Here is a 57,671-nt window from a genome sequence, read left to right as displayed (position 1 = left end):
CCAACAGCAGCAGCTGATCAAAAAAGAGAATCGTATCGCTCTGTTTCGCATAGGTGTTGCGGGTTTTGGCACCATGCAGGCGATGATGGTGGCGGTGGGGATGTATACCGGCGCGACTGATTTCTGGCTGGATTTTCTACGCTGGTTGTCGATGCTGGTGGCAACGCCAGTGGTGTTTTTCTCTGCCTGGCCGTTTTTTCAGGCCGCGTGGCGCAGTATTCAAATGCGCCATTTGGTGATGGATGTGCCGGTCGCGTTAGCGATTGGTTTGGCCTATCTCGCCAGCGTTTGGGCGACAGTATCGGGGACGGGCGAGGTCTACTTTGAATCCGTCTCTATGTTTACCCTGTTTTTGCTGGTGGGGCGTTATGTGGAGCTGCGCGCGCGTCATCGCAACCGTTTGGCATTTGGTAATCTCGCGCAGCTCATGCCGCTCACTGCCTGTTGTCTACGAGAGGAAAATGGCTGCGAAGTTGAACGCTCCATCCCGATAAAAACCCTGCAGCTGGGCGACCTGATTCTGGTGAAAGCAGGCGAAACCTTTCCTTGCGATGGTCGAGTAGTGGCGGGGGAGAGTGAGGTGGTAGAAGCGCTGCTGACTGGTGAGTCCCGTCCGGTGCCCAAGCAGCTGGGCGATATGGTCATCGCTGGCACCTTGAACAATCACAGCCCGCTTAAGGTTGAGGTGACGGCTTTGGGGGCTGCAACTCAACTCTCGGCCATTGAGCGCTTGGCGACTCAGGCGGCAGATGAAAAGCCGCAACAGGTGCTGGCAGCAGATCGCATTGCCCGCTTTTTTATCGCCCGCTTACTAATTGTATGTACGGCAGTTTTTGCATTCTGGCTTTGGTATCGCCCTGATCATGCGCTCTGGGTAACGCTTTCAGTGTTGGTGGTCACTTGCCCTTGCGCTCTCGCACTTGCGATGCCAGCTGCCTTGTCGGCTGCGACTGCCAATCTGCGCAAACAGGGTTTTTTAGTTGCGCGTGGGCATGTGGTCGAAACCTTGCACTCTGTCACAAGGGTGATTTTTGATAAAACCGGCACCCTCACCAAAGGTAAGTTCGTAGTTGACCAAGTGCAGCCATTCGCCGGGGTTGATGTCAGTAGCGATCAGTTGCTCGGTTGGGCAGCGGCCTTGGAGTCTGGCTCCAATCACCCTTTGGCGGCGGCATTTCATCATTGGCAAGGCCGTGAGACAGCAACCAACATCAAACAAATTACCGCAGCGGGTGTCGAGGGCAACATTCAAGAATTGACTTATCGTTTGGGCACAGTTGAGTTTGTACTCGAATTATTGGGCGATCGGGCAAATGTGCCGGAGTTGCCAGATGCTCTACATACTTGGTTGTTATTGGCAAATGAGCAGCAGCCATTGGCGTGGATTGCGCTGGTTGATGAAGTTCGCCCCGATGCCGCCAGCCTGATCGAAAAGTTAAAGGCACGTGGTATCGCAGTTGAGCTACTCAGTGGTGATCAATCGGGCAGCGTTGCGCAGTTAGCGCAGCAGCTCGGCATAGATGATTATGTAGCCGGTGCGAAACCAAGCGACAAATTGTCGCATCTGAGCGAGCGCCAAGCCGCAGGTGATAAGGTGCTGATGATCGGTGACGGCATTAATGATGTGCCGGTATTGGCCGGTGCGGATGTGTCTGTCGCTATGGCATCGGCATCGGACTTGGCGCAAACCCGCGCCGACTCGGTACTGCTCAATGATCGCCTTGAGGTGATTGCTGAAGCTTTGGATATCGCCCAGCGCACCAAAGCGGTTATCGCTCAAAACCTGCGCTTTTCATTGATTTACAATCTTCTCGCCTTGCCTTTAGCAGCGGCTGGTATGATTCCACCTTGGCTGGCGGCGATTGGTATGACTGCCAGCTCGCTGATCGTTATTTTCAATGCGCTGCGTTTAACCAAGTGACCTAACGCCAGTAATTTAACCTGTGAGCTGTTCATGGAAAGCCTGTATTTTCTCGTTCCTTGCGCTCTAATCTTTATCGGTTTGGCGATCAAGGTGATGTTCTGGGCCATCAATAATGGCCAATACGACAACCTCGATACCGAGGCCCATCGCATTTTGTTTGATGCCGACAAAAAGCCGAGCAATCAAACTGCGCCAGAAGCATCTTCTACTCCAAACTCTGCATCAAACAACACTCCAGACGATAAGACTCCCTCAGTATGACAATCGATTGGCCAGCCCTTGCCGCGGCTTTTTTGCTCGGTATGTTTAGTAGCGCCCATTGCGTGGGTATGTGTGGCGGTATTATGGGGGCGCTTAGTATGGCGGTTCCGACCAATGCCAAAGCACGGCGCTGGTTAATTTTGCTGGGTTATAACCTCGGGCGAATTTTCAGTTATGCGGTGATGGGGGTTTTGGTTGGGCTATTTGCACACCAGATTACCGAATCGGGCGGTGCACAATGGCTGCGCTGGCTGGCGGGAGTACTACTGATTGCAATGGGTTTGTATCTGGCCAATTGGTGGCGCGGGTTGACCTATTTGGAAACTGCTGGTCGTTATCTTTGGGTGTATATACAACCTATAGGTAAGGCGCTCATGCCGGTAGATAACCTACCTAAGGCTATTGCGCTAGGGGGTATTTGGGGTTGGTTGCCGTGCGGGCTCGTGTATTCAGCTTTGGCTTATGCAATGGCACAAGGGCAAGCGCTCGGCGGAGGATTGATTATGCTCGCCTTTGGCTTGGGTACTTTACCTACGGTATTGGCGACCGGTTTTGCTGCCCAGCAACTTGCGCGCTTATTGCAACGTCGCCATATCCGCCGGAGCGTTGCGATGGTTGTGATTTTATTTGGTGTCTGGACCATTTGGGGCGGTGGACATGGCAGCCATCAGCATAATCATCACTCGATGGATCATTTAGAAATCGACCATTCGCAAATGAATCATTCAGAAATGGATCACTCGCACATAAATCATTCTGATATGAACCATTCAACTACAAACCATGCAGAAATGGATCACACCCAAATGCATAATCACAACTTGGATTCATCATCGAACGCGTCCGAATAAAAACTCTTAACAGTGTCGTGCTAGGCTAGCGAAATGCACCATGCTAAGGTGCACTGCTATTGGACTTGAAACTGATGGCATATTTTTGGGTCGAAATACATACAAAGCCTTATTTTGTTGTCAGTGGTGATTGAGATATCTCTATGATCAAAAACCAGCGGATTGGATTTTTTGGTGTCACGCATGTGTTATGGATTGCTGTTGCGGGATTTTTATCCTGTGCTGCCTATGGTGAAACGGTTGCTGAAACTACCGAAATAGATGCAAGCTGTGAAAGCTTTTCCGGCAAACGCATTAAAGTGGCTGACGCTAAAGAAACGCGCGTTGATTCCCATGCGTTTGATGATTTGCAAGGAAAACGTATTCGCAAAATTGAATTCACCAGCATGTCGGTGTTTGATAAAGACGACCCCGATGAAAATAACAGCCTCTATTTATTTCTAAATAAACTTCATATTAATACTCGCCCCGGCGTTGTACGTGCCCAATTATTATTTGAAGAAGGTGAGCAGCTGGAAGTCAAAAAAATTCAGGAGAGTGAGCGTATTTTGCGCGCGCGCCCTTATTTGACTAACGCCTATATAGTGCCGCTTACTGTGTGTGCCGAGCAGTTGGATATTATGGTGGTAACTCAGGATGCCTGGGCATTAGAGCCACAGTTTTCGGTAAGCAAAGAATCTGAGGGAACTAAATCCGGTTTTGCGATTGCCGATGGCAATATCTTGGGCTCGGGCAACAGTTTAACTATTGGTTACGAAGAAAATACTGAACGGAATATGATTCTTTACGAGTTCAGTAATCCGCATATTTTTAACTCGCAAATCGCAACCAAACTCTATTACGCCGATACCAGTGATGGCCGCGATACCTTGGTGGATATCTCCCATCCATTTTATTCGTTGGAGACGCCTTGGGCTGCCGGCTTCTATACGAAAGATGAAAGTTTGGAAGCTCCCATTCGCCACATGGATGAAGAAATTAATTCCTTCCGACATCAGACGATGTATAACGAAGTTTATTTCGGCGTAGCGACCGATATTCAATCGACGCATACCCAGCGTTGGTTGGCAGGTATTACCAACGAAGAAGATAACTTTTTTGCAACCGATGATACCTTGCAGTCGATTCCAACAGATCGCAAGGCTGTCTACCCCTGGATTGAATATCAATTTTTGGAAAATAGTTACGGTGTATTTAAAAACGTCAATCAAATTCAGCGCCCGGAAGATATAGCACTGGGGCGAAATATTCGCTTCCGAGTGGGTTTTGCTGGTACTCATTTTGATAATCCAGATGATGTGATTCGCTATATAGGCACTTACAGTCACGTAATTGACTTTGATCGTCAGCATATTTTTGAATCAACATTCCAAATAGATGGCCGTTATCATTCGGATGTTGAAGGTATCGACAGTAGCGTTGCTGGCATCAACCTTTCTTACAATTATTTTCAAGATGAAAAACGCCGCTGGTATATGGGGTTCCTTTATGAAGCTGGACAAGACCTTGCACAGTATGAAGAGTTGACTGTTGGCGATGTTACTGGCCTGCGTGGTTACCCTAGTGATTATCAGCGTGGTAATGAACGCTATGTGCTTACAATTGAACGCCGTTATTTTACCGATATACATATCTTCAATATTTTACGTGTTGGTGCCGTTATGTTTTTGGATGTCGGCAAAGCTTGGGGTATAGACCAGTATGGCGATAGCCCTTTGCTGAGTGACGTTGGATTTGGTTTGCGTTTTAGTTCCAGCAAAGTGCGCATCGGCAATGTGGTGCATGTCGATATTGCTGTGCCAACGTCCGAGCGCGATGCGCAGGGTGTTAGCGAATATCAGCTAACGGTCGGCGCAGCAAAGAAGTTTTAATCACTCTGTTTTATTTTTTACGTTATTGGTAGTACATCATTATGCGAATGCTTCACACCATGTTGCGGGTTGGTAACCTGCAAAAATCTCTCGACTTTTATACTCAAGTTTTGGGGATGACTTTATTGCGCCAACATGATTACCCCGAAGGAAAATTCACTCTGGCGTTTGTCGGTTATGGCGATGAAGAAAACAATACGGTGATTGAACTCACTTACAACTACGGTGTGGAGTCTTACGATCTTGGTAAAGGCTATGGTCACATCGCATTAGGTTGTGATGATGTTTATGCAACCTGCGAAAAAATTCGCGCGGCGGGTGGAAAAATTGTGCGTGAGCCTGGGCCTATGCTGCACGGCACAACTATTCTTGCCTTCGTGGAAGATCCAGATGGTTATAGAATCGAATTGCTTGGTGTTAAATAGCAATTAATGTTGAATTGCCACTTGGACTTGCTTCAAGTGGTGTGTTTTAAGAAATACTTAAGTTCTCCGCGTTTTAATTATCTCTTCATTACTGACCAAGCAGCTACTTATTGGCTAAGTAATTTATTATTGACTAAGCAACTGGTCGCGCTTTCATCATGATCACACGTCTTGAGCAACTTCAATTTGATAATCGCCTTGTGCGTGAATTGCCTTCCGATCCTGAACTGGAAAATTATCGCCGTCAGGTTGCGGGTGCAGTTTATTCGCGCGTGAATCCTACGCCGGTTAAAAATCCCCAGTTGGTCGCTGGTGCAGCAGAAGTTGCCGCGTTAATAGATTTGCCTGAATCCATTTTCACCCAAACTGAATTTGCGCAAGTATTTGCCGGTAATCAACTGCTGGAGGGAATGGAGCCGCACGCTTGTTGTTATGGTGGCCATCAATTTGGCAATTGGGCTGGGCAATTGGGTGATGGCCGCGCGATCAATCTTGGTGAAGTGCGCAATCACTATGGTCAGCATTGGACTTTACAGTTAAAAGGCGCTGGCCCAACTCCTTATTCGCGCACAGCGGATGGGCTTGCGGTGTTGCGCTCCTCTGTGCGCGAATTTTTATGCAGTGAAGCCATGTTTCATTTGCGCGTCCCTACAACACGCGCATTGAGTTTGGTCACGACTGGCGAGTGGGTTAGACGCGATATGTTTTATGACGGCAATCCGCAATTGGAAGCGGGTGCTGTTGTCTGTCGTGTTGCGCCGAGCTTTACCCGCTTCGGCAATTTTGAAGTTTTTTCTGCGCGTGGCGATATAGAAACGCTCAAAAAATTAGCCGACTTTACGATCCGCACCGACTTTCCTCATTTGTTGGAAAGTTCATCCGATGAAATTGATACAGACACCTATCTGCAATGGTTTATTGAAGTTTGCACTCGAACTGCACAATTAATGGCGCATTGGATGCGCGTGGGTTTTGTGCACGGCGTGATGAATACCGACAATATGTCGATCCTTGGGTTAACCATTGATTATGGACCCTACGGTTGGCTGGAAGGCTATGAACCCGATTGGACCCCCAATACCACTGACGCACAGGGGCGACGTTATCGCTATAGTACTCAGCCGCGTGTTGCACTGTGGAATCTTGCCCAGCTTGCCAATGCGATTTATCCGCTGATCAATGCCGTTGAACCTTTACAACAAGCATTAGAAATTTATCGCACCGAATATGAACGCTGCGCGCAGCGGGATATGGCGAATAAATTGGGCTTGAGCCAATTCGATCCAGCGCAAGATCAAGCGCTCACCGATGAGCTGTTAGAGGTGCTGCAAAGCGCAGAAATTGATATGACGATTTTTTATCGTCTGCTTGCGCGTTTGTCGCTCGATGACATCCATCAATACACAGATGCGCAATGGGTTGATATCGTGCGCCCAGCTTATTATCAGTCAGTCGATAACACTGCTGAAGCGAGTATGGCTAAATGGCTACGATCCTATGCGCAACGATTGCAGCAAGATTATGTGTTGACGGGCAATGATGATCAGCAGCGGCGCGCGCGTATGAATGCCGTCAATCCCAAATATGTGTTGCGCAATTACATGGCACAACAGGCGATTGATAAAGCGAGTGAAGGCGATAACTCCGAGGTTGAACGCTTGTTGCAGGTGCTGCGCAAACCCTATGACGAACAGCCAGAGTACGAAGAATATTTTGCCAAGCGCCCTGAGTGGGCGCGCCATAAAGCGGGCTGTTCAATGTTGTCTTGTAGCTCCTAGTGTTTTACATGGCTAGGCGCTTACATGATTAAGTATTTACATGAGTAAGAGAAAATTATGATTGGAAAACTGGCAGGTTTTATTCTGGGGCTTATTGTGGGCGGCCCCTTTGGTGCTATAGCTGGGGCGCTGCTCGGGCATTTTTTTGTGGATCGCAAACGCGCGCTCGCGCCCAAAATGTCCAGCGAACAATTGCATTCGATTCAGGCGAATTTTTTCACCACTGTATTTTTATTGCTTGGCCATTTGGCTAAAGCCGATGGCAGAGTCAGTGAAACAGAAATCCAACTCACTGAATCCTTGATGGCAAAAATGGGATTGATGCCCGATCACCGCCGCGAAGCTATTCGCTTATTCAAGCAGGGCGCTGCAGATGATTTTAATCTCGATGTAGTGATGGGAGAGTTTAAACGGCACTGTGGTAACAGCCCGAATCTGATCAATATGTTGTTGGTAAATTTGGTTAATTTGGCGATGTCCGACGGTGTATTGGATGAACAAGAGGCGCAGGTTCTGCGTCAGGTTGCTGAGCGCCTTGGCTTCTCCCGTTTTGCATTTGAGCAGCTGCTGCGTATGCTCAACGCACAACATGCGTTCAGACAAGGTCAGGGGTATGGACAAGGGCAGGGCAGCTATCAGTCTGCCGGCCAGCAAGTACCGCGCGCCGATGCGTTGGCTTTAGCTTACGAAGCTTTGGGTGTCGAAAAGACGGCTACCGATGCTGAGCTCAAAAAAGCCTATCGTAAATTAATGAGCGAATATCACCCCGATAAACTGATCGGGCAGGGTATGCCGGAAGATATGATTAAAGCAGCAACCGAACGCTCGCAGGAAATTCAGGCCGCTTACGATCTCATCAAAAAATCCCGCTAAATTTTGTCTGCGATACCAAGGATGGTGTTGTTGATTATCAAAAGTTACAGCTTTTTACCTTGCCTTATTTCTGTGCTAAATCCGCTTTTTCTGCACCAATTCGATAAAAAGTCTCCCCTGATTTCATAAAGTTGGCGCCAATAAATTGCCATGCCGATAAAAAATGTGTCGCGTAAAGCATTTTTGTAATGTTTTGTTGACAACGTTGTCCATTGGGGTGTAATTTCAAAGCGTCTTCTGTGTTGTCATATTAATTTAATAATAAAAATCTTGTGCCAAGCCAGAAAGATGATAGTGAAGACTGATTTTCCAAACTGAAAATCACTGTAGTTTTCATGGACTTTTCTTTATCAGGACATTGACTCCACCTTGTTTGTTGCAGGGTGTGCGGGTGTGTTTTTTCAATTTCAATTCTTAATTTTTTATTGGGTAATCACTCAGGGCGTCCTATTGCCTGAAGATTCGTATTGCCCCAAAAAACTGTTACGCAAGTCTTAATAGAAGTGGAGAAGTAAGCGAAAGGATGCAGGTTTACTGGATAAAAAAATGACATAGGGAGTTGGGGTTCAAGCAAATCGAAAGATTTGTCAGTGCAAGTCTGGGAGCCGTTTCGCTGTGGTTTTTTGCAGCAAACGCGAATTAAAAAACAAAAAATAGTCCGAGGAAAATTAATGAAATCCTTCAAACCTTTATCGCTTTTATCAAGTCTGGGTTTGCTGTCGATCACTGCATTAGCCAGTGTTCAGGCGCAGGCCTACAACTGTAGCAATGTTGCCGCTTATAAAACTGGCACATACAGCTCGGGTGCGATAGTGCAAAACGCTGGCAGCGCTTATTCGTGCACAGTGGGCGGATGGTGTTCGGTCGGCGGTCCTTACGAGCCGGGTGTAGGTTGGGCGTGGAATAATGCCTGGTCCAGCTTGGGCGCATGTGATGGCACAACTACCAGTTCAGCATCCAGCGTTTCTTCAGTTGCATCATCTGTGCAAAGTTCGATTGCATCATCTTCAGTGGCGTCATCTGTTGCAGGAGCAGGTTGTGATGGTGTTGCCGCTTGGGATAGCGCTGCCGTTTATACCGGCGGTGCGACTGTATCGCGCAATGGCAGTTTGTATAAAGCTAACTACTGGACTCAAGGCAACGCACCTGAAACCAGCAATGGTCCTTATGCTCACTGGACATTGATCAGTGCGTGCGGCGGCGTTGTGTCTTCCGCGTCGTCATCTTCCGTAGTTTCTTCAGTCGTAAGTAGCTCGGCGCCAAGCTCTGTGGTTTCAAGTTCCAGCTCAGTAATTAGCTCAGTAGCCAGTTCAGTTGTTTCCAGTTCAGTGCCTAGCTCGGTAGCATCAAGCTCAAGTTCATCTGTTGCCAGTTCTGTTAGTTCAAGCAGCAGCTCTGTTCCACAGCTGGGTGGCAAAAAGGTTGTGGGTTATTTCGCTGAGTGGGGCATTTATGGCCGCAACTATCATGTGAAAAATATTCAGACTAGTGGCTCTGCTGCACAGTTGACTCACATTCTGTACTCATTCGGTAACGTTCAAAACGGTAAGTGCACCATTGGCGATTCTTATGCTGCTTATGACAAAGCCTATGATGCAGCTGGCAGCGTAGACGGTATTGCCGATACTTGGGATCAACCTCTGCGCGGTAACTTCAATCAATTGCGTAAGCTGAAAGCTATGAACCCCGGCCTGAAAGTCATCTGGTCTTTTGGTGGCTGGACTTGGTCTGAAGGCTTCCCGCAAGCAGCGCAAAATCCAACTGCATTTGCCAACTCTTGTTATGACTTGGTGAAAGATGCGCGTTGGGCTGATGTGTTTGATGGTATTGATATCGACTGGGAATATCCGAACGAGTGTGGCTTGAAGTGTGATACCACCAGTGGCTTCTCTGGTTACAAAAATCTGATGCAAGCACTGCGTGCCCGCTTCGGTAGCGACCTGTTAATCACCTCTGCGATTGGTGCTGGTACAGCAAAAATCAATGCGGCTGATTACGCTGGTGCAGCGCAATACATCGACTTCTACATGCCAATGACCTATGACTTCTTCGGTGCCTGGGATAAAACTGGTCCAACCGCGCCACACTCAGCTCTGTATGAGTATGCCGGTATTCCGATTGCAGGTTATCAGTCTGACAATGCCATCCAATTGTTGAAATCAAAAGGCATCCCGACCAGCAAAATTTTGTTGGGTGTTGGCTTCTACGGTCGCGGTTGGACTGGTGTAACTCAAGCTGCGCCAGGCGGTTCAGCAACCGGTGCTGCAACAGGTACTTATGAAGCAGGTATTGATGACTACAAAGTGTTGAAAGCCAAATGCCCTGCTACTGGCACAGTGGGTGGTACTGCTTACGCTTTCTGTGGCAACAACTGGTGGAGCTACGACACCCCGCAAACCATGACTGGAAAAATGGATTACGTTCATCAACAAGGTTTGGCCGGTACTTTCTTCTGGGAGTTGAGCGGCGATACCAGCGATGGTGAATTGATTCGTGTAATTGGCAACTCAATGCGTTAATTCGCGCGCGTTGTTTAAAACAAGAAATCCGGCAGTCGCACGATTGCCGGATTTTTTTATAAAAGCACAAATTACAGGCATAAAAAAACCGGATACGTTTTTCACTGCATCCGGTTTTTTTATTAAGTTAACTTCCGAAAAAATTATTCGTGGTTCAGCACCATTACATCGGTATCAACCGCGGCGATCAAACGCTCGGAGGTGTTACCGCGACGGGTTTTGGTCATGCCGTTTTGACCGAGGGTTCCCATCACAATCAAATCGGCGCCGATTTTTTCTGCCAGAGCAGAAACTACATCGGAGGTATAGCCGTTTTCAACATGGATTTTATCGTTCGGCAAACCGCTGATTGCAACCAGTTTGGCGCGGTCAGGGTAGGTCATGGAATCCAAATAACCGTTGATGACGTGCAGGTCTGCACCGTAGGTATCAGCATAGAATTTTGCTGCAGTCATGATTTTTTTGTTCAGCTCGATTTGTACATCGCGCTGCGCCTGAACGTTGATTGCGGCCAAAATCACTTTGCGTTGAGCTTTTGCGCCCGGGCGAATCAATACCACTGGGCAGTAAGCGCCTTTTAACAGTTCCCACTTGGATTCGGTGAAGAAGAAGCGGCTGTTGTTGGTGCTGGCGTGAACTGGCAGATAAATCAGGTCCGCATCAAAACGTTTGGCTGATTCCATAATGGATTTTTGCCATTCAGAAGACCAGGAAACTTCCATTGTGTATTCGATGCCAGCGTTAGCCAGTGGAGATTTTACGTTTTGTTCAAACCAGGTCAGATCGCGGAATAAGTGATCGTTCACTGAACGGGTATCTACCGCATCGCCATCAACCGCCACAAAGGCGTGAACTTTGGGTTTTGGACCTTGCATCAAAGAAGAAACGATAATGGCGCGTTCAAGTGCGATGTGGTGGGTATCGTTGGGGTCGACAACAACGAACAGCTTTTGTGACTTGGTCATACTGGCTCCTACTGGTTCCCTAAAAAGAGTGGGTTGTTATTTTCTGGACGGGGCTAGCATAACAACCCCGTTATGGTTTTTACAGCGCGAAAACCCCTGCTGCTGAGGCTTAGGAATGAAATAAGTTTGATATAGATTAAACTGTACGCCGTTTTTACAGTACAACTGAGATAAGACTATGAAATTGCTTGAAAATTACCCAATCAACGAACTGGCGGTTGGCCAGTCTGCGAGCTACAGCAAAACCCTGACTGAGCAGGATGTCATCCTGTTTGCGGCCTGCTCGGGCGATGTAAACCCCGTGCATCTGGATAAAGAATACGCCGCGACCACTCCTTTTGGTGAGCCTATCGGACACGGTATGTGGACAGGTGCGCTGGTGTCGGCAGCGATTGCTACGCGACTGCCTGGGCCTGGTTCTGTGTATCGCAGTCAAAGCCTCAGCTTTAAGCATCCGGTAAAAATTGGCGATACAGTGACTGTGACCCTGGCCATCACCGAAATTAAAGAAAGGGTAAAGCTGGTCGCCTTGGATTGTGAGGCACACAATCAAGATGGCAAATTAATTGCTAAAGGAGTTGCCGAGGTAATTGCCCCAGCAGAGAAATTGAATCTGCCTGCGGGAGTGTTGCCGACGATTTCTTTGGGCGGCTGAGTGTTGTGTTTGCATGAGATGTTTTCGAGCGCTGATTTTACTGGTCGTGTTGGCCGCGAGCCATCAGCTCCACGCAGAGGACAAAACCGCAGGGGATAAAACCTCTGGAGGGCTTCCTGGAATCTCGCCTTTGGTGATTTTCGTGCCGCCAACTGTGCTGGACGCCTTGAAAACGTTTCTGCGTCCGAATGAATCCCTCGACAGTTTTGATGATTACGCCCGCGCCGGAAATTACCGCGATCTCACCGATTACTTGCTATTGCGGCGCGCTCTGGCGCTGGGTGGAAATCGTCTTCCTATTCATATAGAGCCCTGGATTGATGTCAGTTACGACCGGTTGGTGTTGCGCTTGCGCGCGGGGCAGGCAGCGGTGTTCAGCAACGGCATCTGGCGTGAGGATTTCCCGGAAACCGATAGCCAACTCCGCGTGTCATCGCCTTTGATGGAGTTTGGTGGCTTGGAGGCGGGGCTGTATATGAGCCCGGACAACCCTCATTTACATACCACTAAAACACTGGCTGATGTGCGCAAGCTCACGGCGGTTTCCAGCACACAGTGGCGCCCCGATTGGGATGCCTTGCAGCAGCTAGGATTGGCGGGGGTTTACGACAACGTCTATTGGGAAAGTATGGTTAAGATGGTGCGTAGCCAGCGAGTGGATTTTATGCTGAGTGGCTTTTCCCGGTTACCAGATTTGAGCTATCAGGCAATGGGAATAACACTGGTGCCGGTTCCGGGGCTAAAGATTAAGCTGGCGGGTAGCCGCGGTTGGGTGGTGAGCCTTGTGAATCCACAGGGGGAAACTGCGCATCAGGTGATTGAGAAAGGTTTGGCGATATTGCGCGAGCAAGGTGTGATTGCGCGCGCGTATCGCGGTGCGGGGGCGATCAATGATCGTGTTGCGCAGTGGAAGGTGTTGAATTCGGAAATGACCATTCCACCGCGCAATAATTAAGGGAATGCGTTTCCCCCGCATGATTACTGAATATGCGTACGTTGCTAGTGGATTACTTTTTTATTGGCCTTGAATAGCTCTACAGATTTTTCAGCAAAATAGGTGTTACTACTGACCAAATCCCACCCATGTCCTTCTGATTGGATAATTCGCACAGGGATATTGAGTTTTTTCTTCTCAGCTAATTTCTTAAAGTCTTCTGCTTGTTCTTTTGGGATTATATTGTCTCTGTCGCCATGAAATATGAGTAATGGAATCTTGATCTCCTCTGCACGATGATAAGGTGAAATAGACTCAACAAATTTCTTACCTTGTTGCTTGGCGCCAATCACATCCTGCCAAAATTCATAAGCGAACCAGCGTTCTTCTTTTTTGTAATGTTTTAGCTGTTCGTTCAAATCCAGTGGTGCTGCTGCTGAAACTGCAGCGCTGTATAAATCTGGATATTTAATTGCACTCATGATTGCTGCATAGCCACCATAACTGAAACCCAGAATATAAACCTGTGACGGATCCACTTTGTTTTCTTTGATCAAAGCGCCAACGCCATCGGCTATATCGGAGAGCATTAAGTCTGCTATTTGCTGTTTTCCCGCAAGCAGATGTTGTACGCCATAACCGGTAGAGCCCCTGAAGTTAGGTTCTAACACTGCATAGCCGCGAGTAGAAAAATATTGCATATGACCATCATAACCATAATAACTACGTGAGAAAGGTCCTCCGTGAGGCATTACGATCAATGGCCACTTTGAACTGGTTGCTTTAGCCGGTGGTGTGAGGTACGACGTAATATTCGTCCCATCTTGTGTTTTGTATTTATAGATTTCCGTATCCTTCATATGCGCAGGGCTTAAAATGGAGGAGTAATCGGTTTGAACAATTGTTTTATTTTTGATGGTATCAAAAACAATAATCTTACCTTTGGTTTTGGCATCGCTGCTGATAACCAATAATTTGTCTGCACTTTCATTCCAGTCATAAATCTGGTTGGTTTGATCTGGGTAGGTTTTATCCAGAGATTGTTGATATCGTTTGAAGCGCTCATCCAACCACACGGTTTTGCGTTTGTCTGCGTTGTAGCTAAAACCTACCAGTTTCCTATTTTTGTGGTCGTAATAAAGTGATGCTCTTTCATCGGGGCTACCGACATCGTAAACCGGGTCACTGCCAATAACTTCTTTTGCATTGGTGACATAGTTGTATTTTACCAACTGATATCGATCGCCCGAGGTTTTTTCGGAAAGATACATTGTATCTTTGTCGTAGCCAATTTCGTGCACCACAACCGAACGATTTAAGTAGGATTTTGCATCATAATTCAATTGGTAACTGTGGTTAGCAATATCGATGCTCGCTAGTTCCAGATTGTTCTGCTCGCCTGCCAAACGATAAAATGAATGCTGCTCTTTTTTCACTTTTTCAACCAGAATCACTTTTCCATCTCGGTCGGTATAAAGGCCATCTGCTTTTAATTTTTTTGCCTCATATAAGTCGGTTTTCTCGCCTGTGTAGATGTTGATTTTATGCACATTGGCATGCCCGTCACTATTGTAGGAAAGAAACAATACGTCCTCTTCGTTACCACGAGGGCGTTTAAGTAGCGACCAATAGCGAAGATTCTTCACAAAGGAAATATAACCTTTGACTTTATCTGCATCGTAGATGTTGCTCAGCAGAACGCGCAGGTCAGCACCATCCTGATTGACGGAATAAATGACTCCACCCACACCAAATACTAAGCGGCTATTGCTGATCCAGGTTAATTGTTCGGGCACGTTTTTGCTGACGGCAAACTCATGTACCTCTACGAATTTTTCCAAGTCAGTAATTACGATGTTGTAGGTTTGTGTGTACTTGCGAATAAATGCAAGTTGCTTTCCATCGGGAGATATACGGTAGCTAAACTCGGTGTTTTCTTTGAAGAAGTTTTCAGCGGGGATTTGTGCTGGATCGGTAATGCCTTCCAATGCTTGTGCTGGGGAAAAAAGACTGGTGCAGCAATAAAGTATAAAAAGAAAAACGTATTTCAACCTTGTCATAAGCGCTCCTGATGGAATTTTATTGTAAGAGAATATGTGCTGCTGATTTGCCTAATGTCTTCAGATGGATCGTATTTTAGATTGGTTCGGGTTTCGTTATTGTCTTTGCCGATTAGGGCAAACATTTTGTCGCGAACCATATAAACGGCAATCTCGGAACCAAAAGGAAAATCTTCGACCGCCGGGTTTATTGAGTAGGTATTTTTTTAAATCAAACGCCATGTGTTTACCGATTAAGGGAAACTATTTATCCAGAGTGGCTTAGTCACTCCGTTTCTTCATCGACATATTCATCCTCTGCCATCCAACCACCTAACTGCTTCCAGCGATTGACGATCAGGCAAAACAGATCCGCCGTTTTCTCTGCGTCGTAAGCGGCTGAGTGGGCAGCGCTGTTGCTAAACTCCAAACCTGCAACCTGACAGGCTTTGGCGAGCACGGTTTGGCCGTAAGCGAGACCAGCGAGAGTGGCGGTGTCGAATACCGAGAACGGATGAAATGGGCTGCGCTTGATGTTGCAGCGCTCAATTACCGCATTCACGAAGTTCAAATCGAAATGCGCGTTGTGCCCAACGATCACGGCGCGGGTGCAGCCATTTTCTTTGACGGCGCGGCGCACGGCGCTGAGCAAGTCAGTCATCACCATCAATTCCGGCTCGGCCATACGCTCAGGGCAGTCGAGGTCGATGCCAGTAAAATCCAGCGCAGCCTGTTCAATATTGGCGCCTTCAAAGGGTTCGACATGAAACGCAAAGGTTTCGTGGCGATGCAGATTGCCTTCCTGATCCATGCGGATAGTTACGGCGGCGATTTCCAGCAGTGCGTCGGTTTGCGCTTTGAAACCGCCGGTTTCGACATCGACAATCACGGGCAAAAAGCCGCGAAAGCGTTGCGCCATGGGGGAGTCTGGGTCGCGGGTATTCTCGGGTGGATTCACAATCTGGCCTTAAGCAGTTTTTAACTGCCAGCGTAGAGTTTCACCAGCGCGCAGTGGCACCAGCGGTTGATCGCCCAAACTCAATGTGTCGGGCACTTGCCAATCCTGTTTGACCAGCGTGATGGTATCGGAATTGCGCGGCAAACCGTAGAAGTCTGCGCCAAAGTGACTGGCGAAACCTTCGAGTTTGTCGAGCGCGCCAGCATCTTCAAAGGCTTCTGCGTATAGCTCGATAGCCGCATAAGCTGTGTAGCTACCCGCGCAGCCGCAGGCAGCTTCTTTTTTGTCCTTGGTGTGCGGTGCTGAATCGGTTCCCAAAAAGAATTTCGGGCTGCCGCTGGTAGCGGCTTTGATTAGCGCTTGTTGGTGAGTGCCGCGCTTTAAAATCGGCAAGCAGTAATAGTGCGGGCGAATACCGCCGGCCAGCATATGGTTGCGGTTGTACAACAGGTGATGCGCAGTGATAGTCGCGCCTACATTAGCAGGTGCGTCAGCGACAAACTGTGCGGCATCGGCAGTGGTGATGTGTTCTAAAACCATCTTCAGGGATGGGAAGTTTTTCACTACTTCCGTCAAAGTGCGGTCGATAAACACTTTTTCGCGGTCGAAAATATCAATCGCAGAATCAGTCACTTCACCGTGCAACAAAAAGTGCATACCGGCTTTTTGCATGGCTTCCAGCACGGGATAGATCTTTTTCAGGTCAGTCACGCCTGACGCCGAGTTAGTGGTGGCGCCCGCTGGGTAGAGCTTACAGGCGGTGACACCAGCAGCCTTGGCGATGGCGATTTCAGCCGGATCGGTATTGTCGGTGAGGTAGAGTACCATCAAGGGCTCAAATTGGCTGCCCGCCGGGCGTGCCGCCAGAATGCGTTCTTTGTACGCCAGCGCCTGCTCGGTATTCATCACTGGCGGTACCAGATTGGGCATAACAATTGCTCGTGAGAACTGTTGCGCGGCATCCCCTACGGTGCGGGCAAGTGAAGCGCCATCGCGCAGGTGAATGTGCCAATCGTCGGGGCGGGTAAGCGTAAGTTGCTGGGTCATGGGGCGGATGAGTCCGTAAATTCTGTGGGCGTAAAACGGTTGTGTAGGTAATGAGAAACTGCCAAAAGTCGTCGCATCCTACCAAAAAACGGCTCTTGTTCGCAGCCTTAATTCCGTAAGAGTAGGTGTTCTGTTGTTGTTCTGGTGTTGTTCTCTAGGTAGATTCACTCAATGGGGGCACCGGCAAGCGCGCGTTTGACTGGTTATACTTATTAAACATTTATTTTAGGTGTCTGGTTTTCCTGATTGGAATTATCTATGCGTTCGGCTTTTATTCGCTTTTACATGTCATCGCTATTATTGGCGACTTGGTTGTGTGCTTCAGCTTCGGCGGGTGCGCAAACCTATGCTGCCGGTTTTAGCGATGCGCAGTGGACGACAAAATCCGGCGCCTTTGCCTGTAGTCTGAACCATCAAATCCCCGGTTTTGGTCAAGCGCAGTTTGTGCGCAATACCGGCAGCGGAGAATTTTTGGAGTTGCGATCAACCGGCAGGGCGATTTTGACTGATAGTGTAAAAATCGAAGCTGTCCCGCCGGTTTGGCGTAACGAAGCTGGTGTTAGTCAGTTGGGCGAAATCAAAGTCGCCTCTGGTCAGTCATTGCGTATCCCCATCGCGCAGCTTGCTCGTATTCGCGCAACTCTGGAGCAGGGATCCAGTGTGGTATTTAGTGGTACGGCGTCTGGTGTAAATGGCCAACGTCCGCGGGTCACGCTTGAGGCGCGTAATTTCAATGCCGCCTATGACAAATACCAAGCCTGTGTCGGCGCATTGATTCCTTATACCTTTAATCAAATCGCGCGCACCCGGATCAACTATGCGCCCGATGCCAATCAACTGAGCGATGCCACCAAGCGTCAGCTCGATAAAATCATTCGCTATACCAAAGCTGACCCAAAGGTGTTGGGCATTTTGGTCGATGCCCACAGTGATGCTTTGGCTGCGCCGGAAGAGGCTGAGGCTGCATCGCAACAGCAGGCTGAATTGGTAACGGCTTATCTGGTTAGTAAGGGCTTGAGTGAAGAGAAGATTAAAACCCGCTGGCATGGCGATAAATTTCCCATCGCCAACAATCAAAACAAGGCGGGGCAAGCTAAAAATCGCCGCATTACAGTGCGTATGGAAAATGAAGCCACACGCAATCAAATGGAGCAGAAAATCGCGGCATTTGTAGCGGCAGAAGAAAAGGCAGCAGCCAAGAAAGCAGCTGAAGCGAAAGCGGCCGAAGAAAAAGCTGGGCAACAAGTCGCGCAGGAATCCATAGCTCCTCCTGCGTTGCCGGTAAGCCTGCAACAGTTGGAGCAATTAGTTGAACAGCAGGATATTACCAACGGTTGGCAACCGCTTTCCCGCTAAGAGTTTATTCCTTGCTCGCTAAGCTTTTATCCCGCGCGTGCTAAGCTTTATTCCCCAGAGTTAGCTGCTATTTGCATTTTTTACGCACAATTTCCTGATGATTCTTAACCCGGAATTTACGGCTGGATTGGAATTTTTTCCCCATCGATAAGTCTGAAGTTGCGAACCGCGATCAATTAGTCCACGTATTGCAACCGTCTAATTGGCCGTCGTAATCATCTGAGGAGCGTTATATGTATAAAGTGACTGCCAAACGGGCGAGTCTTGTTGCCAGAGTTACCCTAGTCATAGTTAGCCTGATCGTTTTGCCATTAACCAGCTCAGCAGCGGAGCTGCCAGATTTTACTCAACTCATTGAACAACATTCTCCGGCGGTGGTGAAAATCACTGCGGTATCCAAAGGTGCGGTCAGCCAAGCACCACAAGAATTGCCGCCCAATATGCAGGGTTTGCCAGATATTTTCCGCGAGCTGCTTGAGCGCCGCCAAATGCCACGCGACAGAGGCTCGCTCGGTTCAGGTTTTATCATTTCCAGCGATGGTTATGTGTTGACCAATAACCATGTGGTTGATCGCATGGATACCATCACCGTTATCCTCAATGATCAGCGCGAATACACGGCTAAATTAATCGGCAGTGATGAGCGCTCGGATTTGGCGTTGTTAAAAGTCGAGGCGAAAAATCTGCCTACGCTGACCCTTGCGAAAGATGAAACCTTAAAAGTCGGGCAGTGGGTAGTCGCGATTGGCTCGCCCTTTGGTCTGGATTACTCCGCGACTGCCGGTATCGTCAGTGCTATTGGCCGCAGCATTCCTTCTGCCGCCAATGAAAGTACCTATGTTCCTTTTATCCAAACCGACGTAGCCATCAACCCCGGTAACTCGGGTGGCCCGCTCTTTAATATGGATGGTGAAGTAGTTGGTATCAATTCGCAGATCTATTCGCCCAGCGGTGGTTCAGTTGGACTTTCCTTTGCGATTCCTTCCTCGCTCGCGCTGGATGTAGTGGCGCAATTAAAAGACAAGGGTCGAGTTGATCGCGGCTGGTTGGGAGTGATGATTCAGGATGTGGATAAAAACCTCGCCAGTTCACTCGGTATGGATAAGCCTATGGGGGCGCTAATTAGTGAAGTGGATGGCGAAGGCCCTGCGGCGAAATCTGGCTTGAAAGCGGGTGATCTGATTATCAAATTCAACGGTAGCGATGTTCATACCTCCAGCGATTTACCCTACTTGGTTGGTCGTACACCGCCAAAATCCAAGGTGCCAGTAGTCATCATGCGCAAAGGCAAAGAGCAGAAATTGAATGTGACTGTGGGAATTTTGCCGGTATCGCCAGCAGAAGCTGCCGCTCGCCCAGCAGCGACACCCAATGAAAATTCAGTTGATGCACTGGGTATTGTGGTTACTCCGTTAGAGCAAACCCGTCGCGGCGGTGCCGATGCAGGTGTGCTGGTACGCGAAGTAAAACCCAATAGCCCTGCGGCAGAGGCCGGAATTCAAGCGGGCGATGTGATTACCCAATTGGCGTTTACCGATATTAAATCGCCAGCGGACTACGAAAAAATCGTTAAACGTTTGCCGAAAAACGAGCCTCATGCGATCCGCTTTTATAGCGATGGCCGCCCGGTATTCCGCTCGATAGTGATCAAATAGTTGTTATATGGATGGAGATTTAATGAGAAAACGCTGGTCAATTGGCCAGCGTTTTTTGCTTGTGGGTGGTTGTTGGGAGGTGGTTTTTAGACTTTTGAGGCACATGGCACCTAGTATGCAAATAGGCTAGAATGCCGCCCAATCTTTTCGCCCCCCATTTCAGGGGACATACTCCAACTTTATAAAGTAGTTAAGCATCTGTGACTGACCTTAGCCATATCCGCAACTTTTCTATCATCGCCCACATTGACCACGGTAAATCCACCATCGCCGACCGCTTTATTCAGATGTGCGGCGGCCTGAGTGACCGTGAAATGGAAGCGCAAGTGCTTGATTCCATGGACTTGGAGCGTGAGCGCGGCATTACCATCAAGGCTCACAGCGTGACCTTGTACTACAAAGCGCGCGATGGCAAAACCTATCAACTCAACTTTATTGATACCCCCGGTCACGTGGACTTCACCTATGAAGTGTCCCGTTCTCTGGCAGCCTGTGAAGGTGCGCTGCTGGTAGTAGATGCCGGGCAGGGCGTAGAGGCTCAGTCAGTTGCCAACTGCTATACCGCTATTGAGCAAGGGCTGGAAGTAATCCCGGTTCTGAACAAAATGGACTTGCCGCAAGCCGAGCCAGAACGTGTCGCACAAGAGATTGAAGATATCATTGGTATTGATGCTACCGAAGCCGTGCGCTGTTCAGCTAAATCCGGTATGGGTATGGAAGATGTGCTGGAAGAGTTGGTGCGTTTGGTTCCTGCACCTGTGGGTGATGTGGATGCGCCACTGCAGGCACTGATTATCGACTCCTGGTTCGATAACTATCTTGGCGTTGTGTCGCTGGTGCGCGTAAAGCAGGGCACCCTGCGCCTGAAAGACAAAATCATCACCAAAACCATCGGCAAAGCACATATTGTCGATGGTGTGGGCGTATTCAGCCCCAAACCCACCCAATTGAAAGAACTCAAAGCCGGTGAAGTGGGCTTTGTGGTTGCCGGTATCAAAGACATTCTCGGCGCCCCTGTGGGCGATACTATCACCCATGCCCAAACCCCCGAAGTTGAAGCGCTGGCTGGTTTCCAGAAGATAAAGCCGCAGGTTTACGCCGGTATGTTCCCGATCAGCTCGGACGACTTTGAAGATTTCCGCGAAGCGCTGGCGAAGCTGACCCTGAACGACGCCTCGCTGTTCTACGAACCTGAAAGCTCCGATGCTTTGGGCTTTGGCTTCCGTGTTGGCTTCCTCGGCATGTTGCACATGGAGATCATTCAGGAGCGTCTAGAGCGCGAATACGATCTCGATTTGATCACTACTGCACCAACCGTAGTGTTTGAAGTGGTCAAGCGCGGTGGCGAAGTTATCTACGTTGATAACCCATCCAAATTGCCTGATCCGGGTTCTATCGAAGAAATGCGTGAGCCAATCGTAGAAGCCAATATTCTGGTGCCGCAAGAGCATTTGGGGAACGTAATTACCCTGTGTATCGAAAAGCGCGGCGTGCAGAAAGATCTGCAATTTACCGGCTCTCAAGTATCGGTGAAATACGAATTGCCGATGAACGAAGTGGTTACCGATTTCTTTGATCGATTGAAGTCAGTGAGCCGTGGTTTTGCCTCGCTCGACTACAGCTTTGTACGTTTTCAAGCAGCTAATTTGGTGCGTTTGGATGTATTGATCAACAGCGAAAAAGTGGATGCCTTGGCGATCATTGTGCATCGCGATAAATCCCACAGCATGGGCCGCTCGCTTACCGAGAAGATGAAAGAGTTGATTCCGCGTCAGATGTATGACGTAGCAATTCAAGCGGCGATTGGCGGCCAAATCGTAGCGCGTTCTACCGTAAAAGCGTTGCGTAAAGATGTAACCGCAAAATGTTACGGTGGTGATGCTACTCGCAAGAAAAAGCTGTTGGAAAAACAAAAAGCTGGTAAGAAGCGCATGAAGCAGGTGGGCAGTGTTGAGATCCCACAAGCGGCCTTCTTCGCGGTATTGAAGATAGATAGCTAACAACGTTTTATCGCAACTCACTAAGGAAACTCGATGAGCAGTATTAACCTTCCTCTGATTCTTACGCTGGCAGTATTGATTACCGGTTTGGTGTGGTTGTTTGATGCGTTGGTATTGTCCCGTCCGCGCAAAACAAAAGTTGCAGCAGTGGAAAAACAATTTTCCGGTATTGCACTGGAAACCGAGCAGCAAAAAAATGCTTATGAGGAAGCCAAAGCGGTAGCAGGAAAAGAACCGGTTTTGGTGGAATATTCCAAATCCTTCTTCCCTGTGCTGTTTATCGTGTTTTTCCTGCGGTCGTTTTTGGTAGAGCCATTCCAGATTCCATCTGGCTCCATGATTCCAACACTGGAAGTAGGTGATTTTATTCTGGTGAATAAATTCGCCTACGGGGTGCGTGCCCCGGTGTTGAATAACGAAATCATCCCGATTGGAAAACCCCAGCGCGGTGATGTCATGGTGTTCTTCCCGCCGCACGCGCCAGAAACCTACTACATCAAGCGTGTTATTGGCGTGCCGGGCGATCACATCTCCTACAACAATCATGTGCTTACCTTGAATGGCAAGGTGATTGAGGAAAAGTTGATTGCTGAGCTGCCGGCAGGTGCGCCAGTGCTGCGTATGGTGAAAGAGAATATTGACGGTAAAGAGTTCACTGCCTATAAACACATACATCCCAGTCGTTTAAGTATGCATGGCTCTTGGGTGGTGCCTGAAGGTCATTACTTTATGATGGGTGACAACCGCGACAACAGTCTCGACAGTCGCGAATGGGGTTTTGTATCGGAAGATGCAATTGTAGGTAAAGCCTTTGCTGTCTGGATGCACTGGGAGAAGTTCCTGAGCATTCCGTCTTTTGATCATGTCGGCGTTATTAAATAAGTGTTTATGTTAACTTGAGTGCCAGATATTTCTCTCGACCGGAGTTAATTACAATGAAAACCAACGGGCTAAAATCACTTAAACATCAGCGCGGCTTGGGCATGCTGCAATGGGCGCTGGTCATTGCAATTGCAGGTTTCTTTTTACTGTTTGCATTTAAAGTTGTGCCGCTTTACGCCGAGAATCGCTACGTTGAGTCAGCACTGCGTTCGCTGGAAAATGGCGGTGAAAAACTTGACCAGATGACAGATGCAGAAATCATCAAAAAGTTGAATAACTTTTACATGATCAACAACGTGCGCAGTGAAGGCCCTACCAAAAACATCAAAATTCTGCGGGAAAGTGAAAAGGCGGTAGTTACGGTTGATTACGAAACCCGCGTTCCACTGTTTTACAACATCGATTTGGTATTGAGTTTCCAAAATCATTTGGATAGCACTCGCCCCGGTCAATGTTGTAAACCGCCCGCCACATTGAAGACCAAGTAATTTGTGTTAACTCTTAAATATCAACGCCTTGAGCAACGCCTTGGCTACCACTTTGACGATCAGCGCCAGTTACAACTGGCGCTGACCCACCGTAGCCACGGCGCTACCAATAATGAGCGCCTTGAGTTCTTGGGTGACTCCATCTTAAATTTTATTGTCGGTGAAGAGCTGTTCAAGCGATTTCCAGAAGTGCGCGAAGGCCAGTTGAGTCGCATGCGTTCGCAAATGGTAAAAGGTGAAACTCTGGCTGAACTTGCCCGTGAATTTGAGTTGGGTGACTGTTTGGTGTTGGGTGAAGGAGAGATGAAATCTGGTGGTAAAGACCGCGATTCCATTTTGGCCGACAGCGTTGAAGCTATTATTGGTGCAATTTATCTTGCCAGTGGTTTGGATGTTTGCCGCGAGCGCGTGTTAACCTGGTTTGCGCCGCGCTTGAATAAATTGGGGCTCAATACCAGCGCCAAAGATTCCAAGTCCCGTTTACAGGAATACATGCAATCCCAGCGTCAATCGCTGCCGGAATATCAGGTAGTTGAAGTGGGCGGCGAAGGTCACGCGCAAATGTTTACTATTGAGTGTCGTGTTGCTTTATCCAAAAAACCTACCAGTGCTACCGCATCCAATCGTCGTGAAGCGGAAAAGCAAGCAGCAGCATTAATGTTGGCGCAATTGAAAATCGATTGATTTTGTAATCTACGCTTGCTGTTTTTTTATCCTTAATTTCTATTCTCCACCCAGTATTTTTTATGACTTTCGAATCAGATACAGATCAGCCTGAAGCTGGCGATAGCCGTTGCGGTTATGTCGCTATTGTCGGTCGCCCAAATGTGGGTAAATCCACTTTGCTCAATCATATCCTCGGGCAAAAAATCAGCATCACTTCGCGCAAGCCGCAAACAACGCGCAATGCGGTTGTCGGCATTAAAACTGAAGGCGATGTACAAATTATTTTTGTTGATACGCCGGGCATGCACCTTGGTCAGCAAAAAGCCATCAATCGCTACATGAATAAAGCCGCCACCAGTGCAATGAAAGATGTGGATGTGGTGGTGTTTGTGATTGATCGTTTTATCTGGACCGATGAAGATGAGGCGGTTGCTGAAAAGCTACAAAATCTGCGTTGTCCGATTATTTTGGCAGTAAATAAAGTCGATCAAATCGAAGACAAAGAAACGCTGTTACCACATTTGCAATCGCTATCTGAAAAACTGAACGTGGCTGAAATTGTGCCTATGTCAGCGTTGCGCAATACCAATCTGGATCGCTTGGAAGCATTGATTACCGAGCGCTTGCCGGAGGGTATTCATATGTATCCCGAAGATCAGATTACCGACCGCAGCTCACGTTTTATGGCCGCTGAAATTGTGCGCGAAAAAATTACTCGCCAGCTGGGCGATGAATTGCCCTATGAGATGGCGGTAGAAATTGAAGAGTTTAAGCAAGAAGGTAATTTACTGAATATTTCGGCGCTTATTTTGGTTGAGCGCGATGGTCAGAAAAAAATTCTGATTGGCGATAAGGGCAGCCGTATTAAGCTGATTGGTACTGAAGCGCGCGTTGATATGGAAAAACTGTTTGAGATGAAAATTATGCTCAAACTCTGGGTTAAAGTTAAATCCGGTTGGTCTGACGACGAGCGTGCGTTGCGCAGTCTCGGTTACAACGAATTTTAATCTGCTGTTATGCGTGTTGATCTCCAGCCCGCTTATATTCTTCATGCTCGACCGTATCGCGATACCAGTTTATTGATTGATTTTCTCACGCCCGATTTCGGGCGTGTCACCGCTGTTGCGCGCGGTGTGCGCAAAAATAAAACTCCTAAACGCCAATTGCTTAATCCATTTAGCCGCCTGCTAATTTGCTGGCAGGGTAAAACGGATATGAAACTGCTGACCAGTTTTGAATCCGATAATCACTTTCTTACGCTCACCGCTAATCATCTCTATTCCGGATTTTATCTCAACGAATTATTGGTGCGTTTACTGCCGGAAATGGACAGGCACAATGGGCTGTATTTCGCCTATGAGCAATGTCTGGATGCGTTGTATCAGCAGTGTGATATTGAACCGCTCTTGCGTGAGTTTGAATTTCGCTTACTCGCTGAGCTAGGTTATGGTCTGGATTTTGGCGTGGATGTGCGCAACCATTGTGAAGTAAATGCACAGGCTTATTACGAGTGTCATGTGCAAGAGGGTTTTTTTCTGGCGGGAGACGATGTACCCGAGCAGTTTTTATTAAAAGGAGAATGGCTGCTTGCGATAGCGGCGGGCGATTATTCCGACCCCGGCACACGCCTTGCAGCGAAACATTTATCGCGTCGGATGCTGAAGCCGCTGTTGGGGAGTCGCCCGCTCAATAGCAGGCAGTTATTTGTTAATGCAACACGAGACTAAATGTTAAGTCTCGCATCGTTATTTTTCGGTCATTGCTCAAGCTGGGCTTTTTTCCAGGCCAAAGAGCAAATCCAGGTCTTTGTCTTTTCCCCATTTCATTAAATCATCCAGCGCATGGTTTAGCGCAGGAATGGCGTCGCGTGTCTGTTCGTATTGTTTGCTTTGAAACAGTTTGTCGAGTAAGCCGCTGATATGTTTTAGGCGCGGCACACCGCAATAACAACTGCTGCCATATAAGCGATGAATTAATTCGCCAAGCTCTTCAAAATTATTTTCCGCTAATGCGGCGGCGATCTGCTGTTTTTCATTTTCCAATCCACCCAGCAGCATGCTAAGCATATCGCGTGCTAGTGCAGGTTTATTGTTAGCTAATTTTAAACAAAGTTGAATATCCACTGAGCCGGTGAGATCGTGTGTGGGTATTGTTTCGCGCACAGGCTGATGTTGCTGGCGATCCTCATTGGGAATAATGACTTCTTTTTTGCCCGATAAGCTGGCCCAGCGATTAATGATGTGCGCTAATTGCGCTTCATTTACTGGTTTACTAATGCAGTCATCCATACCTGCAATTAATAATTCTGCTTTTTGTTCGGTGATGGTATGGGCGGTGAGCGCAATAATCGGCGTTCGGCGTTTGCCTTGCTCCAGTGCGCGTATGTGACGTGTTGCTTCCATGCCGTCCATGCCCGGCATTTGAATATCCATAAAGATCACATCAAATAAATTTTCACTACAGGCTTCGATAGCTTGTTTGCCGCTGTTGGCTTGTACGACTTGTAAATTCAAACCGCGCAGCAATTCCGATGCGAGCTGTAAATTGGCGAGATTGTCATCCACCAGCAACACTGAAACACTTGGCCGCAATGCATCTTCTTCATCTTGCTCGCGCATATCTTTGATATGCAAATCCAGTTGGCGGCCCAGTGTCTGCAAAAGCGCATCGTAAGCAATAGGTTTATTGACAAACAGAACTTGCGATTTGTCGGAGTGGGCGCGGAATAATCGCTGATGTGCTGGCGTGCAGCAGGCGACGAGCGTGCAATTAAATTCCATATGCAATTGTTCAGCGAGATTATTCAAAAGCACGGGCGGTATTTTTCGCTCGCTTGGTGCTATATCCAAAATGAGTAAATCAAAATTGTGGTTGCTGTTACGCGCGCTGCGCAAAATCGGGAAGCAATCATGAATTGCGGCAATGCTTTCGGTGTTGCCATTCCATTCACGCAGCAAGCTATTGATTTGTTTAAGCGATGCAGGGTTTTCACCGCAGACTAAAATGCGATAGTCGCTCAGGTTAGCTAACTGGCTTAACGAAGGTTGGCGTTTGTCGATTCCCATGCGCGCGGTGAACCAAAACGTTGAGCCTTGTTCGGGTTCACTTACCACACCAATTTCGCCATGCATACGCTCAACTAATCCTTTGCAAATAGCCAAGCCAAGGCCGGTGCCTTCGTGTTCGCGGGTGCTGGATGTATCTGCTTGATTAAATGGGCTGAACAATTGCTCCTGCTCTTCGCGTGTCAGACCTATGCCTTCATCGCTGACGCAGACTTTCAAAATGATTTGCGTTTCTTGCTGCTGCATGGTGCTGACATCAATCAAAATGTTGCCGCTGCTGCTATATTTGATGGCGTTGCTAACCAAATTAGAGAGCACTTGTTTAAATCTCAATGCATCGCCTAATAAGTTTTTAGGAATGCTGGATTCAACGTGGCTGATAACTTCCAGATGTTTTTCATGGGCATCGGGCGCCAGCATATGCAGCACTTCATCGACGCTGTTGCGAATAGGCACTGGTGCGTAATCCAGTGTGAGTTTGCCGGATTCAATTTTAGAAAAGTCGAGAATACCGTTGATGACGGTCAACAGATTTTGTGCGGAATCGCGAATGGTTTCCATATACTCGCGTTGTTGTTCATTGAGATCCGTTTTGAGTGCGAGATTAATAAAGCCGAGAATGCCATTCAACGGCGTACGAATTTCATGGCTGGTATTGGCCAAAAATTCAGATTTAACACGGCTTGCCTCTAACGCTTCTTTTCTTGCCAGATCAAGTTCCACGTTTTGGATTTCGATTGTTTCTAATGTCTCGCGCAAATCTTCAATGGCATGGTCGATATGCGATTGCATATCCGCCTGCGCCGCTTCCATGTAATCGGCCATGGTGTTGATCGATTCAGCCAAACCTAAAAACTCGCTTGAATTTTGTTGTTCAACTCGCTCATTTAGCCGGCCGCGTGCTAACGCATGTACAACATTTTTAATGTGATCGAGCGGCTCTGTAATACGGTAGTAAAGCGAAATTGCAAAATAGGCACCGATAATTAAACACAGCAGTGTGAGTGCAATGGTTAATACGATTGCTTCGTAACGAACCACCGCATAAGGGGCGGTGGATAATTCAACTTCTATCCAGCCAATCGGATTTTTATTATTGAGGTCAACCAGCGGATGGGCAAAACGCAAACTGCGGTAGGTTTTTCGCACTAACGGCTGTTGCAGATTTGGCTCGCCTGCATCTTCAGTTTTCATAAATTGCGGGCCGCTGTGAAAACTTGAATTTGTAGCATTGTTGTAGACATGTATCGCGCGGATATAAGGCTCTTCGATCGCGGCATTGAGTATGTACTGCGCTAACTCCAGATTATTTTCTTGCATAGGTTTATGCAGCAGATGTGCAGTTTTTTGCGCAAGTACGCTGCCGCGCATTTCAATAAATTTGTTAATTTGCGAGATGCATAAATAGGTAAGGCTCACTGCGATCAGAATAATCAGGCTGATAGAGGGAATAAAAATGAGTCGCCAGACATTGGATTTAATGTTTCTGCGTTTATTGATCATGGGGTTTTAGCCTTGTTTATTATGCTGGCGTGCATTGAGCCTGAATGAGTTTCACCGCAGGGTGATCACAGGTAGAATAGCCGCCCCTTGCGCGTGCGCGCAACCAGCTATTTGTTTGATTTACCCGCCTGTTATTTGATTTATCCACCTGAGGTCAGTATGGATTTCCCTACCATTGAAGCATTTGTTGGCAACACCCCGTTAGTGCGCTTACAGCGTTTGCCCGGTGTAACCAGCAATCGAATTTTAGTGAAGTTGGAGGGCAATAATCCTGCAGGTTCAGTAAAAGACCGCCCGGCGTTATCTATGATTAATCGCGCTGAGCAGCGCGGCGATATTAAACCCGGCGATACCCTGATCGAAGCCACTAGCGGCAATACCGGCATTGCCCTTGCGATGGTAGCGGCGATCAAAGGTTATCGCATGGTGTTGATCATGCCCGATAACTCAACCGCAGAACGCAAAGCCTCGATGCTGGCCTATGGCGCCGAGTTAATTTTGGTGAGTAAAGAAGCCGGCATGGAAGGTGCGCGCGATCTGGCTCTTAAAATGCAGGCCGAAGGCAAGGGCAAAGTATTGGATCAATTCGGTAATGCCGATAACCCACTTGCTCATTACACCACCACCGGCCCGGAAATTTGGCAGCAAACCGGCGGCACCATCACCCATTTTGTCAGTTCGATGGGTACCACTGGCACCATCATGGGCAGTTCGCGCTTTTTGAAAGAGAAAAATCCCGCAATTCAGATTATTGGCTTGCAGCCATCTGAAGGTGCGCAGATTCCCGGTATTCGCCGCTGGCCAGAAGCTTATCTGCCTAAGATTTATGAGCGCGACCGCGTGGATGGCATTGTGAGTATGCCGCAAGCATTGGCCGAGCAAACCATGCGTGAGTTGGCGCGTGTTGAGGGCATTTTCTGTGGTGTGTCATCGGGCGGTGCAGTAGCGGCGGCGCTGGAGTTGAGTCAGCAAGTCGAAAATGCAGTGATAGTGGCGATTATTTGCGACCGCGGCGACCGCTATTTATCTTCAGGGCTATTTAACGATTAGTGTTGTTAACGACTAATCTTGTTAGCAGTGAATTCTGATTAAGCCGTGCTGGTATTTGCATGGCGTTCTACTTCTTCCTCTCGGAATTATTCATGTCTTTTAAGAACGGCAACTCTGGTGGCAATAAGCCCGGCGGAAAAAAAGCGGGGGGCAAGTCATCTTCCCTCGGTCAAAAGCCGCGCGCTAAAAAAGCGGGCGGTAGCGTTTATGTGCGCGATGATGCGCCGCGCCGCAATCATGCGCGCGTTGAAGAGAAAATTCTCCCGCAAACCAACAAGCGCTTGGGCGAATTTGTTATTGATCGTTTGAGTCACGATGGCCGCGGTGTTGCCAGCCTCGACGGCAAAACCGTATTTATCGATGGCGCTTTGGTTGGTGAAAAAGTTACTGCGCGCTTGGTAGAAGATCATGCGCGCTTTATCGATGCCCGTATCGATCAACTCATCGATTGCTCATCTGAGCGAGTGCAACCTCCCTGCGAATACTTTTCCAGTTGCGGCGGTTGCCAGTTGCAATACATGCAACCGGACGCGCAGGTGGCGATGAAACAAAACGCGGTGCTGGAACAACTGAAGCGCTGGGGTGGGGTGGAGCCTAGAAAAGTGCTGCCGCCGATTACCGCTGGTGACCGCGCCTATCGCAGCCGCGCCCGTTTGGGTGTGTGGTATGAGGATGACGGCAGTGTGACTCTGGGCTTTCGTCAGCGCTACAGCAATGCCATCACCCCGATCAGCCAGTGCATCGTTCTCACGCCTGAATTAAATGCGCTGCTTGAGCCTTTGCATCAATGGTTGACCGATCTGCGCGCGGCAAAAGCGGTGACGCACATCGAACTGGTGAAAGGCCAGAATGCAATCGCGGCGATTTTGCGCCACACCAAAAAACTGGCTGATGCTGATTTGGCAGCACTGACGCAGTTGGCTGAGCAGCAGAATTGCACTATTTGGTTGGAACCCAACGGCAATATAGGATTGACCGATCTGGCCGGACAGCCCTGTGATCCGCGTTTGGACTATTCGGTCGAGAATTTGGAGCTTGGCTTTCATCCTCAAGACTTCACCCAGGTAAACCCGCAAGTGAACCAGCAGATGATTGCGCAGGCGCTGGATTTGATGGATTTAAAACCTACAGATCGTGCACTGGATTTGTTTTGTGGGATTGGCAATTTCACCCTGCCGATGGCGCAGCGGTGTGCGGAAGTGGTGGGAATTGAAGCGATTGAATCAATGGTCGAGCGCGGACGCGAAAATGCAGAGCGTTTAAACATCGACAACGCACGTTTTATCGCCGCCAATTTGGCCGATATGACCCATACTCAGTTACAGCGCTTGGGTGCCGGAAAAGAGCAGGGCATTGCCGCGATTTTGCTCGACCCGCCCCGCGATGGTGCAAAAGATATTATCGCCAGCATTTTACGGTTGGATGCCAGCAAGCAACTTTCGCCCAAGCGGATTGTCTACGTCAGTTGCAACCCTGCTACCTTGGCGCGGGATTCCGCATTATTGGCGGCAGCTGGCTACCGTTTGGAAACGCTTGGGGTGCTGGATATGTTCCCGCACACGAGCCACGTTGAATCTATGGCGCTGTTTTTGCGTAAGTAACTGTTGTTTGTAACCTAAAACTTGCAGCAGTCAGTGCGATTAATAACTGCGTAAAAATCAGAACTTAATAATAAATAAGCTCCTATTTAATTGAAGTAAACGCGTATGGTTAAAGTCAGAGCAGATCATCCCATCGCTGCGGATGGTCAAATCGATATTGATGCATGGATCAATCATCTCAACTTGGGTTACACCCAGTCCGAGGCCAGCCATGCCGAGCTGCGCCGCGCCGCCGAGTTAAGTTTGTCATTGGTGGATGTTCACGCCGATGACGATCACAACTGGGGCGAAGATTTCTCCTGTTTTCGCATTGGCCTTGAAATGGCCGAAATTCTGGCCGACCTGCAACTGGATCAGGATGCCTTGGTCGCCGCCATTCTTTACCGCGCAGTGCGCGAGCACAAAATCACCCTCGCTGATATACATACCCGCTTTGGCGATACCGTCAGCAAGCTGGTGAAGGGTGTGCTGCGCATGGCGGCAATCAGCTACCAGCGCAACGAAGAAGAGCGAGTGCTGGGCTCCCAAGCCGCCGAGCAGGCTGAAAAAATCCGCAAGATGCTTGTGTCTATGGTGGATGATGTTCGCGTCGCCCTGATCAAACTGGCGGAGCGTACCTGCGCCATCCGTTCGGTAAAAAACGCCGAGCCGGATCGCCGTCGTCAGGTGTCGCGTGAAGTTGCCGATATTTACGCACCTCTGGCGCATCGCCTTGGTATCGGCCATATCAAATGGGAGCTGGAAGATCTGTCGTTCCGCTACTTGCAACCGGACGATTACAAACGCATCGCCAAGTTGCTCGACGAACGCCGTTTGGCGCGACAGGAATACATCGACAGCTTGCTGGAGCGCTTGCGCAGCGAGCTGAAAAAAGCGGGTATTGAGGGCAGTGTTGGCGGTCGCGCCAAGCACATCTACAGCATCTGGCGCAAAATGCAGCGCAAGGGAATTCCCTTTTCACAGGTTTACGATATTCGCGCAGTGCGGATTCTGGTGCCGAGTGTGCGCGACTGCTACGCCGTGCTCGGTATTGTCCACAGCCTCTGGCGCAATATTCCCCACGAGTTTGATGATTACATCGCCTCGCCCAAAGAGAATGGCTACCGCTCCTTACACACCGCAGTTTGGGGGCCGGAAAACAAGGTGCTTGAAATCCAGATCCGCACTCAGGAAATGCATGAGGAGTCGGAGCTGGGGGTTTGTGCTCACTGGCGCTATAAAGGCACCGACACCAAAGCCGTGCAGGATGGCTACGAGCAGAAAATCGCCTGGTTGCGTCAAGTACTTGAATGGCATGAAGAGCTGGGCGGCGATTCCGAACATCTGCAGAATGACCTGCGATTGGTGAATCAGGATCGTATCTACGTCTTTACTCCTGAAGGACATGTGGTGGATTTGCCGCGCACCGCAACACCACTCGATTTCGCCTACAAAATCCACACCGACATCGGCCATCGTTGCCGCGGCGCCAAGGTCAACAACCGCATAGTGCCGCTCAACTACCAGCTGACCAACGCCGATCAGGTGGAAATCCTCACCGGTAAATTGGAATCGCCCAGCCGCGACTGGCTGAACTCGGCGCTTGGTTATGTAAATACTGGCCGTGCGCGCGCCAAAATCCAGCACTGGTTTAAACAGCAGGCGCGCGATAAAAACATCGCCGAAGGTCAGGCACTGCTCGACCGCGAATTCAGACGCCTCGCGCTGCTGGATTTGGACTTTGAAGAGCTGGCGAAAAAGCTGCGTTTTAACACGCTCGATGATTTGTATGCTGCCGTTGGTGCAAGTGATTTGGGTGTTGGGCAGGTATTAAACGCCGCGCAAAAACAGGTGGATGATGCCGACCCGCAACAGCCGTTGATTCCGTTTAAAACCAAATCGGCGCGCCAGAAAAAAGATTCGGACTTGTACATCGAAGGTGTGGGTAATTTGCTTACCCAAATCGCCAACTGTTGTAATCCGGTGCCGGGCGATGCCATCACCGGCTACATCACGCTGGGCAAGGGCGTGTCTATCCACCGCCAAGACTGTAGCAATATCCTGCAACTGCAAGCGGACGAACCGCAGCGCATCATTAAAGTCGAGTGGGGCAATGCGCCGCAAAGTTTCTACTCGGTTGATGTAGTGATCGAAGCTTACGACCGCTACGGTTTGCTCAAGGATATTACGGCGCTGCTGGACACCGAGCGAATCAATATTATCGCTATGCAAACCCTGTCGGATAAGCGCAAAAACACCGTGGATATGCAGGTGACGGTTGAAATTCGCAGCTTCGACGAGCTGAGCCGCATACTCACCAAGCTGAACCGCTTGCCCAATATCGCCTCTGCGCGCCGTAAGCATTAAAAGCCTCGGCGCAAACATTCAAAAGTGGAACGACTTGTGACTTATCAATACAGCATCGACGACTTGCTTTATTTAATGGCGCGCCTGCGCGATCCACAATCTGGCTGCCCTTGGGATATCAAACAGGATTACGCCAGCATTGCCCCGTCCACTTTGGAAGAGGCCTATGAAGTCGTTGATGCGATTGAAAAGCAGGATTTTGCGCATCTCAAAGAAGAGTTGGGCGATCTGCTATTTCAGGTGATTTTTTACAGCCAGTTAGGCAAAGAAGAAGACAGATTTGAATTTGCCGGTGTGGTCTCGGGCTTGGTCGAAAAACTGATTCGTCGCCACCCACATGTCTTTCCTGATGGCACCTTGCACAGTCGCATCGATAATCGCCACACCTTGCCCAGTGACGTAAAAGCGCGCTGGGAGGCGATCAAACAACAGGAACGTGCTGAAAAGGGCGCGCAGGGCATATTGGCCGATGTCCCGCTGAATTTGCCGTCGTTAAGTCGCGCGGCAAAACTGCAAAAGCGGGCAGCGAGCGTCGGATTTGATTGGGATGATGTCTACGGCCCCATCGCCAAAGTGCGTGAAGAATTAATGGAGGTGGAAGCTGAACTGGACTCAGGCGATGAGGTGGCGTTAGAGGAGGAGCTGGGGGATTTATTGTTTGCCGTAGTGAATATCGCGCGCTACCAAAAAATCGACCCGGAGCAGGCATTGCGTCGCGCCAACCAAAAGTTTGAGCGGCGTTTTCACTTTATCGAAACCAATAGCGTTAAACCTTTAGCTGAAACCAGCATAGACGAGATGAACCGCCTATGGGATCAAGCTAAAAAGCAGTGATTGACGCATAAATCAGCAAAATAAGTATAGAAATACAACTTCTTCATAGCGTTTTGTTACATGTGACCGGTTTCAAAAACAGCTATGCTTCATTAGCACCTAGCTTCATTAGTGTCTATGTAAATGCCCCTACTGCAACAATAAAAATACTAATCAAAGAACGAGGCCCTTGGGCCGAGGAGAATGGGAGCGACTTGAATTGGATCGGCGAGAAGTTAAGCCGGGCTATGTGGACAAGCAACTCAGCACCATCAAAATCCACATCTCTGAGCTAAAAATAGGCATGTTTGTGTCAAAGCTCGATCGCGACTGGCAAGAAACCCCATTTCTAATGCAAGGGTTTATGATCGAAAGCCTCGATGACATAGATATAGTCGCCGAATATTCCCAGCATGTATGGATCGACGCCGTACGCGAACATTGGATTCCGCCTGAAGAGCGCGGAGTTGCCGGTCCTGCAATTGCCAAATCCCGAACTTACATCAATAAAATCGAAGCCCAAAAAGAGCATGCAGCGGCATTGGGTGTATTTCGTGAAGCCAAAAAACTGACCAAAACATTGCTTGATGATGTGCGTTTGGGCGGTGTCGTAAATACCGAAGAAGCCAAGGCAACAGTGAAGGATTGTGTGAGTAGTATTTTGCGTAATGCAGATGCACTTATCTGGATGTCGCGCATGCGTAACGAGGATGAATATACATCTGAACATTGCTTGAATGTGTGTATTTTGGCTATCGCGTTTGGGCGTCATTTGGGTATGGGTGAGGCGGAGCTTGAAAAACTGGGGTTATGCGGTTTGCTACATGATGTAGGCAAGATGCGGGTCCCCCAGAATATTCTGAATAAGCCCGGTGAGCTAACTGAAAAAGAGTTCAATATCCTCAAGGCGCACACAGTACATGGGCGCAATTTATTAATGTCATCGCCCGGCGTGCCCAATTCCACTGTTGATGTTGCTTACAGCCATCATGAGCGGATTGATGGCACTGGTTATCCGCGCAAACTTAAAGCAGCAGGTATTTCGGATTTTGCTCGTATTATTTGTATTGTAGATGCCTATGATGCGATGACTGCCGATCGCTGTTATTCCCGCGCAATTCCGAGTACCGATGCGCTGAGGCGTATTTTTTATGATCGCGGTACGCATTTTGATGAGCGACTCGCCTTGGAATTTATTAAATGTGTGGGCTTGTATCCGCCCGGTAGCATCGTCGAGCTGGTGAATGGGTTGATTGGCATAGTGCTGGAGTCCAATCATCGCTATCGACACCTGCCCAAAATCATCACGGTTAAAGATTTGAATCAACCGCTTGAAAAAGAGCAGGTGATTAATTTGGATGAGGTAGAGAAAAAAACGCTGGATAAAAGTTTTTTAATCAAGCGTGCACTTTGCGATGGCAGCTACGGAATTCGCATTCGGGATTATCGCGAGAAAGGGCTGGCGTTCGTTTATTAATTTCTTTGTTTTTAATGTGAGAAAGGCGCCTGTATTGGCGCCTTTTTTATTTGCGTAAATCAATGATGCAATTAGTCTGGATTCACAATCCGTTTGGCTTTGGGTTTTTGAATCACCAGCGTTTTATGAGTGTTGGCTGCCGTCGGTTTCGCTGCGGGTGCAGATGGACGTTGCGCACGCCCTGCAGAATTACCCGGGCGGTTTCCATTTTTGTTCGCGGGCTTGTTAATGGGTGATGAGTTGCTCGGTGATGCCTTGCCCGATCTGTCGCCGCGTGTAGCAGAATCGCCTCTGCCGGATGGTCTGTTGGTCGATGGTTTACCGTTGGTTGAAACCTTGCCAGTCGGCGAACCAGTACGTGCGCGCGGTGATTTGTTTGTGGTCGCTTTACCCATTGCCGACTTAGGTACCTGCACATTTTCGACTTTGTGCTTCCCTTGCTCTATCCCCTCTAATGTCCAGTTGCCAATTTTTACCCGCACCAAACGCAGGGTAGGGTGACCAACGGCAGCAGTCATGCGGCGCACTTGGCGGTTGCGGCCTTCGGTGATCACAATTTCCATCCATTGGGTTGGTATGTTAGCGCGCTCGCGGATCGGCGGCACTCGCTCCCAAAGTTTGGGGGTGGGAATCAAGCGCACTTCAGCCGGTTGTGTCATGCCGTCATTCAATTCAACGCCCTGACGCAACTTGGTTAGGGCATAACTGTTGGGCGCCCCCTCTACTTGAACCCAGTAAGTTTTGGGCTGTTTGTGGGCTGGGTGGCTGATGTAATGCTGCAAATCGCCATCATCGGTGAGCAGCAGCAAACCTTCCGAATCGTGATCCAAACGCCCGGCGGGGTAGACGTGCGGGATTTTGATGTAGTCCTTCAGTGTCGGGCGACCTTCGCCGTCAGTAAATTGCGAGAGCACGCCGAAAGGTTTGTTAAAGAGAATCAGAGAAGCCATAAATATCGATACAACCAAGTGATGGAGCGGGGAAAAAGCGGATTCTAGCCGAGATTGATCCTCCAGCCATAGTAACTAAACCATGCATAAACCCGTGTAGGGGTGTAGAATCGCCCGCGCTCTGGCAAGGGGGAGTTCCCTGTGGCGGGGCTCTTTTTCTACATTTTCATATCGTTAATGGCAATGCTCACAAGGCCGAGCCGCATGAATTGATGGAGCCATCTTTAAATGACAGATTCAAAAATTATTTATACCCAAACCGACGAAGCGCCAGCTCTGGCAACCTACTCCTTACTCCCCATCGTCCAGTCTTTCACCAAATCTTCCGGCATCGCCATCGAAACCCGCGATATTTCCCTTTCAGGCCGTATCATCTCTGCATTCCCAGAGTTGTTGACCGATGCTCAACGCATTGGTGACCATTTGGCTGAGTTGGGCAAACTGGCGACTACGCCAGAAGCAAACATTATCAAGCTGCCAAATATCAGTGCGTCTATTCCACAGCTGAAAGCAGCGATCAAAGAATTACAATCTCAAGGTTACAAGCTGCCTGATTACCCTGAGAATCCTGCGAACGATGCAGAAAAAGATGCCAAAGCGCGTTACGACAAAATCAAAGGCTCTGCGGTAAACCCGGTTCTGCGTGAAGGTAACTCTGACCGTCGCGCACCTTTGTCAGTTAAAAACTACGCGCGCAAGAACCCACACAAGATGGGCGCTTGGGCTGCTGATTCAAAATCCCATGTTGCACACATGACCGCTGGCGATTTCTACGGCAGCGAAAAATCAGCGCTGATTGCCGATGCGGGCAACTTGAAAATCGAATTGGTTGCTAAAGATGGCAGCACCAAAGTATTAAAAGAAACTGTGAAAGTGCTGGCTGGCGAAATTATCGATGCGTCTGTACTGAGCAAAAACGCACTGCGCACCTACATCGCTGCGCAAATTGAAGATGCTAAAAACACGGGTGTGTTGCTGTCAGTTCATCTGAAAGCCACCATGATGAAAGTGTCTGACCCGATCATTTTCGGTCACTTTGTTTCTGTGTTCTACGCGCCAGTGTTGGAAAAACACGCGGCAGTGTTGGCTGAGCTGAAGGTTGATCTGAACAACGGTATTGGCGATCTTTACGCCAAAATCAAATCCCTGCCTGCTGACAAGCAAGCGGAAATCGAAGCTGACATCAAAGCGCTTTACGCTACTCGCCCTGAATTGGCGATGGTGAATTCCGACAAAGGCATCACCAACCTGCACGTACCAAGCGATGTGATCGTTGATGCATCTATGCCAGCAATGATTCGCGACTCAGGCAAAATGTGGAATACCGCCGGTAAGCTGCAAGATGCTAAAGCCTGTATTCCGGATCGCTGCTATGCAGGCATCTACCAAGTGGTTATCGACGACTGCAAAAAGCACGGTGCATTTGATCCAAAAACCATGGGCAGCGTGCCTAACGTTGGCCTGATGGCGCAAGCGGCAGAAGAATACGGTTCACACGACAAGACTTTCCAAATTCCTACTGACGGCGTAGTGCGTATTGTTGATGCAGCAGGCAAAGTGCTGATCGAACAAGCGGTTGAGCAAGGCGATATCTTCCGTGCTTGCCAAGTAAAAGACGCGCCAATTCAGGATTGGGTAAAACTGGCTGTTAATCGCGCGCGCGCTTCCAGCACTCCAGCGGTGTTCTGGTTGGATCCAAAACGTGCTCACGACGCGCAACTGATCGCCAAGGTAAATACTTATCTGAAAGATCACGACACTTCAGGTCTTGAGATTTACATCAAGACTCCAGAAGAGGCGATCCAATACTCGCTCGACCGTATCCGCGCTGGCAAAGACACTATCTCTGTGACCGGTAACGTACTGCGCGATTACCTCACTGACCTGTTCCCGATCATGGAATTGGGCACTTCAGCCAAAATGCTGTCTATCGTTCCACTGATGAACGGCGGCGGTCTGTTTGAGACGGGCGCAGGTGGTTCAGCACCTAAGCACGTTCAACAATTTGTTGAAGAAGGTCACTTGCGTTGGGATTCTCTGGGTGAGTTCTTGGCGCTGGCGGAATCTTTGGATCACTTTGGCAATGTGGCTAACAACGCTAAAGCCAAGGTGTTCGCTAAAACTTTGGATCAAGCTAACGGCAAATTCCTCGACGAAAACAAGTCACCAGGCCGTGCGGCAGGTGAATTGGATAACCGTGGTAGCCACTTCTATTTGGCACTGTACTGGGCGCAAGCTCTGGCTGCACAAACTGAAGATGCTGCGCTGCAAGCCGAGTTTGCTCCTGTTGCAAAAGCCTTGACTGAAAACGAAGATAAAATCGTTGCTGAGTTGAAAGCTGCATCAGGCAAACCAGTTGATCTGGGTGGTTACTACCGTCCAGATGTTGCCAAAGCTTCTGCAGCGTTGCGCCCAAGTGCAACATTTAACGCAGTGTTGGCAAGCTTGAACTAAGTTTTCACAAGTTAAGAAAACACCGAAAGCCCCTTGTAGCAATACAAGGGGCTTTTTATTGGGAATTACTCTTGCTGTTTTAGCGGGTAGGCACAGTTTTATCAGGCCGGCACTGTACTCGTTCGCTCACCCTGAGCCATAGATGCCTCATTCGCTGGCGCTGTGATATTCACAGCGTGTAGCCCCTTATCACCCTTGGTCACCTCAAAGGTGACAGGCTGACCGGCTTTGAGGGTTTTGTAACCCTCCATTGAGATGGCGGAGTAGTGTGCAAACAGGTCTTCGCCGCCTTCATCTGCGAGGATAAAACCATAGCCTTTTGCATTGTTGAACCATTTAACTGTGCCAGTTGGCATAATTGGAGTCCTTCTGCCCAAGTGATGCCCTTGAAAAACATCACTGTCGTTATTATTGTCCCAAGTACAGCTATTGCTCGGGGTTGGACGAGATGTGTTTAACGCTGAAAGTCGTTAATAGATTGAAATAGTGCTTTTATTTGAACTCTGTGCTGCATTTGTGTGCAGGTGCGTTCTTTTTTTATCCAACAACAGCGCCAAAGTCAAGCATTTATCTCGAAACTGTCTCATTAGGGCTTGTTATACCTATGCGTTACAATGTCGCCAAGCAATCAAACATTTTCACTTTTCTATTGAATCTCTATGGGCAATCTCCAAATCCTTCAACTAACCTTAGGTAAAGACGACGATCACTCTGCTGATGAATCTGACGGCGATTTAGCTGTCTTAACGTCCAAACCCAAGTTAAAACGGCCACCCATGTACAAGGTGATGTTGTTAAACGATGACTACACACCAATGGATTTTGTGGTCGAAATTCTGGAAATATTTTTTTCCATGACGCGCGAAAAAGCAGTTCACGTAATGTTAACGGTGCACAATCAAGGTAAAGCAGTTTGTGGCATCTATACTCGTGATATAGCTGAAACAAAAGCGGCGCAAGTAAACGAATATGCAAGAGAAAATCAACATCCACTGCTGTGTGAAATCGAAGCGGTTGAAGAAGATGAGTAAAGGGTATTGCCAAGATGTTCAGGCATTGTTCAGCGAGTGATGGTTTAGATTAGGCTTGGCAACTGCTGAAAGATTTTAAGTTTGTTGGTTAGATGAGGGTAAGCGCGATGCTAAGTAAAGATCTTGAAGTAACTTTAAATCTTGCTTTCAAAGGTGCGCGTTCCAAGCGCCATGAATTTATGACGGTCGAGCATTTGTTATTAGCGCTCATCGATAATGACTCTGCAGCAAATGTGTTGCGCGCGTGCGGGGCCGATTTAATCGGTCTGCGTAAAGAGTTAATCGAGTTCGTTGACTCAACTACTCCACTGATTCCCGAAAATGATTCAGAGCGTGAAACCCAGCCAACGCTCGGATTCCAGCGTGTTTTACAGCGTGCAGTATTTCATGTGCAATCATCTGGTAAGCAAGAAGTTACCGGTGCAAATGTGTTGGTCGCTATTTTTAGCGAGCAAGAAAGTCAGGCGGTTTATTACCTCAAGCAACAAAGTATTGCGCGTATCGATGTGGTGAATTACATCACCCATGGTATTCATAAGGTGTCCGGCAATTCAGATCACGCTCAGGATCATAATTCTGCACAAGAGAATCAGGATGAAGAAGTTTCATCGGGTGAATCGACTGCGCAAAGTCCGCTCGAAAATTTCGCGTCCAACTTAAATGAAGCTGCTATGCAGGGGCGAATCGATCCATTAGTTGGTCGTGAATTTGAGGTTGAGCGTGTATGCCAGATTTTATCGCGCCGTCGTAAAAACAATCCGTTGTTGGTAGGTGAGTCGGGTGTTGGTAAAACCGCTATTGCTGAAGGTTTGGCCAAGCGCATTGTCGATGGTGAGGTTCCTGAAAATCTGGCAGATAGCGTAGTTTATTCGTTAGATATGGGTGCGCTTTTGGCGGGGACAAAATATCGCGGCGATTTTGAAAAACGTTTCAAAAGCTTACTTAATGAGCTTAAAAAACAACACAACTCGATTCTGTTTATCGATGAAATTCACACCATTATTGGTGCAGGTGCTGCATCTGGTGGCGTGATGGATGCGTCCAATTTATTAAAGCCATTATTGTCTTCCGGCGAAATTCGTTGCATGGGTTCAACAACTTATCAGGAGTATCGCGGTATTTTTGATAAAGACCGTGCCTTGTCGCGCCGCTTCCAAAAAGTAGATGTGAACGAGCCTACTGTTGAAGAGACTTACCAAATCCTTAAGGGGCTGAAAAGCCGTTTCGAGAAACACCATAACTTGCGTTACACCGATGCTGCTTTGCGTGCAGCTGCTGAGTTGGCTGAGCGTTATATCAATGATCGCTTCCTGCCAGATAAAGCAATTGATGTGATTGACGAGGCGGGCGCCTACCAACAGTTACAATCTGCCAGTAAACGCAAGAAAACCATTGGTGTAACTGATGTAGAAAATGTGGTTGCAAAAATTGCACGTATTCCACCAAAAAGTGTGTCTTCTTCAGATAAAGAACAGCTGCGCAAGCTGGATCAGAATTTGAAGATGACTGTGTTTGGTCAGGACGAAGCAATTGATACGCTTTCTACCGCAATCAAATTATCACGTGCAGGTCTTGGCTCTGCCGAAAAACCGATTGGCTCCTTCTTGTTTGCCGGGCCTACCGGTGTAGGTAAGACGGAAGTCTCCCGTCAGCTTGCTCAGTGCATGGGTATGGAGTTGGTGCGTTTCGATATGTCGGAATACATGGAGCGCCATACCGTATCTCGCTTGATTGGTGCTCCACCTGGTTATGTTGGGTTTGATCAGGGCGGCTTGTTAACTGATGCCATCACCAAGCAGCCTCATTGCGTGCTGTTGCTCGATGAAATCGAAAAAGCACATCCAGAAGTCTTTAACTTGTTGTTGCAGGTTATGGATCACGGCAGTCTTACTGACAACAATGGCCGTAAAACTGACTTCCGCAATGTCATCTTGATTATGACTACCAACGCCGGTGCAGAAGTAATGAGCCGTGCGTCGATTGGCTTTACCCATCAAGATCACACGACTGATGGTATGGAAGCGATCAAGAAAATGTTTACACCTGAGTTCCGTAACCGTTTGGATGCGATTGTTCAGTTTGCATCGCTCACGCTGAATACCATCAAAACTGTGGTTGATAAGTTCTTGATGGAGTTGCAAACCCAGTTGGATGATAAGCACGTTACTTTGGAGATCAGTGATGAGGCGCGCGAGTGGCTCGCTATTCACGGTTACGATGTAAAAATGGGTGCTCGCCCAATGGCTCGTTTGATTCAGGATAAACTGAAAAAGCCGTTGGCCGAAGAAATCCTATTTGGCTCGCTGTCGCATGGTGGTGGTACTGTGGATGTGAATGTTGATCCTGCAGAGGATAAATTAATCATCGATGTGAAAGCCAAACATGCACAGCCAGCTTAGCCGGTTTAAGTTAATGTTTGTGAAACGCAAAAAGCCGCACTAGTGCGGCTTTTTGCTTATAAGTGGACGTTAAAAGATGGAATTAACGTGCGCGATAGGTGATACGACCTTTGGTCAGGTCATAAGGAGTCATCTCAACTTTAACCTTGTCACCTGTCAGAATGCGGATGTAGTTTTTGCGCATTTTTCCAGAAATGTGAGCGATTACTACGTGCCCATTCTCCAGTTTTACACGAAAGGTGGTGTTGGGCAGGGTATCAACCACTTCGCCATCAAATTCAATGCAATCGTCTTTTGCCATGCGGCAGTTTCCTCAGGTTTTCAACAGATCTTTTCCGTTACACATCAGTGTAAGGAGGGGGGTAAAAAAATAGGCGTGAATTGTGCCTTAATTAACCAGCGGCGCCAAGTAGAAAGGTAGGAAAAGCGGGGTTTTGAGGATTTTATCGCTTCGAATCGCTGCAAATCTGAGCAAGTTTCAATCGGGGTCTTCAGTTAAGTCGCATCCAGCGACGATTCACCAACAAATCCAGTGGGCGATACTGGATCTTGTAGTTCATTTTTTCGCACTCTTTAATCCAATATCCCAAATAAAGGTAATCAAGCCCAAGGTCTTTAGTTTTTTCGATTTGCGCGAGTATGGCAAATTTGCCCAAGCTGCGATGTTCCTCCTCAGCGTCATAGAAGGTATACACTGCAGAAAGGCCGTCCCCCAGCTGGTCGCATACAGATACTCCGATCAGGCGATCTCCCAGACGAAATTCAATAAACTGGGTGATTCCCCATTCGCTGGTTAGAAATGCTTTGTATTGCTCTTCAGACGGAGGGTACATATCACCGTCTTGATGGCGACTCTCGATATAACGCGAATAGAGGCTGTAATGCTCTGGTGTGTTGATGTTTTGGGTGATATGCAGCGATAAGTCGCGATTGCGCTGCAAACAGCGGCGCTGTGAGCGATTTGGCTTAAATAACTGAACAGGGATGCGACAAGATACGCAGGCCTGACAGCGCATGCATTGTGGGCGATATAAATGAGCGCCACTCCGGCGAAAACCAAGCTGTGATAACTGGGTATAGAGTGATGGGTCTATTGCCGCCTCGGGGTCGACAAAAACAGTCGTTGCCTCTTGCCCATCAAGATAGCTGCAGGGGTGTGGTTGGGTAGCGAAAAGCTTGAGGGTAGAGAGGTCAGACATAAATGCCCCATGCAATCCCGGTTAATCCCAGTCTGTGATACTGACATTAGACCAAAGCGAAGAGTTCATTCCAGGTTCGTCGGTAAAGTTTATCAGCATTTGTTGGAACTCTTCACGTGGGATTTCAGTGGCACCTAAACTGAATAGGTGGTCATTCGCAACTTGGCAGTCGATCAATTGAAAATCCCAACGAATGAGCTGACGAACCAAATGTGCGAAACCTACCTTGGAAGCGTTGTCAGCACGGCTAAACATTGATTCCCCGAAAAACATCTTGCCTAGCGCGATACCGTATAAGCCTCCAACTAATTCATCCTCACGCCAAACCTCAACTGAGTGAGCAATGCCGCGCGCATGTAATGCGCAATATCCAGCAATGATTTCAGAGCTAATCCAAGTGCCATCAGCGTAAGCGCGAGGTCCTGCGCATGCGGTCATTACCGCGCGAAAGCAATGGTCAAATGTGACCTTATAAACACCTTTACGGAGCGTTTTGCGTAAGCTTTTTGAGATGTGAAGTTGCTTAGGGAAAATGACAGTGCGAGGGCTTGGGCTCCACCATAAGATGGGGTCGCCGGGATTAAACCAAGGGAAAATTCCCTGGCGATATGCTGCGAGAATTCGATCTGGCGATAAATCCCCGCCTACCGCAAGTAAACCCGCCGGCTCATCAAGTGCGTGAACTGGATCAGGAAAGTCGTAGTTGTCGGGGTTTAGCCAAGGAATTGAAATCATGAGGCTCGCATCAATAGATTGTTCTTATTTAAGCGTAAACTGCATCGCGTGATAGTTTAAAAACATTTACATTTTATCTGCGCAGCTCATTACTTGGCGCGTTTTTTGAGTGTAAATATATTGTGGGAAATCAGCCAATAATTTGTTATTCCCTATAGTGCTTGAGAATTTTAGAGCTATGCTTAGATTTAACTGTAAAGTTTAATTTTTTATATCCTGTCTTAACCAAAATTCGTTTACTGTTTTGCTACATTGTCGTTTGCCGCTTTAGTCGCTAACCCGAGGTAGATTATGAGTATTTTCAGTCATTACCGCGAGCGTTTTGAAACTACCCAGCAGGAAGAATTGACGATTAAGGAGTATCTCGAACTCTGCAAAAAAGATCCGAGCATATATGCTTCTGCCGCCGAACGTATGTTGATGGCCATTGGCGATCCGGAAGTGGTAGATACCTCACAAGACGCACGTCTCAGTCGAATTTTTTCTAACAAAATTATCAAACGCTATAAAGTCTTTGGCGACTTTTATGGCATGGAAGAGTGCATCCAGCAAATAGTTTCATTTTTCAAGCATGCAGCACAAGGGCTGGAGGAGAAAAAACAAATTCTCTATTTGCTTGGTCCAGTTGGGGGAGGGAAGTCTTCTCTGGCTGAGATGCTGAAAACCTTGATGGAAAAAATGCCTATTTATTGCATTAAAGGTTCTCCGGTTTTTGAATCGCCACTGGGATTATTTAATCCCGATGAAGATGGAAAAATTCTTGAGGAGGATTACGGCATTCCGCGGCGTTACATCAAAACGATTATGTCGCCATGGGCGGCAAAACGTTTGCATGAGTTTCATGGGGATATCACCCAATTTAAAGTCGTTAAGATGTATCCATCCATTCTTAACCAAATTGCCATTACCAAAACAGAACCGGGCGATGAAAATAATCAGGATATTTCATCGCTGGTGGGCAAAGTTGATATTCGTAAACTGGAAGAATTTCCGCAAAATGACCCTGATGCCTACAGTTTTAGCGGCGGATTGTGCCGCGCTAACCAAGGCTTAATGGAGTTTGTGGAAATGTTTAAAGCACCGATTAAAGTGCTTCACCCACTTTTAACAGCAACCCAAGAGGGTAACTTTAATAGCACTGAAGGCTTAGGTGCAATTCCATTTGATGGCGTTATCCTTGCGCACTCGAACGAATCTGAATGGCAAAATTTCCGCAACAACAAAAACAATGAGGCGTTTATCGACCGCGTGTATATCGTCAAGGTGCCTTATTGCTTGCGTGTTACAGAAGAAATGAAAATTTATGAGAAGTTATTGCAAAATTCTTCTTTATCCAGAGCGCCTTGCGCACCGGATACTTTACGGATGCTAGCGCAGTTTTCGGTGTTGTCGCGTATCAAAGAACCGGAAAATTCCAATGTGTTTTCCAAAATGCGAATTTACGATGGGGAGAACCTGAAAGATACAGATCCGCGTGCAAAATCGTTGCAGGAATATAAAGACTCTGCCGGTGTAGATGAAGGTATGAATGGCTTGTCTACCCGTTTTGCATTCAAAATTTTATCCAAAGTGTTCAATTTTGATCCTACCGAAATTGCGGCTAATCCCGTGCATTTAATGTATGTGCTGGAGCAGCAAATTGAACAGGAACAATTCCCCAAAGAGGTGCAAGAGAAGTATCTCAATGCCTTAAAAGAATTCATTTCTCCCAAGTATGTCGATTTTATTGGCAAAGAAATTCAAACTGCTTATCTCGAATCCTATGCTGAATACGGCCAAAATATTTTTGATCGTTATGTCACTTATGCTGATTTTTGGATTCAGGATCAGGAGTATCGCGACCCTGAAACCGGCGAAATCCTCAATCGGTCTTCGTTGAATGATGAGCTGGAAAAAATTGAGAAGCCGGCAGGTATTAGCAACCCTAAAGATTTTCGTAATGAAATTGTCAACTTCGTACTGCGTGCCAAGGCAAACAATGCAGGTAAAAATCCGGATTGGCGCAGCTATGAAAAATTGCGCATCGTGATTGAGAAAAAAATGTTTTCTAACACCGAAGACTTGCTGCCGGTGATTTCGTTTAACGCCAAGGCGTCTGTTCAAGACAAGAAAAAGCATCACGATTTTGTACAGCGTATGGTGGAGCGTGGTTATACCGAAAAACAAGTTCGTCTGTTGTCTGAGTGGTATTTGCGAGTAAGAAAGTCTCAATAATCTCATTAAGGCTGGGCTACATTAAGGTTAGGATATGAGTTACATCATTGATCGACGCCTCAATGCCAAAAATAAAAGCGCTGTGAATCGCCAGCGCTTTTTGCGGCGCTATCGCCAACAAATCCAAAAAGCTGTATCCGATGCTGTAAGCGAGCGTTCAATAACCGATATTGATAAGGGCGGCAAAGTCAGTATTCCAACACGGGATATTAGTGAGCCGAGTATTTATCACGGCCAAGGTGGACATAACGAACGGGTTCTTCCGGGCAATAAACATTTTTCTGAAGGCGATAAAATTGCGCGGCCAGAGTCTGGTGGTGGGCAGGGGAGTGGCGGTAATGCCAGCGATTCAGGTGAAGGTATGGATGATTTTTCATTCACGCTTTCGCAGGAAGAATTTCTGGATTTCATGTTCGATGGTTTGGAATTACCTAATCTGATTAAACGCCAATTGTCCGGTTTGGAAGAGTTTAAAACAGTGCGCGCGGGCATCGCGAATGAAGGGCAGCCTGGACGAATTAATATTGTTCGTTCACTGCGTTCTGCCAATATGCGTCGCATTGCTTTGACTGCGGGAAAACGAAAACAGCTCGCGGAGTTGGAGCAAGAGTTATTAGCATTGGATGCAATGCCTGAAGCGGAACGTGATCAAAATCGAATTGCTTTGATACTTGCCGAAGTGGCAAAACTGGAGAAGGCGATTGGCCGTATTCCCTGGCTGGACACCTTTGATCTCAAATATAACCTGCATATCAAACAGCCTATCCCTCGCTCAAAGGCCGTGATGTTTTGCATTATGGATGTGTCAGGTTCTATGGATCAGGCCACTAAAGATATTGCCAAACGATTTTTTATTTTGCTGTATCTCTTTTTGCAGCGAAATTACGAGAAAACTGAAATTGTTTTTATTCGTCATCACACCAGTGCAAAAGAAGTGGATGAGGATGAGTTTTTTCATTCCCGTGAAACTGGCGGAACAGTTGTATCCAGCGCATTAAAGTTAATGCAGGAAATTATTCAGGATCGCTACTCACCAGATATTTGGAATATTTACGGCGCGCAAGCATCAGATGGTGATAACTGGGGGGAGGACTCGGATGTCTGCAAAGATATTCTGGTCGATGGCCTTTTATCCAGTTGCCAATATTTTTCCTACATTGAAATCACCAACAATGAACATCAAGCCCTGTGGGCGACTTATGAATCTATTCGCGATGAGCATCCCGACTATTTCTCGCTCCAGCATATTCGTACAGTGAGCGATATTTATCCGGTATTCCGTGAGCTTTTCCACAAGAAGGTCGCATGAAAAAACCATTGTTTACGACATCTGAATGGAATTTTGATCTTATTCAGGATGTAGATAAGGTTCTGAGCGAATTGGCTGCTGAATTTGGTTTGGATACTTATCCCAATCAGATTGAAGTTATTAGCTCTGAGCAAATGATGGATGCTTACTCATCGGTAGGTATGCCGATTGGTTACAGTCATTGGTCTTACGGAAAACAATTATTGAGTACGGAGCACTCTTACAAACGCGGGCAAATGGGGCTCGCCTATGAAATAGTCATCAACTCCAACCCCTGTATTGCCTATTTGATGGAAGAAAATACCATGACCATGCAAACGCTGGTCATTGCGCATGCTTGCTATGGGCATAATTCTTTTTTTAAAGGCAACTATCTATTTCGCACCTGGACGGATGCCAGCTCGATTATTGATTACTTGGTTTTTGCTAAAAACTACATCAGTAAATGTGAAGAGCGCTACGGCATAAATGCGGTTGAAGATATTCTGGACTCCTGCCATGCGCTGATGAATTACGGTGTAGATAGATATAAACGGCCTTATCCGATTTCTGCGCAGGAAGAAGAGCGACGCCAAAGCGAGCGTGAAGAGTATCTGCAAAAACATGTTAACGATTTGTGGCGGACTATTCCCAAATCGGTAAGTACTGAAGCAGAAAAAGATATACCTCATTATCCTTCTGAGCCGCAGGAAAATATCCTCTATTTTTTAGAAAAAAATGCACCTTTGCTTGAGTCCTGGCAGAGAGAAGTTATTCGCATAGTGCGCAAAATTGCACAATATTTTTATCCGCAGCGTCAAACTCAGGTAATGAATGAAGGATGGGCAACATTTTGGCATTACACCTTGCTGAATGAATTGCATGCACGTGGTTATGTGACCGATGGTTTTATTTTAGAGTTTTTGCAATCCCATACCAGCGTAATAGCTCAACCCGCTTACGATAGCCCTTACTACAGCGGGATCAACCCTTACACGCTTGGCTTTTCAATCATGAGTGATATTCGCCGCATGTGTGAAAACCCTACCGATGAAGATCGCACTTGGTTCCCTGAGGTTGCGGGTGCTAACTGGAAAGAAACACTGCAATTTGCAATGAAAAACTTTAAGGATGAGAGTTTTATCCTGCAATTTTTATCACCAAAAGTGATGCGCGATCTGAAACTGTTTAGCATTGTTGATGATGACCAGCATGACAAAATTAATGTCGATGCAATTCACAATGAATCAGGATTCAAACGTCTGCGTGAAACATTGGCGGGGCAATATAATCTTGGAAACCGTGAACCTAATATTCAGGTATATAACGTAGAGGTGCGTGGCGACCGCTCACTGACATTGCATCACTACATGCATAATCGCCGCCCTTTAAGTGAGTCAACACCTGAGGTACTAAAGCATTTGCATCGACTATGGGGATTTGATGTGCATCTCCACTCTGTGGATTCGGGTGAAATAAAAGAGAGTTTCCACTGTACGTCTGCGCCGCATTAACTCATTTGTTTTTCATTTAATAAGCTGCTTCAATCAATAATTAAAACAGAAGCAACCAACTGAGGGAGTTATTAAAAATTGATATGGATATATTAAAGCGCTTTTCTCTTCTGATTATTGTCGCGTTACTAACGGCCATTTCCTTCGTGTTGACCTTTATAAATCCGTGGTGGTGCATCGGATTAATTATATTCGCCCCTCTCTTGTTGTTAGGGATTTATGATCGCTTTCAGCGAAAGTGGACACTCACGCGAAATTACCCACTGGCTGCGCGTATCCGCTGGATTTTTTACGATCTGCGCCCTTATTTACGTGCTTATATAGTTGAGGGCGATCTCGAAGGAAAACCTTTCAGTTTGGATGCGCGTAATTTAGTTTACGCGCGCGCTCGCGGTGAAAATGATACCCAACCTTTTGGAACTGAGCGCAATACCGATTCCGACGAATACCAATGGCTAAGTCATTCCATTGTACCTGCGGAGCATCCCGACGAAAGCCCTCGTGTTTTAGTCGGCAATGAGCAATGCGCACAACCTTATGATGCCTCTGTACTTAATATTTCTGCGATGAGTTTTGGTTCGCTTTCGGCGCACGCGATAGAGGCATTAAACAAAGGAGCCAAACTCGGGAATTTCTATCACGATACAGGTGAGGGCGGTATCAGCCCTTACCATTTAAAGCATGGCGGCGATTTGGTGTGGGAGATAGGTTCGGGCTACTTTGGCTGCCGCAATTCTGACGGCAGTTTTAACGCTGAATTATTTGCAAAAGAATCCCAGCGGCCTGAAGTAAAAATGGTTGAAATTAAACTCAGTCAAGGTGCCAAGCCAGGACATGGTGGTGTACTTCCCGGGGCTAAAGTGACTGAAGAAATAGCCCGAATTCGTGTGGTTGCAGTGGGAGAGGATTGTATTTCACCGCGTGCACATTCTGCTTTTTCTACGCCAGTTGGGCTTATTCAATTTGCTGCACAGCTGCGTGATTTGTCGGGTGGAAAACCTGTAGGTATAAAACTCTGTGTAGGGCAAATTCACGAAGTGCTGGCGATTATGAAAGCCATGCTCAAAACCGGAATTTTTCTGGATTATATTGTTGTTGATGGCGGCGAAGGCGGTACGGGCGCCGCTCCTTTGGAATTATCTGATCATGTTGGTATGCCCTTGATTGAAGGGCTGATTACCGTTCGCAATGCATTGGTCGGCACCGGGTTGCGCAGCAAAGTACGTCTGGCTGCGAGTGGAAAAGTCGCCTCTGCTGCTGGTCTAGCGCGCAATCTTGCGATTGGCGCAGATTGGTGTAATGCCGCGCGCGCGTTTATGTTTTCTATTGGCTGTATTCAAGCCCAGCGCTGCCATCTTGGTACTTGCCCAACTGGTATCGCAACACAGGATGCTGATCGCCAGCGCGGTTTGGTTCCTGAGGTGCAAGCTGAGCGCGCCGCGCGCTTTCACAAAAAAACCTTGTTAGCCTTGAGTGATATTGTTGCCGCTGCGGGTGTTACTCATCCGCGCGATTTAAAACCTCATCATATAGTTCATCGCATTGGCGCAACCGGCTCTAAAATGATTGATCGTGTTTATCATTTCCTGCCTGAAAATGCTTTGCTGGACGCACCAGATGAAACCTATCTGGCCGAATGGTGGCGCGCAGCAAATCCAGATAGCTTTGCGCCGCAAATTGATGTTGAACCGGTACGTGCGAAGGAAGATGTAAAAACTAGTACGTAAAAGTTTGTCACTAATTAAAGATGATCATTGTCTGTGTTGCGGGATGATTTTTTTGTCATGTGTTTGCGCACATTGTTCGAATACAAAATAGCGGGAACCACAACCAAAACGGTGAGAGCCGCAAGCATCCACAAATAGCTTTGCTGAAAGATTGCCATGCTTACAATCTCAGCTGCCTGTTCGTTGTTGATATGTTTGGCGAAGGAAATTGCACCGATTGCCGCTTCATGCGCGATAGAAAAACCGCCGCTTAATGCACTTTCCCAGCCGAGCGCTGAAAGCGAGCCATAGGCTTTGAAAGCTATGGATGAAGCACCAAAACCAATAACTCCGATTGCGACAGTGCCCATTCCCAATAGGCCTACGCCCACTGCACCTATACCAATCGCGCCCACAGAAATAATACCGACACTAATCGGCGCAATGGCTATGCCGCCCCAAGCGAATACTAATCCGTAAGCGTGGCTGCCTCCTGCAAACCACGCGACGAGTGGTTTATCGCCCTGTTCTGGTATACCGAAACGAACATGAATTAATGGCACGCCTGCAATATAAAGGTGACTTTTATATTCGCGCCGTTTGTAACCAATGTGATCGACTGGGTCTTGAAATGCTTCAGGGTGAAGTAATCGCTCCTGCATTCTGAGTTTGCGCTTTGCTCGTAGCATTTTTATTGTGAGAGAAATGTGGATGACCGCTAATGCGGCGACTAAAAGTTGTGAGATGATTGAAAAACTTACCGCATTGCCAAAATTTTTTTCGGCTGTGTACTGCAAGCCCATCATGCCTAGAATGTAGACAAATGTGAACACGAAATAAAGTGTGACGTAAAAAATGATTTGCTTGCGTTCCCGTTTAGTGCGGGATTGATCAAGTGCTGCGCGCAAACCAAAAAATGAGCTAATAAAGCCAGAGGCTGTTGCCATAACCGCCAAGAGCGCTCCCCATTTAAAAATAGCCGCTGCTTTTGCTGCACCTGTGCTAAAGGTGGCAACTTTTATTGCGGGTGCAATGTCATTAATGGCAGCCAGTACCGATAGGGTGAATGCGGTGCCTTGTTTGCTTTTTGTCAGGGTATCTTCAACAAAATTTACCATCGCTTGCTGTAGCAATTTTCGGCCACGTGATAGACGTTGTTTTACTGTGTCTTCAGTCAACTCCAATTGATCGGCTACATGCTCTACAGAACACTGTTCTCGATAAAATAAAATCAAAGGCTCGCGATAGGTGTCTGGCATTTTCTCCAGCGCTTGCCATAACAGCGCCTGCTCTTGCGCGCTGATGACATCATCTTCAATCTTTGTTTGGGCTGATTGCTCATCACTGTATTCGTCCAACTCATGAGCATCGGCGACAGGTTGCGCGGCTTCTTTACGGCGAAAGTGACTGGTTTTAAAGCGGAGAATTCCGCATAGCCAGGATTTCAATTTTTCCGGATCGCGCAAAGTATCGAGCTTTTTCCAGGCTTCAATAAAAGTTTCCTGAGCTATGTCCTCGCTGTGTTTTAAATCCCCCACTGCCGAATAGGCTAATGCACAGAGCAGATTCTGGTAGCGAGTTACGATTTCGCAAAACGCATTGCGATCCCCGCCCAGTGAAGCCATCACCAGATCGGCATCACTCCAGTTGGCATTATTACAATCGGATGAGGCATTTTGCTTTTTAAATAGGCTCATGGTCATTTTCTCTTGCTATGAGCTAATAGGTGCCCGATTTTCAAAAAAGGTGACAGCGAAGATGAAAAAAAGACAGAAAAATTAAAAATCAGTCGTTTTTTTTAATTTTTTCTTGAGATGTTAATTTTTTTGTCACCTTTGCTGTTCCTTCAGGCACTTATTGATGACTTTGGTTTTTATTGTCAGGCGCAGAGCAGCCTGCTGGTTTCCAAGGTTAAGCGAACCGTTAATTTCGATATTGCCTTTATAACAGCCTTTAAATAATGGAGAAACACCAATGAATTTTCATCGAGTAACAATTTTAGCAACCAGTAAAGTGTTATTAATGGCCCTATGGCTTGCTGCTTCCAGTATTAGTTTCGGAGCAGACTTGGCACCAATCATTGATGATTTTAGCGATGCCAACAACAATAGTTTAGGTTTTCCTCGCTATTTTATGAATGATTCCATGTCCGGTGGTGGTACTACAACCCAGCAGAAAATAGCCGAAGGTATTATCTCTTATAACGGTGATATTGCCCCTCCGCGCGGCCAACCTGGCTGGGCGAGCGTTGCATTGCTTCTTGATGCGCAGGGGTTGCCTAAAGATGCGAGTAGTTTTGAGGGTATACGCCTGTTGCTTAAAGTCAATGCTGGAAATATTTCTGTTTCTGCCAACAGCATTGAGATTACCAATTTTGATTATCACGCTGCATCCGTTGTGGTGAAAGCGGATGGAAAATTTCACGAAATAAAAATCCCATTCATTTCCATGAAGCGCAGTTGGTCTGAGCAGATTCCGCTCAATACTAAAACACTCAGTAGTATCAGTATTACCGCCTATGACATGGCAAAAGGCAGTTTTGATTTTTCAGTAGACGAAGTGAGTTTTTACTAATTCATATCAATTCTGTTAAGGCGAGATTATGAATATGCCAACACTCAATCAAAAACGGCTGGATTATTTGGATGCAGCCAGAGCCTTCGCATTAATTTTAGGAATTTTCTTTCATGCAAGCCTCTCATTTATGCCGATGTTTATTGGTTGGGCGGTGATGGATGTATCGACCAGTGAAAGTGTTTCGCTATTCGTTATGATTGCTCATTCGTTTCGCATGGAACTGTTTTTTCTCATCGCGGGATTTTTCAGCTATATGAGTTTTCACAATCAAGGTGTAAAGAGTTTTGTGCGTTCTCGTGCACTGCGAATCGCGGTACCTTTTGTGATTGGTTGGTTTTTGTTGCGCCCACTGCTTGTCTTAGGCTGGGTGATGGGCGCAGAAAGTATGCGCGGCGAGGTAAATATCCTCATGGAACTTGAGGCTAGTTTTGCCAGCCTCGGCAGTTTACCGAATGGCTTGTTTACAGGGACTCATTTGTGGTTTTTGTATTATCTTTTAATGATCAGTGCAATTTTTATATCGCTTCGTTTTTTATTGTCTGCGTATAAACCTTTTCATAAAAAGTTAATGCAAGCTTCTGATGCGACAATGTTTTGGATTGGCAACTCGAAATTGGCGATAGTTGCGCTTGCAATCCCTACTGCTATTTGCTTGTGGTTTATGAGCCACTGGAGTGTAGATACTCCGGATAAAACACTGGTTCCGAATGTTCCGGTATTACTTGTCTATGGTGGGTTCTTTTCCTTTGGCTGGTTGCTTCATCGTCAGGCTGGGTTGATAGAGAGTTTTTCTCGCTTAACTTGGGGTAAGTTTATTCTCTGTATGGGCGGGATAATTCTAACCAGCGTGATTTATGATATGGGCATAAACCTGAGCGACCCTCACTACTACTTATTTAAAGCCTGTTTTGTTGTTTCTCATGCAATCATGATGTGGTCGCTTGTTGCTCTAATCATTGGAGTTTTCAAACAATTTTTTGATCGCCCACGCAAGGTAGTTCGTTATCTTGCGGATTCGTCCTATTGGCTTTATTTGGTTCATTTACCCATTGTTATCTTTCTCCAGATTGCCTTCGCAGAATTACCATTGCACTGGTTAACCAAACTTATGAGTATTTCGCTGCTGACTATTGTTATATCAATCGTAATTTACGATGCGTTAATTCGGTCTACGTTTGTTGGTACTATTTTGAATGGCAAGCGAAAACAGCGATTACTTTTTAATCGGTGTGAGTCAGCATCGCTGGAGTTGAGTTAGGGGGAGAGTGGACTTGCCTAGCACGTTCTGAATTTTTAAATGAGAGTATGGTCAGCATATGCTGTACCATGTTCCCGTTTTCTTTTGGGTATCCAAAAGGATAAAGCAAATAATAATCAGGATGTTTGTATGGATAAGCGCTATTTTTCGTTGCTGAACCTTTCGTTTTTGTTCTGTATTTTCTTCAGTTTTACTTTAATCGCTCAGGCTCGCGAAATTGCATTAACCTTTGATGATGCACCAACCCCGGATTCAGTATTAATGACGGGGCTGAGCGAACCCAAAAAATTATCAATGCTTTAAAGCGGGCTGATGTACCCGATGTGCTGATTTTTGTAAAAACAGATTATATAACCCCGCAAACAGCTGAGCGTTTAAAACAATATACGGATGCCGGATTTCATTTGGCGAATCACAGCTTCTCCCATCAATCAGCGAATCAGATAAGTGTAAATGCCTACGCGGAAGATGCTTACAAAGCGCACTTGGCTTTAAAGCCCTTCAAGAATGTCTTAAATTTCCATCGCTTCCCGTATTTGCATTACGGAAAAGACCTTGCTGAGATAAATCAGTTACAGGGCTTGTTGGCAGAGCTTGGTTACAAAGATGGTTATGTGACTATCGATAATTATGATTGGTATATTAGCTCGATTATCACGAAAGCCGCCGAGGAAAATAAACCGATTAATTATGATAAAGCTCGTGATTTTTACGTGACTTATTTGTATGAATCCATTGAGTTTTATGATGCTATCGCGCAAAAGGCATTGAAGCGTTCCCCTCGACACGTTCTTTTACTGCATGAAAATGATGCAGCTGCGTTATTTGTGGGTGATTTAATTAAGCATTTACGTAGCAAAGGTTGGAAAATTATTTCGCCTCAGCAAGCCTATAAAGACCCTATCGCTAAAAACTTCCCGCAAGTTGTTTTTCACAAACAGGGCAGGGTAGCTGCTATTGCCAACAGCAAAGGAGTTCCCGAATCTGAATTGCGCCATCCATCTGAAAATGAGCAATACCTAGATCTGGAGTTTGCGAAAACAGGTGTGATTATTAATCCATAACAACAATAGATAGCCAAAATAGATAATTACTAAGGAAATCAAATGTTATTCAATAAAATTTTTTTGTTCTCGTTCGTGTTAGGTATTAGCAGCTTTGTGAATGGCGTGTATGCCAACCAAATTCCACCATTTGGTACGATGATCGAGTTATGTTTGAAATGGAAAAAGAGTATTCAAAATCCCACAAAACATTACCTGTTAACGTCGCTATGTTTGTTGGATCGTTGGAGGATGATTACCACCCGATGGTGAAAGATTTGCTAGCGATGGAAAAACAACTGCGTTCACGTAATTATGAAGGGCTTAGATTGCGTGTGGAGGTTATGCAGGGGGAAAACCATCACAGCGTGTTTCCCGGATTATTATCAAAGGGGTTGATGGCAGCCCTTCCTCTGAAAAAATAACACTTCTTTTTATGGCTGCCATTGCGGCAGCCGTGCTTATCTTGTTAGTTCATACACACACATATTCACCGCTGAAGCCAAATTCAGCGATTCAATCGCTCCGCAGCCTGCAATCGTAAATGCCTGCGCGTTCATGCTTTGTAGTACTTCGCGTGGTACGCCGCGCGCTTCGTTACCAAACACATAGCAATCAAACGTTTTGAAACTGTTATCGCTAAGTGTCTTTCCATCCATGTCCAGGGTGGCAATTGAATTGAAGCGCGCTGTTAGTGATTCAAGCGGTACATCCAATTCCATTGACACATGAAAAATGGCGCCCATGCTGGAACGAACGACTTTAGGATTGTAAGGATCAACCGAACCGGGGCTGAGTAGGCAGCGGAAGTTGCCGAACCAAGCGAGGCTGCGCAAAATAGTCCCGAGGTTGCCGGGGTCTTGTACTTCGTAAAGATAAATCGTTTTCTCGTTTGCAATTTTATTTGCTGCTGTATTGAGCATTGGTGCAACAGCGATAATTCCCTGCGGTGTTTTGGTATCGGAAAGCTGCGCCATATGTTTTTCGCTCACCAGGTGTTTTTTAAACTGGCTGGGAAAATCCTTGAACGCTTGGGTAACAAATAACTCACAGGTTTTGAGTGCAGGATTAACTTCTGCTGCTTTTTCAAGCTCCAGAATTAAATGCTCTCCCTCCACCAAAAAATAGCCGAATTCCGTGCGGTATTTTTTTTGGTGGAGTTTTTTGGCTTCGTCCAATTTCAATGGCATAGGATTAGTTTTCCAAATCGGCGAGCATGGCTTTGGCAACAGCTTCTGCGACTTTGATGCCATCCACTCCTGCAGATAAAATTCCACCTGCGTAGCCCGCACCTTCTCCGG

General features: G+C 47.3%; 49 protein-coding genes and 1 pseudogene (2 of these 50 cut by a window edge). 35 read left to right on the top strand and 15 right to left on the bottom strand.

Annotated elements, in window-relative coordinates:
- The 7 genes from SPL68_RS10360 to djlA all read left to right on the top strand — a co-directional run.
- Positions 1-1,921: the 3' portion of a heavy metal translocating P-type ATPase gene (locus tag SPL68_RS10360; protein WP_323815064.1), read on the top strand. Its footprint begins 512 nt before the window's first position; 1,921 of the gene's 2,433 nt are visible here — the last part of the coding sequence; its start codon lies beyond the left edge, outside the window; it ends in the stop codon at positions 1,919-1,921.
- Positions 1,922-1,954: 33 nt separating this feature from the next.
- Positions 1,955-2,185, top strand: coding sequence for a cbb3-type cytochrome oxidase assembly protein CcoS (gene ccoS, locus SPL68_RS10355; RefSeq protein ID WP_323815063.1), 231 nt, complete (start codon positions 1,955-1,957; stop codon positions 2,183-2,185).
- Positions 2,182-3,036, top strand: coding sequence for a sulfite exporter TauE/SafE family protein (locus SPL68_RS10350; protein ID WP_323815061.1), 855 nt, complete (start codon positions 2,182-2,184; stop codon positions 3,034-3,036). Before ccoS ends, SPL68_RS10350 begins: the two co-directional genes overlap by 4 nt.
- A 143-nt stretch (positions 3,037-3,179) precedes the next feature.
- Positions 3,180-4,907, top strand: a complete 1,728-nt coding sequence (locus SPL68_RS10345; RefSeq protein ID WP_323815060.1) for a BamA/TamA family outer membrane protein — start codon at positions 3,180-3,182, stop codon at positions 4,905-4,907.
- 41 nt (positions 4,908-4,948) lie between these two features.
- A complete protein-coding gene (gene gloA, locus SPL68_RS10340; RefSeq protein ID WP_323815059.1) occupies positions 4,949-5,332 on the top strand; it encodes a lactoylglutathione lyase in 384 nt (127 codons plus the stop codon).
- A 158-nt stretch (positions 5,333-5,490) separates the two neighbouring features.
- A complete protein-coding gene (locus SPL68_RS10335; RefSeq protein ID WP_323815058.1) occupies positions 5,491-7,110 on the top strand; it encodes a protein adenylyltransferase SelO in 1,620 nt (539 codons plus the stop codon).
- Positions 7,111-7,167: 57 nt separating this feature from the next.
- Positions 7,168-7,983: a co-chaperone DjlA gene (gene djlA / locus SPL68_RS10330; protein ID WP_323815057.1), complete on the top strand. Its 816-nt coding sequence runs from the start codon at positions 7,168-7,170 to the stop codon at positions 7,981-7,983.
- Positions 7,984-8,047: 64 nt separating this feature from the next.
- On the opposite strand, the gene SPL68_RS10325 is transcribed toward djlA, so the two are convergent.
- Positions 8,048-8,212, bottom strand: a complete 165-nt coding sequence (locus tag SPL68_RS10325; protein ID WP_323815055.1) for a hypothetical protein — start codon at positions 8,210-8,212, stop codon at positions 8,048-8,050.
- Between the two features lie 442 nt (positions 8,213-8,654).
- Between SPL68_RS10325 and SPL68_RS10320 the strand changes: the two genes are divergently transcribed.
- Positions 8,655-10,502: a glycosyl hydrolase family 18 protein gene (locus SPL68_RS10320; RefSeq protein ID WP_323815054.1), complete on the top strand. Its 1,848-nt coding sequence runs from the start codon at positions 8,655-8,657 to the stop codon at positions 10,500-10,502.
- Between the two features lie 143 nt (positions 10,503-10,645).
- Here the strand turns inward: SPL68_RS10320 and SPL68_RS10315 are convergent, their stop codons facing one another.
- Positions 10,646-11,467 carry a universal stress protein gene (locus tag SPL68_RS10315; protein WP_323815053.1) on the bottom strand — a complete coding sequence of 274 codons (822 nt, stop codon included), beginning with the start codon at positions 11,465-11,467 and terminating at the stop codon, positions 10,646-10,648.
- 178 nt (positions 11,468-11,645) lie between these two features.
- On the opposite strand from SPL68_RS10315, the gene SPL68_RS10310 reads away from it, so the two are divergent.
- On the top strand, positions 11,646-12,122 hold the full coding sequence (locus SPL68_RS10310) for a MaoC/PaaZ C-terminal domain-containing protein (RefSeq protein ID WP_323815052.1): 477 nt from the start codon (positions 11,646-11,648) through the stop codon (positions 12,120-12,122).
- A 13-nt stretch (positions 12,123-12,135) separates the two neighbouring features.
- The gene (locus tag SPL68_RS10305) at positions 12,136-13,077 is read left to right on the top strand and encodes a hypothetical protein (RefSeq protein ID WP_323815051.1); all 942 of its coding nucleotides are present in this window, start codon (positions 12,136-12,138) and stop codon (positions 13,075-13,077) included.
- Positions 13,078-13,121: 44 nt separating this feature from the next.
- Here SPL68_RS10305 and SPL68_RS10300 read toward each other — a convergent pair whose 3' ends face one another.
- The 4 genes from SPL68_RS10300 to pyrC all read right to left on the bottom strand — a co-directional run bounded on the left by SPL68_RS10300 (position 13,122) and on the right by pyrC (position 17,100).
- Positions 13,122-15,116 carry a S9 family peptidase gene (locus SPL68_RS10300; RefSeq protein WP_323815050.1) on the bottom strand — a complete coding sequence of 665 codons (1,995 nt, stop codon included), beginning with the start codon at positions 15,114-15,116 and terminating at the stop codon, positions 13,122-13,124.
- Positions 15,113-15,241, bottom strand: coding sequence for a hypothetical protein (locus SPL68_RS18435; RefSeq protein WP_416377427.1), 129 nt, complete (start codon positions 15,239-15,241; stop codon positions 15,113-15,115). The genes SPL68_RS10300 and SPL68_RS18435 overlap by 4 nt, the downstream gene beginning before the upstream one ends.
- A gap of 140 nt (positions 15,242-15,381) precedes the next feature.
- A complete protein-coding gene (rnt, locus tag SPL68_RS10295; RefSeq protein WP_416377424.1) occupies positions 15,382-16,053 on the bottom strand; it encodes a ribonuclease T in 672 nt (223 codons plus the stop codon).
- 9 nt (positions 16,054-16,062) lie between these two features.
- Positions 16,063-17,100 carry a dihydroorotase gene (gene pyrC / locus SPL68_RS10290; RefSeq protein WP_323815049.1) on the bottom strand — a complete coding sequence of 346 codons (1,038 nt, stop codon included), beginning with the start codon at positions 17,098-17,100 and terminating at the stop codon, positions 16,063-16,065.
- Positions 17,101-17,358: 258 nt separating this feature from the next.
- Between pyrC and SPL68_RS10285 the strand changes: the two genes are divergently transcribed.
- From SPL68_RS10285 to recO, 8 genes are all read left to right on the top strand, one after another.
- Positions 17,359-18,456, top strand: a complete 1,098-nt coding sequence (locus SPL68_RS10285) for a MotY family protein (protein ID WP_323815048.1) — start codon at positions 17,359-17,361, stop codon at positions 18,454-18,456.
- 233 nt (positions 18,457-18,689) lie between these two features.
- Positions 18,690-20,111 carry a Do family serine endopeptidase gene (locus tag SPL68_RS10280; protein WP_323815047.1) on the top strand — a complete coding sequence of 474 codons (1,422 nt, stop codon included), beginning with the start codon at positions 18,690-18,692 and terminating at the stop codon, positions 20,109-20,111.
- 200 nt (positions 20,112-20,311) lie between these two features.
- Entirely contained in the window at positions 20,312-22,111 is a 1,800-nt protein-coding gene (gene lepA / locus SPL68_RS10275) for a translation elongation factor 4 (RefSeq protein WP_323815046.1), read from the top strand.
- Between the two features lie 33 nt (positions 22,112-22,144).
- Positions 22,145-22,993: a signal peptidase I gene (gene lepB / locus SPL68_RS10270; protein WP_323815045.1), complete on the top strand. Its 849-nt coding sequence runs from the start codon at positions 22,145-22,147 to the stop codon at positions 22,991-22,993.
- A gap of 53 nt (positions 22,994-23,046) precedes the next feature.
- Positions 23,047-23,481, top strand: a complete 435-nt coding sequence (locus SPL68_RS10265; protein ID WP_323815044.1) for a DUF4845 domain-containing protein — start codon at positions 23,047-23,049, stop codon at positions 23,479-23,481.
- Between the two features lie 3 nt (positions 23,482-23,484).
- Positions 23,485-24,165, top strand: a complete 681-nt coding sequence (rnc, locus tag SPL68_RS10260) for a ribonuclease III (protein WP_323815043.1) — start codon at positions 23,485-23,487, stop codon at positions 24,163-24,165.
- 62 nt (positions 24,166-24,227) lie between these two features.
- Positions 24,228-25,154: a GTPase Era gene (gene era, locus SPL68_RS10255; RefSeq protein WP_323815042.1), complete on the top strand. Its 927-nt coding sequence runs from the start codon at positions 24,228-24,230 to the stop codon at positions 25,152-25,154.
- A gap of 9 nt (positions 25,155-25,163) precedes the next feature.
- Positions 25,164-25,874, top strand: coding sequence for a DNA repair protein RecO (gene recO, locus SPL68_RS10250; protein ID WP_323815041.1), 711 nt, complete (start codon positions 25,164-25,166; stop codon positions 25,872-25,874).
- Between the two features lie 36 nt (positions 25,875-25,910).
- Here the strand turns inward: recO and SPL68_RS10245 are convergent, their stop codons facing one another.
- Entirely contained in the window at positions 25,911-28,715 is a 2,805-nt protein-coding gene (locus SPL68_RS10245) for a response regulator (RefSeq protein ID WP_323815040.1), read from the bottom strand.
- Positions 28,716-28,874: 159 nt separating this feature from the next.
- Between SPL68_RS10245 and cysM the strand changes: the two genes are divergently transcribed.
- The 5 genes from cysM to SPL68_RS10220 all read left to right on the top strand — a co-directional run bounded on the left by cysM (position 28,875) and on the right by SPL68_RS10220 (position 36,002).
- A complete protein-coding gene (cysM, locus tag SPL68_RS10240; protein WP_323815039.1) occupies positions 28,875-29,765 on the top strand; it encodes a cysteine synthase CysM in 891 nt (296 codons plus the stop codon).
- A 92-nt stretch (positions 29,766-29,857) separates the two neighbouring features.
- Positions 29,858-31,366: a 23S rRNA (uracil(1939)-C(5))-methyltransferase RlmD gene (gene rlmD, locus SPL68_RS10235; RefSeq protein ID WP_323815038.1), complete on the top strand. Its 1,509-nt coding sequence runs from the start codon at positions 29,858-29,860 to the stop codon at positions 31,364-31,366.
- A gap of 105 nt (positions 31,367-31,471) precedes the next feature.
- Positions 31,472-33,712 (top strand): GTP diphosphokinase, encoded by a 2,241-nt coding sequence (relA, locus tag SPL68_RS10230; RefSeq protein ID WP_323815037.1) that lies wholly within the window; start codon positions 31,472-31,474, stop codon positions 33,710-33,712.
- Positions 33,713-33,748: 36 nt separating this feature from the next.
- Positions 33,749-34,546 (top strand): nucleoside triphosphate pyrophosphohydrolase, encoded by a 798-nt coding sequence (gene mazG, locus SPL68_RS10225; protein WP_323815036.1) that lies wholly within the window; start codon positions 33,749-33,751, stop codon positions 34,544-34,546.
- Between the two features lie 229 nt (positions 34,547-34,775).
- Positions 34,776-36,002: an HD-GYP domain-containing protein gene (locus tag SPL68_RS10220; protein WP_323815375.1), complete on the top strand. Its 1,227-nt coding sequence runs from the start codon at positions 34,776-34,778 to the stop codon at positions 36,000-36,002.
- Positions 36,003-36,400: 398 nt separating this feature from the next.
- Here the strand turns inward: SPL68_RS10220 and SPL68_RS10215 are convergent.
- Positions 36,401-36,952: pseudogene (locus SPL68_RS10215) on the bottom strand (pseudouridine synthase); the annotation flags it as partial.
- 228 nt (positions 36,953-37,180) lie between these two features.
- On the opposite strand from SPL68_RS10215, the gene SPL68_RS10210 reads away from it, so the two are divergent.
- A complete protein-coding gene (locus tag SPL68_RS10210; RefSeq protein ID WP_323815035.1) occupies positions 37,181-39,406 on the top strand; it encodes an NADP-dependent isocitrate dehydrogenase in 2,226 nt (741 codons plus the stop codon).
- A 101-nt stretch (positions 39,407-39,507) separates the two neighbouring features.
- On the opposite strand, the gene SPL68_RS10205 is transcribed toward SPL68_RS10210, so the two are convergent.
- Positions 39,508-39,762 (bottom strand): cold-shock protein, encoded by a 255-nt coding sequence (locus SPL68_RS10205; protein ID WP_323815034.1) that lies wholly within the window; start codon positions 39,760-39,762, stop codon positions 39,508-39,510.
- A 303-nt stretch (positions 39,763-40,065) separates the two neighbouring features.
- Between SPL68_RS10205 and clpS the strand changes: the two genes are divergently transcribed.
- Together clpS and clpA are read left to right on the top strand one after the other, a co-directional pair.
- Positions 40,066-40,437: an ATP-dependent Clp protease adapter ClpS gene (clpS, locus tag SPL68_RS10200; protein WP_323815033.1), complete on the top strand. Its 372-nt coding sequence runs from the start codon at positions 40,066-40,068 to the stop codon at positions 40,435-40,437.
- Between the two features lie 107 nt (positions 40,438-40,544).
- Positions 40,545-42,836, top strand: a complete 2,292-nt coding sequence (gene clpA / locus SPL68_RS10195) for an ATP-dependent Clp protease ATP-binding subunit ClpA (protein ID WP_323815032.1) — start codon at positions 40,545-40,547, stop codon at positions 42,834-42,836.
- Between the two features lie 82 nt (positions 42,837-42,918).
- On the opposite strand, the gene infA is transcribed toward clpA, so the two are convergent.
- From infA to aat, 3 genes are all read right to left on the bottom strand, one after another.
- Positions 42,919-43,137 carry a translation initiation factor IF-1 gene (gene infA / locus SPL68_RS10190; protein WP_039916411.1) on the bottom strand — a complete coding sequence of 73 codons (219 nt, stop codon included), beginning with the start codon at positions 43,135-43,137 and terminating at the stop codon, positions 42,919-42,921.
- A gap of 190 nt (positions 43,138-43,327) precedes the next feature.
- Complete coding sequence (locus SPL68_RS10185; RefSeq protein WP_323815031.1) at positions 43,328-44,035, bottom strand: arginyltransferase; 708 nt, start codon at positions 44,033-44,035, stop codon at positions 43,328-43,330.
- 21 nt (positions 44,036-44,056) lie between these two features.
- On the bottom strand, positions 44,057-44,770 hold the full coding sequence (aat, locus tag SPL68_RS10180; protein WP_323815030.1) for a leucyl/phenylalanyl-tRNA--protein transferase: 714 nt from the start codon (positions 44,768-44,770) through the stop codon (positions 44,057-44,059).
- 291 nt (positions 44,771-45,061) lie between these two features.
- On the opposite strand from aat, the gene SPL68_RS10175 reads away from it, so the two are divergent.
- The 4 genes from SPL68_RS10175 (at position 45,062) to SPL68_RS10160 (ending at position 51,513) form a co-directional block, all read left to right on the top strand.
- A complete protein-coding gene (locus SPL68_RS10175) occupies positions 45,062-46,984 on the top strand; it encodes a PrkA family serine protein kinase (RefSeq protein ID WP_323815029.1) in 1,923 nt (640 codons plus the stop codon).
- A 34-nt stretch (positions 46,985-47,018) separates the two neighbouring features.
- Complete coding sequence (locus SPL68_RS10170) at positions 47,019-48,293, top strand: YeaH/YhbH family protein (protein WP_323815028.1); 1,275 nt, start codon at positions 47,019-47,021, stop codon at positions 48,291-48,293.
- The gene (locus tag SPL68_RS10165; protein WP_323815027.1) at positions 48,290-49,786 is read left to right on the top strand and encodes a SpoVR family protein; all 1,497 of its coding nucleotides are present in this window, start codon (positions 48,290-48,292) and stop codon (positions 49,784-49,786) included. Before SPL68_RS10170 ends, SPL68_RS10165 begins: the two co-directional genes overlap by 4 nt.
- Positions 49,787-49,869: 83 nt before the next feature.
- The gene (locus SPL68_RS10160) at positions 49,870-51,513 is read left to right on the top strand and encodes an FMN-binding glutamate synthase family protein (protein ID WP_323815026.1); all 1,644 of its coding nucleotides are present in this window, start codon (positions 49,870-49,872) and stop codon (positions 51,511-51,513) included.
- 14 nt (positions 51,514-51,527) lie between these two features.
- Here the strand turns inward: SPL68_RS10160 and SPL68_RS10155 are convergent, their stop codons facing one another.
- The gene (locus tag SPL68_RS10155; RefSeq protein WP_323815025.1) at positions 51,528-53,189 is read right to left on the bottom strand and encodes an RNA polymerase sigma factor; all 1,662 of its coding nucleotides are present in this window, start codon (positions 53,187-53,189) and stop codon (positions 51,528-51,530) included.
- Positions 53,190-53,466: 277 nt separating this feature from the next.
- Between SPL68_RS10155 and SPL68_RS10150 the strand changes: the two genes are divergently transcribed.
- The 5 genes from SPL68_RS10150 (at position 53,467) to SPL68_RS10130 (ending at position 56,795) form a co-directional block, all read left to right on the top strand.
- Positions 53,467-54,066, top strand: a complete 600-nt coding sequence (locus tag SPL68_RS10150) for a CIA30 family protein (protein ID WP_323815024.1) — start codon at positions 53,467-53,469, stop codon at positions 54,064-54,066.
- A gap of 67 nt (positions 54,067-54,133) precedes the next feature.
- Positions 54,134-55,327, top strand: coding sequence for an acyltransferase family protein (locus tag SPL68_RS10145; protein ID WP_323815023.1), 1,194 nt, complete (start codon positions 54,134-54,136; stop codon positions 55,325-55,327).
- A gap of 129 nt (positions 55,328-55,456) precedes the next feature.
- On the top strand, positions 55,457-55,630 hold the full coding sequence (locus tag SPL68_RS10140) for a hypothetical protein (protein WP_323815021.1): 174 nt from the start codon (positions 55,457-55,459) through the stop codon (positions 55,628-55,630).
- Complete coding sequence (locus tag SPL68_RS10135) at positions 55,585-56,391, top strand: polysaccharide deacetylase family protein (protein WP_323815374.1); 807 nt, start codon at positions 55,585-55,587, stop codon at positions 56,389-56,391. Before SPL68_RS10140 ends, SPL68_RS10135 begins: the two co-directional genes overlap by 46 nt.
- A gap of 149 nt (positions 56,392-56,540) precedes the next feature.
- Positions 56,541-56,795 carry a hypothetical protein gene (locus SPL68_RS10130; protein ID WP_323815020.1) on the top strand — a complete coding sequence of 85 codons (255 nt, stop codon included), beginning with the start codon at positions 56,541-56,543 and terminating at the stop codon, positions 56,793-56,795.
- Positions 56,796-56,831: 36 nt separating this feature from the next.
- Here SPL68_RS10130 and SPL68_RS10125 read toward each other — a convergent pair whose 3' ends face one another.
- Complete coding sequence (locus tag SPL68_RS10125) at positions 56,832-57,560, bottom strand: TrmH family RNA methyltransferase (protein WP_323815019.1); 729 nt, start codon at positions 57,558-57,560, stop codon at positions 56,832-56,834.
- A 4-nt stretch (positions 57,561-57,564) separates the two neighbouring features.
- Positions 57,565-57,671, bottom strand: partial view of an NAD(P)/FAD-dependent oxidoreductase gene (locus SPL68_RS10120; RefSeq protein WP_323815018.1) — the 3' portion only. Its footprint extends 1,513 nt past the window's final position; 107 of the gene's 1,620 nt are visible here — the last part of the coding sequence; the start codon falls outside the window, past its right edge; its stop codon occupies positions 57,565-57,567.

This window comes from Cellvibrio chitinivorans, assembly GCF_035117775.1.
Taxonomy (GTDB): Bacteria; Pseudomonadota; Gammaproteobacteria; order Pseudomonadales; family Cellvibrionaceae; genus Cellvibrio; species Cellvibrio chitinivorans.
Note: the sequence above shows the minus strand (reverse complement) of the source record. Positions and strands in the feature narration are given on the sequence as shown.

Excerpts from the sequence above, each read along its gene's own strand:
- ccoS (WP_323815063.1), top strand. The coding sequence starts at position 1,955 with ATGGAAAGCCTGTATTTTCTCGTTCCTTGCGCTCTAATCTTTATCGGT.
- SPL68_RS10350 (WP_323815061.1), top strand. The coding sequence starts at position 2,182 with ATGACAATCGATTGGCCAGCCCTTGCCGCGGCTTTTTTGCTCGGTATG.
- SPL68_RS10345 (WP_323815060.1), top strand. The coding sequence starts at position 3,180 with ATGATCAAAAACCAGCGGATTGGATTTTTTGGTGTCACGCATGTGTTA.
- gloA (WP_323815059.1), top strand. The coding sequence starts at position 4,949 with ATGCGAATGCTTCACACCATGTTGCGGGTTGGTAACCTGCAAAAATCT.
- SPL68_RS10335 (WP_323815058.1), top strand. The coding sequence starts at position 5,491 with ATGATCACACGTCTTGAGCAACTTCAATTTGATAATCGCCTTGTGCGT.
- djlA (WP_323815057.1), top strand. The coding sequence starts at position 7,168 with ATGATTGGAAAACTGGCAGGTTTTATTCTGGGGCTTATTGTGGGCGGC.
- SPL68_RS10320 (WP_323815054.1), top strand. The coding sequence starts at position 8,655 with ATGAAATCCTTCAAACCTTTATCGCTTTTATCAAGTCTGGGTTTGCTG.
- SPL68_RS10315 (WP_323815053.1), bottom strand. The coding sequence starts at position 11,467 with ATGACCAAGTCACAAAAGCTGTTCGTTGTTGTCGACCCCAACGATACC.
- SPL68_RS10310 (WP_323815052.1), top strand. The coding sequence starts at position 11,646 with ATGAAATTGCTTGAAAATTACCCAATCAACGAACTGGCGGTTGGCCAG.
- SPL68_RS10305 (WP_323815051.1), top strand. The coding sequence starts at position 12,136 with ATGAGATGTTTTCGAGCGCTGATTTTACTGGTCGTGTTGGCCGCGAGC.
- SPL68_RS10300 (WP_323815050.1), bottom strand. The coding sequence starts at position 15,116 with ATGACAAGGTTGAAATACGTTTTTCTTTTTATACTTTATTGCTGCACC.
- SPL68_RS18435 (WP_416377427.1), bottom strand. The coding sequence starts at position 15,241 with ATGTTTGCCCTAATCGGCAAAGACAATAACGAAACCCGAACCAATCTA.
- pyrC (WP_323815049.1), bottom strand. The coding sequence starts at position 17,100 with ATGACCCAGCAACTTACGCTTACCCGCCCCGACGATTGGCACATTCAC.
- SPL68_RS10285 (WP_323815048.1), top strand. The coding sequence starts at position 17,359 with ATGCGTTCGGCTTTTATTCGCTTTTACATGTCATCGCTATTATTGGCG.
- SPL68_RS10280 (WP_323815047.1), top strand. The coding sequence starts at position 18,690 with ATGTATAAAGTGACTGCCAAACGGGCGAGTCTTGTTGCCAGAGTTACC.
- lepB (WP_323815045.1), top strand. The coding sequence starts at position 22,145 with ATGAGCAGTATTAACCTTCCTCTGATTCTTACGCTGGCAGTATTGATT.
- SPL68_RS10265 (WP_323815044.1), top strand. The coding sequence starts at position 23,047 with ATGAAAACCAACGGGCTAAAATCACTTAAACATCAGCGCGGCTTGGGC.
- era (WP_323815042.1), top strand. The coding sequence starts at position 24,228 with ATGACTTTCGAATCAGATACAGATCAGCCTGAAGCTGGCGATAGCCGT.
- recO (WP_323815041.1), top strand. The coding sequence starts at position 25,164 with ATGCGTGTTGATCTCCAGCCCGCTTATATTCTTCATGCTCGACCGTAT.
- SPL68_RS10245 (WP_323815040.1), bottom strand. The coding sequence starts at position 28,715 with ATGATCAATAAACGCAGAAACATTAAATCCAATGTCTGGCGACTCATT.
- cysM (WP_323815039.1), top strand. The coding sequence starts at position 28,875 with ATGGATTTCCCTACCATTGAAGCATTTGTTGGCAACACCCCGTTAGTG.
- rlmD (WP_323815038.1), top strand. The coding sequence starts at position 29,858 with ATGTCTTTTAAGAACGGCAACTCTGGTGGCAATAAGCCCGGCGGAAAA.
- relA (WP_323815037.1), top strand. The coding sequence starts at position 31,472 with ATGGTTAAAGTCAGAGCAGATCATCCCATCGCTGCGGATGGTCAAATC.
- SPL68_RS10210 (WP_323815035.1), top strand. The coding sequence starts at position 37,181 with ATGACAGATTCAAAAATTATTTATACCCAAACCGACGAAGCGCCAGCT.
- SPL68_RS10205 (WP_323815034.1), bottom strand. The coding sequence starts at position 39,762 with ATGCCAACTGGCACAGTTAAATGGTTCAACAATGCAAAAGGCTATGGT.
- clpS (WP_323815033.1), top strand. The coding sequence starts at position 40,066 with ATGGGCAATCTCCAAATCCTTCAACTAACCTTAGGTAAAGACGACGAT.
- clpA (WP_323815032.1), top strand. The coding sequence starts at position 40,545 with ATGCTAAGTAAAGATCTTGAAGTAACTTTAAATCTTGCTTTCAAAGGT.
- infA (WP_039916411.1), bottom strand. The coding sequence starts at position 43,137 with ATGGCAAAAGACGATTGCATTGAATTTGATGGCGAAGTGGTTGATACC.
- SPL68_RS10185 (WP_323815031.1), bottom strand. The coding sequence starts at position 44,035 with ATGTCTGACCTCTCTACCCTCAAGCTTTTCGCTACCCAACCACACCCC.
- aat (WP_323815030.1), bottom strand. The coding sequence starts at position 44,770 with ATGATTTCAATTCCTTGGCTAAACCCCGACAACTACGACTTTCCTGAT.
- SPL68_RS10175 (WP_323815029.1), top strand. The coding sequence starts at position 45,062 with ATGAGTATTTTCAGTCATTACCGCGAGCGTTTTGAAACTACCCAGCAG.
- SPL68_RS10170 (WP_323815028.1), top strand. The coding sequence starts at position 47,019 with ATGAGTTACATCATTGATCGACGCCTCAATGCCAAAAATAAAAGCGCT.
- SPL68_RS10165 (WP_323815027.1), top strand. The coding sequence starts at position 48,290 with ATGAAAAAACCATTGTTTACGACATCTGAATGGAATTTTGATCTTATT.
- SPL68_RS10160 (WP_323815026.1), top strand. The coding sequence starts at position 49,870 with ATGGATATATTAAAGCGCTTTTCTCTTCTGATTATTGTCGCGTTACTA.
- SPL68_RS10155 (WP_323815025.1), bottom strand. The coding sequence starts at position 53,189 with ATGAGCCTATTTAAAAAGCAAAATGCCTCATCCGATTGTAATAATGCC.
- SPL68_RS10150 (WP_323815024.1), top strand. The coding sequence starts at position 53,467 with ATGAATTTTCATCGAGTAACAATTTTAGCAACCAGTAAAGTGTTATTA.
- SPL68_RS10140 (WP_323815021.1), top strand. The coding sequence starts at position 55,457 with ATGGATAAGCGCTATTTTTCGTTGCTGAACCTTTCGTTTTTGTTCTGT.
- SPL68_RS10130 (WP_323815020.1), top strand. The coding sequence starts at position 56,541 with ATGTTTGAAATGGAAAAAGAGTATTCAAAATCCCACAAAACATTACCT.
- SPL68_RS10125 (WP_323815019.1), bottom strand. The coding sequence starts at position 57,560 with ATGCCATTGAAATTGGACGAAGCCAAAAAACTCCACCAAAAAAAATAC.